This window comes from Kitasatospora purpeofusca, from assembly GCF_042691725.1.
GTDB lineage: Bacteria > Actinomycetota > Actinomycetes > Streptomycetales > Streptomycetaceae > Kitasatospora > Kitasatospora purpeofusca_B.
The window spans coordinates 3,000,374-3,057,378 of record NZ_CP170483.1; the positions used below are offsets into that span (position 1 = coordinate 3,000,374).

The 57,005-nt window shown below is 74.8% G+C and carries 47 protein-coding genes and 1 tRNA gene (1 of these 48 cut by a window edge); 21 read left to right on the forward strand and 27 right to left on the reverse strand.

The window, feature by feature from the left end; translation table 11 throughout:
• From ACFCLZ_RS12515 to ACFCLZ_RS12550, 8 genes are all read right to left on the reverse strand, one after another.
• Positions 1-607 carry the 5' portion of a transglutaminase domain-containing protein gene (locus ACFCLZ_RS12515; protein WP_380284973.1) on the reverse strand. The gene continues 347 nt to the left of window position 1, outside the view, so only the first 607 of its 954 coding nucleotides appear in the window; it begins with the start codon at positions 605-607; its stop codon lies off the left edge, out of view.
• Positions 608-633: 26 nt separating this feature from the next.
• Positions 634-1,857 (reverse strand): LLM class flavin-dependent oxidoreductase, encoded by a 1,224-nt coding sequence (locus ACFCLZ_RS12520; protein WP_380284974.1) that lies wholly within the window; start codon positions 1,855-1,857, stop codon positions 634-636.
• Positions 1,857-3,029: a Gfo/Idh/MocA family protein gene (locus ACFCLZ_RS12525; RefSeq protein WP_380284975.1), complete on the reverse strand. Its 1,173-nt coding sequence runs from the start codon at positions 3,027-3,029 to the stop codon at positions 1,857-1,859. Before ACFCLZ_RS12525 ends, ACFCLZ_RS12520 begins: the two co-directional genes overlap by 1 nt.
• On the reverse strand, positions 3,026-3,799 hold the full coding sequence (locus ACFCLZ_RS12530; RefSeq protein WP_380284976.1) for an SDR family NAD(P)-dependent oxidoreductase: 774 nt from the start codon (positions 3,797-3,799) through the stop codon (positions 3,026-3,028). Before ACFCLZ_RS12530 ends, ACFCLZ_RS12525 begins: the two co-directional genes overlap by 4 nt.
• Positions 3,799-6,153 (reverse strand): AMP-binding protein, encoded by a 2,355-nt coding sequence (locus ACFCLZ_RS12535; RefSeq protein ID WP_380284977.1) that lies wholly within the window; start codon positions 6,151-6,153, stop codon positions 3,799-3,801. The genes ACFCLZ_RS12530 and ACFCLZ_RS12535 overlap by 1 nt, the downstream gene beginning before the upstream one ends.
• A complete protein-coding gene (locus tag ACFCLZ_RS12540; protein WP_380284978.1) occupies positions 6,146-7,255 on the reverse strand; it encodes a radical SAM protein in 1,110 nt (369 codons plus the stop codon). The genes ACFCLZ_RS12535 and ACFCLZ_RS12540 overlap by 8 nt, the downstream gene beginning before the upstream one ends.
• A gap of 61 nt (positions 7,256-7,316) precedes the next feature.
• A complete protein-coding gene (locus tag ACFCLZ_RS12545) occupies positions 7,317-8,096 on the reverse strand; it encodes a PIG-L deacetylase family protein (RefSeq protein ID WP_380284979.1) in 780 nt (259 codons plus the stop codon).
• A complete protein-coding gene (locus ACFCLZ_RS12550) occupies positions 8,093-9,025 on the reverse strand; it encodes a glycosyltransferase family 2 protein (RefSeq protein WP_380284980.1) in 933 nt (310 codons plus the stop codon). Before ACFCLZ_RS12550 ends, ACFCLZ_RS12545 begins: the two co-directional genes overlap by 4 nt.
• A 570-nt stretch (positions 9,026-9,595) precedes the next feature.
• Here ACFCLZ_RS12550 and ACFCLZ_RS12555 point away from each other — a divergent pair.
• The 4 genes from ACFCLZ_RS12555 to ACFCLZ_RS12570 are packed head-to-tail and all read left to right on the forward strand — an operon-like array spanning position 9,596 to position 14,412.
• Positions 9,596-11,137 (forward strand): alkaline phosphatase family protein, encoded by a 1,542-nt coding sequence (locus tag ACFCLZ_RS12555; RefSeq protein ID WP_380284981.1) that lies wholly within the window; start codon positions 9,596-9,598, stop codon positions 11,135-11,137.
• Positions 11,138-11,173: 36 nt separating this feature from the next.
• Entirely contained in the window at positions 11,174-11,458 is a 285-nt protein-coding gene (locus tag ACFCLZ_RS12560) for a phosphopantetheine-binding protein (protein WP_380284982.1), read from the forward strand.
• Positions 11,459-11,471: 13 nt separating this feature from the next.
• Positions 11,472-13,319, forward strand: coding sequence for a B12-binding domain-containing radical SAM protein (locus ACFCLZ_RS12565; RefSeq protein WP_380284983.1), 1,848 nt, complete (start codon positions 11,472-11,474; stop codon positions 13,317-13,319).
• Entirely contained in the window at positions 13,306-14,412 is a 1,107-nt protein-coding gene (locus tag ACFCLZ_RS12570) for a hypothetical protein (protein WP_380284984.1), read from the forward strand. The genes ACFCLZ_RS12565 and ACFCLZ_RS12570 overlap by 14 nt, the downstream gene beginning before the upstream one ends.
• Before the next feature lie 69 nt (positions 14,413-14,481).
• Here the strand turns inward: ACFCLZ_RS12570 and ACFCLZ_RS12575 are convergent, their stop codons facing one another.
• The 8 genes from ACFCLZ_RS12575 to ACFCLZ_RS12610 all read right to left on the reverse strand — a co-directional run bounded on the left by ACFCLZ_RS12575 (position 14,482) and on the right by ACFCLZ_RS12610 (position 22,734).
• Positions 14,482-15,039 carry a hypothetical protein gene (locus tag ACFCLZ_RS12575; protein WP_380284985.1) on the reverse strand — a complete coding sequence of 186 codons (558 nt, stop codon included), beginning with the start codon at positions 15,037-15,039 and terminating at the stop codon, positions 14,482-14,484.
• Complete coding sequence (locus tag ACFCLZ_RS12580; RefSeq protein WP_380284986.1) at positions 15,036-15,800, reverse strand: phytanoyl-CoA dioxygenase family protein; 765 nt, start codon at positions 15,798-15,800, stop codon at positions 15,036-15,038. The genes ACFCLZ_RS12575 and ACFCLZ_RS12580 overlap by 4 nt, the downstream gene beginning before the upstream one ends.
• 50 nt (positions 15,801-15,850) lie before the next feature.
• Positions 15,851-16,690 (reverse strand): LLM class flavin-dependent oxidoreductase, encoded by an 840-nt coding sequence (locus ACFCLZ_RS12585; RefSeq protein ID WP_380284987.1) that lies wholly within the window; start codon positions 16,688-16,690, stop codon positions 15,851-15,853.
• Positions 16,691-16,743: 53 nt separating this feature from the next.
• Entirely contained in the window at positions 16,744-18,261 is a 1,518-nt protein-coding gene (locus ACFCLZ_RS12590; protein WP_380284988.1) for an aldehyde dehydrogenase family protein, read from the reverse strand.
• A gap of 68 nt (positions 18,262-18,329) precedes the next feature.
• Positions 18,330-19,547, reverse strand: a complete 1,218-nt coding sequence (locus tag ACFCLZ_RS12595; protein WP_380284989.1) for a cytochrome P450 — start codon at positions 19,545-19,547, stop codon at positions 18,330-18,332.
• Complete coding sequence (locus ACFCLZ_RS12600; RefSeq protein WP_380284990.1) at positions 19,544-20,974, reverse strand: hypothetical protein; 1,431 nt, start codon at positions 20,972-20,974, stop codon at positions 19,544-19,546. The genes ACFCLZ_RS12595 and ACFCLZ_RS12600 overlap by 4 nt, the downstream gene beginning before the upstream one ends.
• Positions 20,971-21,324, reverse strand: a complete 354-nt coding sequence (locus ACFCLZ_RS12605) for a hypothetical protein (protein ID WP_380284991.1) — start codon at positions 21,322-21,324, stop codon at positions 20,971-20,973. Before ACFCLZ_RS12605 ends, ACFCLZ_RS12600 begins: the two co-directional genes overlap by 4 nt.
• Before the next feature lie 69 nt (positions 21,325-21,393).
• Positions 21,394-22,734: an alkaline phosphatase family protein gene (locus ACFCLZ_RS12610; protein WP_380284992.1), complete on the reverse strand. Its 1,341-nt coding sequence runs from the start codon at positions 22,732-22,734 to the stop codon at positions 21,394-21,396.
• A 704-nt stretch (positions 22,735-23,438) separates the two neighbouring features.
• Here ACFCLZ_RS12610 and ACFCLZ_RS12615 point away from each other — a divergent pair.
• From ACFCLZ_RS12615 to ACFCLZ_RS12640, 6 genes are all read left to right on the forward strand, one after another.
• Positions 23,439-25,079, forward strand: coding sequence for a carbamoyltransferase (locus ACFCLZ_RS12615; RefSeq protein WP_380284993.1), 1,641 nt, complete (start codon positions 23,439-23,441; stop codon positions 25,077-25,079).
• Positions 25,080-25,174: 95 nt separating this feature from the next.
• Positions 25,175-26,980, forward strand: coding sequence for an FAD-dependent monooxygenase (locus tag ACFCLZ_RS12620; protein ID WP_380284994.1), 1,806 nt, complete (start codon positions 25,175-25,177; stop codon positions 26,978-26,980).
• A complete protein-coding gene (gene cysC, locus ACFCLZ_RS12625; RefSeq protein ID WP_380284995.1) occupies positions 26,977-27,540 on the forward strand; it encodes an adenylyl-sulfate kinase in 564 nt (187 codons plus the stop codon). The genes ACFCLZ_RS12620 and cysC overlap by 4 nt, the downstream gene beginning before the upstream one ends.
• Positions 27,541-27,602: 62 nt before the next feature.
• The gene (gene cysD, locus ACFCLZ_RS12630) at positions 27,603-28,490 is read left to right on the forward strand and encodes a sulfate adenylyltransferase subunit CysD (protein ID WP_380286151.1); all 888 of its coding nucleotides are present in this window, start codon (positions 27,603-27,605) and stop codon (positions 28,488-28,490) included.
• The gene (locus ACFCLZ_RS12635; protein ID WP_380284996.1) at positions 28,490-29,800 is read left to right on the forward strand and encodes a sulfate adenylyltransferase subunit 1; all 1,311 of its coding nucleotides are present in this window, start codon (positions 28,490-28,492) and stop codon (positions 29,798-29,800) included. The genes cysD and ACFCLZ_RS12635 overlap by 1 nt, the downstream gene beginning before the upstream one ends.
• Before the next feature lie 79 nt (positions 29,801-29,879).
• The gene (locus ACFCLZ_RS12640) at positions 29,880-30,905 is read left to right on the forward strand and encodes a methyltransferase (RefSeq protein ID WP_380284997.1); all 1,026 of its coding nucleotides are present in this window, start codon (positions 29,880-29,882) and stop codon (positions 30,903-30,905) included.
• Between the two features lie 68 nt (positions 30,906-30,973).
• Here ACFCLZ_RS12640 and ACFCLZ_RS12645 read toward each other — a convergent pair.
• Positions 30,974-31,048: transfer RNA gene (locus tag ACFCLZ_RS12645), tRNA-Val, on the reverse strand.
• A gap of 328 nt (positions 31,049-31,376) precedes the next feature.
• Between ACFCLZ_RS12645 and ACFCLZ_RS12650 the strand changes: the two genes are divergently transcribed.
• Positions 31,377-32,588 carry a hypothetical protein gene (locus ACFCLZ_RS12650; RefSeq protein WP_380286152.1) on the forward strand — a complete coding sequence of 404 codons (1,212 nt, stop codon included), beginning with the start codon at positions 31,377-31,379 and terminating at the stop codon, positions 32,586-32,588.
• Positions 32,589-32,633: 45 nt separating this feature from the next.
• Positions 32,634-32,861 carry a zinc ribbon domain-containing protein gene (locus ACFCLZ_RS12655; protein ID WP_350562014.1) on the forward strand — a complete coding sequence of 76 codons (228 nt, stop codon included), beginning with the start codon at positions 32,634-32,636 and terminating at the stop codon, positions 32,859-32,861.
• Here the strand turns inward: ACFCLZ_RS12655 and ACFCLZ_RS12660 are convergent.
• From ACFCLZ_RS12660 to ACFCLZ_RS12670, 3 genes are all read right to left on the reverse strand, one after another.
• Positions 32,858-33,757: an HAD family hydrolase gene (locus ACFCLZ_RS12660; protein WP_380284998.1), complete on the reverse strand. Its 900-nt coding sequence runs from the start codon at positions 33,755-33,757 to the stop codon at positions 32,858-32,860. The two genes, ACFCLZ_RS12655 and ACFCLZ_RS12660, sit on opposite strands and share 4 nt — an antisense overlap.
• Positions 33,758-33,763: 6 nt before the next feature.
• Positions 33,764-36,295: a phosphoribosyltransferase gene (locus ACFCLZ_RS12665; protein WP_380284999.1), complete on the reverse strand. Its 2,532-nt coding sequence runs from the start codon at positions 36,293-36,295 to the stop codon at positions 33,764-33,766.
• Between the two features lie 73 nt (positions 36,296-36,368).
• Positions 36,369-37,580 (reverse strand): HpcH/HpaI aldolase/citrate lyase family protein, encoded by a 1,212-nt coding sequence (locus tag ACFCLZ_RS12670; protein WP_380285000.1) that lies wholly within the window; start codon positions 37,578-37,580, stop codon positions 36,369-36,371.
• A gap of 322 nt (positions 37,581-37,902) precedes the next feature.
• On the opposite strand from ACFCLZ_RS12670, the gene ACFCLZ_RS12675 reads away from it, so the two are divergent.
• The gene (locus ACFCLZ_RS12675; protein WP_380285001.1) at positions 37,903-38,958 is read left to right on the forward strand and encodes a TerD family protein; all 1,056 of its coding nucleotides are present in this window, start codon (positions 37,903-37,905) and stop codon (positions 38,956-38,958) included.
• A gap of 52 nt (positions 38,959-39,010) precedes the next feature.
• On the opposite strand, the gene ACFCLZ_RS12680 is transcribed toward ACFCLZ_RS12675, so the two are convergent.
• On the reverse strand, positions 39,011-39,739 hold the full coding sequence (locus tag ACFCLZ_RS12680; RefSeq protein ID WP_380285002.1) for a Tellurium resistance: 729 nt from the start codon (positions 39,737-39,739) through the stop codon (positions 39,011-39,013).
• A 345-nt stretch (positions 39,740-40,084) separates the two neighbouring features.
• Between ACFCLZ_RS12680 and ACFCLZ_RS12685 the strand changes: the two genes are divergently transcribed.
• On the forward strand, positions 40,085-41,191 hold the full coding sequence (locus tag ACFCLZ_RS12685) for a DUF2637 domain-containing protein (RefSeq protein ID WP_380285003.1): 1,107 nt from the start codon (positions 40,085-40,087) through the stop codon (positions 41,189-41,191).
• Positions 41,192-41,307: 116 nt separating this feature from the next.
• On the opposite strand, the gene ACFCLZ_RS12690 is transcribed toward ACFCLZ_RS12685, so the two are convergent.
• The 5 genes from ACFCLZ_RS12690 to ACFCLZ_RS12710 all read right to left on the reverse strand — a co-directional run bounded on the left by ACFCLZ_RS12690 (position 41,308) and on the right by ACFCLZ_RS12710 (position 45,156).
• Positions 41,308-42,414, reverse strand: coding sequence for a DUF475 domain-containing protein (locus ACFCLZ_RS12690; RefSeq protein WP_380285004.1), 1,107 nt, complete (start codon positions 42,412-42,414; stop codon positions 41,308-41,310).
• A gap of 54 nt (positions 42,415-42,468) precedes the next feature.
• Positions 42,469-43,044 carry a TerD family protein gene (locus ACFCLZ_RS12695; protein WP_380285005.1) on the reverse strand — a complete coding sequence of 192 codons (576 nt, stop codon included), beginning with the start codon at positions 43,042-43,044 and terminating at the stop codon, positions 42,469-42,471.
• 219 nt (positions 43,045-43,263) lie between these two features.
• Positions 43,264-43,839: a TerD family protein gene (locus ACFCLZ_RS12700; RefSeq protein ID WP_380285006.1), complete on the reverse strand. Its 576-nt coding sequence runs from the start codon at positions 43,837-43,839 to the stop codon at positions 43,264-43,266.
• Between the two features lie 150 nt (positions 43,840-43,989).
• Positions 43,990-44,448 (reverse strand): peroxiredoxin, encoded by a 459-nt coding sequence (locus tag ACFCLZ_RS12705; RefSeq protein WP_380285007.1) that lies wholly within the window; start codon positions 44,446-44,448, stop codon positions 43,990-43,992.
• A gap of 270 nt (positions 44,449-44,718) precedes the next feature.
• Positions 44,719-45,156 (reverse strand): DUF3052 domain-containing protein, encoded by a 438-nt coding sequence (locus tag ACFCLZ_RS12710; protein WP_380285008.1) that lies wholly within the window; start codon positions 45,154-45,156, stop codon positions 44,719-44,721.
• 517 nt (positions 45,157-45,673) lie between these two features.
• Here ACFCLZ_RS12710 and aceE point away from each other — a divergent pair.
• A complete protein-coding gene (gene aceE / locus ACFCLZ_RS12715) occupies positions 45,674-48,424 on the forward strand; it encodes a pyruvate dehydrogenase (acetyl-transferring), homodimeric type (RefSeq protein ID WP_380285009.1) in 2,751 nt (916 codons plus the stop codon).
• Between the two features lie 291 nt (positions 48,425-48,715).
• Positions 48,716-49,366: a hypothetical protein gene (locus ACFCLZ_RS12720; protein WP_380285010.1), complete on the forward strand. Its 651-nt coding sequence runs from the start codon at positions 48,716-48,718 to the stop codon at positions 49,364-49,366.
• 251 nt (positions 49,367-49,617) lie between these two features.
• Here ACFCLZ_RS12720 and ACFCLZ_RS12725 read toward each other — a convergent pair whose 3' ends face one another.
• Complete coding sequence (locus ACFCLZ_RS12725; protein ID WP_380285011.1) at positions 49,618-51,222, reverse strand: MFS transporter; 1,605 nt, start codon at positions 51,220-51,222, stop codon at positions 49,618-49,620.
• A 215-nt stretch (positions 51,223-51,437) separates the two neighbouring features.
• Between ACFCLZ_RS12725 and ACFCLZ_RS12730 the strand changes: the two genes are divergently transcribed.
• The 5 genes from ACFCLZ_RS12730 (at position 51,438) to ACFCLZ_RS12750 (ending at position 56,829) form a co-directional block, all read left to right on the forward strand.
• Positions 51,438-52,103, forward strand: coding sequence for a TetR family transcriptional regulator (locus ACFCLZ_RS12730; protein ID WP_380285012.1), 666 nt, complete (start codon positions 51,438-51,440; stop codon positions 52,101-52,103).
• Positions 52,104-52,181: 78 nt separating this feature from the next.
• The gene (locus ACFCLZ_RS12735) at positions 52,182-53,546 is read left to right on the forward strand and encodes a sensor histidine kinase (protein WP_380285013.1); all 1,365 of its coding nucleotides are present in this window, start codon (positions 52,182-52,184) and stop codon (positions 53,544-53,546) included.
• 22 nt (positions 53,547-53,568) lie between these two features.
• Positions 53,569-54,243, forward strand: a complete 675-nt coding sequence (locus ACFCLZ_RS12740) for a response regulator (RefSeq protein ID WP_380285014.1) — start codon at positions 53,569-53,571, stop codon at positions 54,241-54,243.
• A gap of 158 nt (positions 54,244-54,401) precedes the next feature.
• A complete protein-coding gene (locus ACFCLZ_RS12745; RefSeq protein ID WP_380285015.1) occupies positions 54,402-55,538 on the forward strand; it encodes an alpha/beta hydrolase in 1,137 nt (378 codons plus the stop codon).
• A 52-nt stretch (positions 55,539-55,590) separates the two neighbouring features.
• Entirely contained in the window at positions 55,591-56,829 is a 1,239-nt protein-coding gene (locus ACFCLZ_RS12750; RefSeq protein WP_380285016.1) for an acyltransferase, read from the forward strand.
• Positions 56,830-57,005 lie beyond the last annotated feature (176 nt).

Here is a 57,005-nt window from a genome sequence, read left to right on the forward strand (position 1 = left end):
CGCCGCAGTCCGCCATCCTGGTGCGCCACATGAACGCCTGGTCCCAGCGCACCGCCTCGGGCAGCAGGAAGAACCCGATGTCCCCGACCTCGTGCAGCAACTCCCGTACTTTCGTCGGTAGTTCAGGCCATTCACGGACCGGCCGGACGACCAGCTCGGCCAGCCGGGCGTCCACCGGCCCGCCCTCGGCCGCCCGCCGCCCCCTGGCGGTGAGCACCCCGTACCCGCAGGGTCCGGGGTGCCCGGGCACCGGGCAGCCCGCCACCACCTCCAGCCGGTAGGCGGGGGCGGCCGTCGTCAGCGCCCTGGCCCAGGAGCGCATGGACCGGCTCTGCACCGAGACCAGGCCCAGGTGCAGAGCGGCGTTGCCGAGGTCGTACGCGTCGTGGAGCCGGTCGTCGCCCTCGCCGACGTACGGGACGCCGGCGGCGGTGAGGGCGGCGAGCAGCTCCGGCCGGATCCCGTGCTGGCGGCGGGCGCCGGTCGCGGTGACGGCGAAGCGCCGCTGCCGGTCGGGCAGTTGCCGCAGGCGCCGGACGAGCGCGTCGAGGGCGGCGGGCTCCGGCACCTGCTGCTGGCGTGCCGGGCTGCCGACGGGGGTCGCCATCGGGGTTCCTCCGGGTCGATGGAAGGTCAGTCGATGTAGCCGAGGGCTTCGAGGCGCGCGGCGACCTCGTTCTGCTCGTCCGCGCTGTACGGGGTCGCCGGGACCGCCGTCCGCTCCAGCTCGCGGAGCACGCCCTCGACGCCGTCCTCGGGGGCCTCGGGGGCCTCGGAGGCCGTCTCCGCCGGGGCGAACGGCGAGAAGCCGGCCAGCCGGGGCAGCACGCCCTCGGCGTACAGCTCCATCGAGCGGATCGCCTCGGGGCCCACGATGTCGCCGAAGACGAACTCCCCGAACAGCGTGTTGAAGCAGCCCTCCCGGGCGGCGGCCTCGATCCGGTCCGCGACCGTGGCCGGGGAGCCGACGAACACCAGGTTGTGGTCCAGCAGGAACTTGAAGTCGTGGCACCCGGCCAGGATGTCGGCGGTGCTGAGCCTGCTGGCCGGCGCGGCCGGGGTGCCGGAGCGCTGCACCGAGCCGTAGCGCAGGGTGTTCACCAGCGCGTCGTGGACCTGCGCCTCGGCCCGGGCCTCCGCCTCGGCGTCGGTCTCGGCGACGTGCACCAGGCTCCAGTAGCCGATGTTCGGCTCCCCCGACCAGCCGGCCTCCCGCCACCAGTCGACGAAGTGCCGGTAGACGGTGGCCGTCGCCGCCCGCGGCACGATCATCGTCGAGGCGGTGTGGCCGCCGATCGAGGCCAGGTAGCGCAGGATGGACCGGTCCCCGGTGGGGATCCACAGCGGCGGGTGCGGGCGCTGCACCGAGCCGAACGACAGCTCGACGTCGCGCAGTTGGTGGACCGGCCCGTCGAAGTCGAACGGCCCGTCCGCCGCGAGGGCGGTGCGCAGCAGGTCGGCGCACTCGCGGTTGAGGACCTTGCGGTTGGCGAAGTCGGCCCCGAACGGCCGGAACGGCTCGTCGCTGACCCCGGAGGCCAGGCCCACCTCCAGCCGGCCGCCGAGCAGTTGGTCGCAGGTGGCGACCTCCTCGACGATGTGCAGCGGGTGGTGCAGCGGCGGCACCCAGCCCATCGGCCCGACCCGGATCCGCTCGGTGCGCAGCGCGGCGCCGGTGGCGAAGGCCACCGGGGAGGACATCCAGCTCTCCCGGGGCGTGCAGTGGTGCTCGACCGAGAAGGCGTAGTCGAAGCCGAGCCGGTCGGCGGCCTCGACCTCCTGCCACAGCTCGTCGTAGCGGGCCCGGACGGTGAGGTTCTCGCGGCCCCAGACGTGGGAGAAGTAGGCGGTTTTCATCAGCGGCTCCTGAGAGGTTCGGGGGTGGCGGCGGGGGCCGGGACGGAGGTGGCGGGGCGGTCGGCCGCCGCGTAGAACAGGTCGACGCAGGAGGCGAGGACGGTGATCTCGGCGAGCGAGTCGCCCGCGCCTGCGGCGCCGCCGGGGCCGCCCCGGGCCCGGCCGAGCCGCCGGGCGAGCTCGTCGACCTGGCGCCGGTACTCGGCGCCGACCGGCTCCTCGGGCAGCGGGACGTCCTCCTCCCGGCCGCGCCGCAGCACGGTGAGCGAGGAGCGGGCCAGGCGGTGCGGGCTGAAGCCGAAGGTGCCGCGCAGCACGGCGACGCCCTCGGTGCCCTCGACGGTGATCACGGTGCTGTCCAGCGGCTGGTGCGAGGCCCAGCGGGACTCCAGGCTCACCGCCACCCCGGTGGCGGTGAGCAGCAGGCCCCGGGCGGTGTCCTCGACGCGTTCGGCGGGCGGGCCGGACGCGTCCCCGGCGGGGCCGGCGGCGCGGGCGCTCCAGTCGGCGGCGCCCTCCGCGCGGCCCAGCCAGTCGCCGGACAGCGTGCCCAGGACCCGGGTGACGGCGGGCCAGCCGAGCAGGTCGAGTCCGACGTCCAGGAGGTGCCAGCCGAGGTCGAGCAGGGCTCCCCCGCCCGCCAGCCGGCGGTCGGTGAACCAGCCGTCGCGCTGCGGGATGCCCGCCGCCCTGGTCCAGTTGAGGCCGAGCGCGCGCAGCTCGCCGAGTTCCGGCAGCAGGGCCGCCAGCGCCCGGACGTCGGCGCGGTGGCGGGCGGCGCTCCAGGCGTGCACCCCCGCGCCCAGGGCGGCGGCGGTGCCCAGCTCGCGGGCCTCGGCGCCGGTCCGGCAGACCGGCTTCTCGACGAACACCGGCACCCCGCGCCGCAGCAGCGCCCCGGCGGCCGGGACGTGCAGGTGGTTGGGCAGCGCGACGACGGCGGCGTCCAGCGGGACGTCCGCGAGATCCTCCGCGCGGGCCGCGACCCGGACCGCGCCGCCGGGCGGCGCGAGGGCGCGGGCGGCCGCCGGGTCGGCGTCCACCACCGCCGCCAGCTCGAAGTCCGGGTGCTCCGCCAGCAGCGGCGCCCAGACCTCGCGGGCCACCCAGCCGGCGCCCAGGACGGCGGTGCGCAGCGGCGCCGGCGGGCGGCTGCGGGGTGCGGTGCTCAAAAGCGCGCACCTCCGTCCACCACGAGGGTGTTGCCGCTGACGTAGGAGGCGCCCGGGGAGAGCAGGAAGGCGACCGCGGCGGCGACCTCCTCGGGCTCGCCGAGCCGCCCGGCGCCGATGAACTGGAGGACGAGGTCGCGCTCCTCCGGCGAGAAGTCCATGACCTCGGCCCGGATCGCGCCCGGCGCCACCACGTTGACGGTGATGCCGTGCTTGCCGACCTCGCCGGCCAGCGAGGCCGCCCACGGCTGGAGGGCGCCCTTGGTGGCGGCGTAGGCGCTGTGGCCGGGCAGGCCGCTGGTGCCGGCCCGCGAGCCGAACAGCACGATGCGGCCGTACTTGGCGCGCATCATCGGCCGCAGGCAGGCCTTGGCGAGGTTCACCGAGCCGGCCAGGTTGACCTGGAGCAGGGTGTCCAGCGCGGCGGCGTCGGTGGCCATCGCGAGCCGGCGGGTGCGCAGCCCGGCCGCGGCGACCAGGCCGTCGATCCGGCCGAAGCGCTCGAGCGCGGCGCCGGCCAGCCTGCCGGGCCCGTCCGGGGCGGCCAGGTCGGCCTGGACCGGGACGAGCGTGCCGCCGGCCGCGGCGACCTCGGCGGCGAGCTTCTGCATCCGTTCCTCGCCGCGGTGGTAGCCGGCGATGACGGTGGCGCCGAGGGCGGCGAGGTGGCGGGCGCAGACCCGCCCGATGTCCCCGGAGGCTCCGGAGACCACGACCACCCGGCCGTGCTGTCCCATGCTGTCCGCGATGCGTGCGGAAGTTTCGCCCATCAGTCGGCCTCCTTCGCGATGACGAGTTGACAGGGGGTGCCCTCGATGGGCAGTCGGCGGACGATGTCGGCGCCCGCCTCCGCCAGCCCCGCGGCGAGCGCGTCGAGGGTGGGCCAGTCGGTGCCGCCGTGGGTCAGCCAGTCCAGGGCGAGTTCGGCGCCCCCGGCGAGGTCCGGCGCGGGGCCCGCGGCGGACGGGGCGGACCGGGCGGCGGGCGGCAGGAAGACGTCGTCCACCAGCAGCCGCCCTCCGGGGCGCAGGAGTTCCAGCAGCTCGCCGAGGCGCGCGCCGGATGCCGGGTCGTGCACGGCGTTGGCCACCACGACCAGGTCGGCCCCGCCGCGCGGCGGGCGCGGTCCCAGGGTGGCCCGGCCCTGCTCGACGGCCGCCCGCACCGCCGGGGCGGGCGGGCCGGCCAGCCGGCCGGCCTGCCAGAGGTGGCCGGTGGCGGCCGGGTCGGCGGCCAGCAGGCGCTCCAGGTAGCGGCCGGGGCCTGCGGTGACCTCCACCAGCCGGGCGCCGGGGCGCGGACGCAGCAGCCGCAGGCCCAGGGCGGTGCGGGCGCGGGCGGCCGGGCCGCTCATGGCTCCCTGGTAGGCGCGGACCAGCGCGGCGTGCCCGGGGTCGTCGGCGGGCCGGGACTCGAAGGCGCGCCCGGCGAGCCCGGTGCGGGCCGCGGCGACCAGCGCCTCGCGGGTCACCAGGTCGCGGGAGAGGAGTTCCTCCAGCTCGACGAAGGCGGTCAGCTCGGCGGCCGGGACGCGCGGCCCCGCCGCGTTCGCGGAGCCGTCCCCGGCCGCGGCGTCGGTCGTGGCATCGAGCAGGCCGAGCGCGGTCGCGGTGTCCAGCAGCAGCTCCAGGGCGCGCGGGTCGCAGTCCGCCGCGGCGCTCAGCTCGGCGAGCCGGACCCCGTCGGCGAGCGCGTCCAGCAGGCCCAGCCGGTGCAGGGCGAAGAGCAGTTCGGCGGCCTTGTAGGCGCGGGCCGCGGCGAGCGCGCGCGGGGTGAGCCGGTAGCGGGGCGCGGCGGCGGCCTTCCCGGCGGCGGTGCGCGGCAGGGCCGCGCGCAGCACGAAGCTGTCCGGGACCTTGTACGGGGCCAGGTGGCGCTCGGCGTAGGAGCGCAGTTCCTTCTCGTCCGGGCCGCCGGAGGCGACCACCACCTCGGCGACGATGCCGTCCTCGCCCTCGTGGGCGCGGCGCCGGGCGCCGACCCGGACCTCCCGCACGCCCTCGTGGCCGCGCAGCACCGCCTCGATCTCCAGCGGGGCGACCCAGCGTCCGCCGCGCCGCACGGCGGTGCCCTCGCGGCCGAGGATGCGCAGCGTGCCCTCGTGGGAGAGCGCGAGGTCCCCGGTGTCGTGCCAGTCGGGCAGCGCCTCGGTGCGGATCCGCAGCAGGCCGGGCCCGTCCCCGGCGTCGGCGCCGGTGGCGCGGTCGACCAGGCGGGCGGTGACCCCGGGCAGCGGGGAGCCGACGCTCAGCGGGGCGAGGCCGGCCGGTCCGGCGAGCACGGCGCCGAGTTCGGTGGAGCCGTAGTTGCGGGCCAGGCCGATCCCGTAGGCCTCCTGGAACAGCGTGTCCAGGGCGGCGTCGACCGGTCCGGCGCCGACCATGGCGATCCGCAGCGCCGGGGCGGGCGGCGGCTCGTCGGGGGCGGCCCGGCGGGCCTTCAGCCGCCGGCGGGTGGCGAGCAGCCGGGCGGTGGCGGGCACCAGGGCCAGGACGGTGGCGCCGGCGGCCAGTTCGCGGCCCGCCTCGCCGAGCGCGGTGGGCGGCACCGGGCGCAGCGAGGCGCCGGTGAGCAGTCCGCCGCAGAGCCAGCCGAGCGCGTAGGCGTGCGAGAGCGGGACCGGCAGCAGCAGGACGTCGCGCCCGGTCAGGCCGACGCCGTCACGGTAGCGGCGGGCCTCGGAGAGCCAGCTCGCCTCGGGGCGCCGGACCAGCTTGGGCGCGCCGGTGGAGCCCGAGGTGGGCAGCAGCACGGCCGGCCCGTCGGCGGCCTTGCGGCCGGGGGTGCCGAGCAGCTTCCCGGTGCCGGGCTCCAGTAGCCGCCCGCCGCCGGCGGCCGCCAGCAGCCGGGCGACCTCGGCGTCGGGGGTGTCCGGGGCGACCGGCAGCGGGCGGGCGCCGGCCGCGAGCAGCGCCAGCAGGTCCACCACCCAGCCGCTGCCGTTGGGCTGACGGAGCACCACGGCCTCGCCCTCGACGCCCTCGGCGGCGAGCGCGTCGGCCGCTGCCCGGGCCCCGGCCAGGAGGCCGCCGGCGGTCAGGCCCGGCAGCACCTCCCGGTCGGGGTCGAGCCGGCCGACGGCGCCGAGCAGCGTCTGCGGGCCGGGCCCGGCCCGGTCAGACATCGGCGCCCGCCAGGTAATCGGCCTTGGCCCGCTCGATCATGCCGCGGATCCGGGGCGGCGCGTAGGTGGGCGCGGCGCACAGCTCGTCGAGGGTGATCTCGTCCTCGAAGTACATCGAGAGGGTGTCCCAGGGGGTGAAGCAGCCGTGGCAGGCGCTCAGCCGGGGCTTCGGCGCGAGCAGGGCCTGGTAGAGGCCGCTGGAGCCGAGCTTGTCGAGGACCGTCTCGGCCTCGTCGGAGAGCACGTTGCCCATGTCGGAGAACCAGATGTTCGGGCAGGGGGTGACCACCCCGTCGCTGAAGGTGGAGACCACCAGCCGGGGCAGGTGGCAGCGGAAGGTCCGGCGGCCCTCGTGGTAGAAGCTCAGCAGCCGGTCGAAGTACGGGCGCGGCGGCAGGATGCCGGCGAACTCGTCGTAGCGGCGCACGAGTTCCTCGATGTGGCCGATCTGGTCGGGCCGCACCTTGAAGGTCTCGGAGTCGGGCCCGCGGACCGGGAACGGGAAGAAGGTCGGCTGGTTCTCGAAGCCGGAGAGCCAGCCGGCGAACTCACTCAGCTCGGTGACGCTGCGGTCGTTGAGGACGCCGTAGATCTCCACCGGCAGGCCGGACTCCAGGATCCGGGCGATGGTGCGGACCACCTTGGTGTGCAGCGACTCGGACTGCACCCGGTAGCTGTTGCCCTGGTAGAGGTGGCTGTCCAGGGAGATCTGCAGGACGACGTTGCCGAACGAGCGCAGCCGGGCCAGCTGCTCGTCGTTGACCAGCACGCCGTTGGTCTGGACGACCAGCACCTCGTACTGGGCGGACTGCTCCTCCAGGAAGTCCATGACGCCGCGGACCAGGAAGATCTCACCGCCGGTCACCTTGAGCAGCGGCAGGTCGAAACGGCCGTGCAGCCGGCCGGCGACGGTGTTGATGCGCCGGCCGAGGTCGGTGGTCGGCGAGTAGTCGTCGCGCTTGGGCGGGTCGAAGATGAGCTTGAGGGAGTGGCCCTCCTTGAGGTTGCTCTGGCCGGTCAGGCAGTAGGTGCAGCTCAGGTTGCAGGAGTCCTCGTTGATGACGAGGTCGTTTCCGATCAGGGGCAGCGGCGTGGACGGCATGGGGGTCTCGGTCCTTTCGCGGGCGGTCGGCGTGACGGGCGCGGTGGTCCGATCGGGCGGGTCAGCCGGGCGGGCCGGGCCGCAGCCAGTGGCGGTCGGCGTACGGGTGCCCGGCGGCGGCGCCGTGGGCCCGGGCCCGGGCCAGCAGCGCGTCGCGCAGCGGGCCGGGCCCGCCGAACAACGCGACGGCCTGGCCGGCGTAGTGCTCGGCGCCCGCCAGCCACCGGTCGAGGTCGGCGGGGGTGAGCGGGTCGCAGCGGGCCACCAGGCCCGCGTGGTCGCGCTGGCGCAACGGGTAGGGGAAGTCCTCGTACCAGGCCGTGCCGGGGGCGGCCAGTTCTTCCACGGCGGCGCGGACCAGGGCGTGGTCCACGTGCCGGCCGGCGGCGAGCGGGGCGTGCAACCGGGTGCCGGGCGGGCACCAGGGGCGCAGGGCCCCGGCGACCGCGGCCGGCAGCGCCGCGTCGTCGGGGTGGGGGCGGCCGAACAGCCGGGGGACGGCGCGGTAGCGCGGGCGCCCGGCGGTGGTGCGCAGGGCGGCGTCGGGCAGGGCGAGGGAGACCCGGGTGACGCCGAGGGCGGCCAGGGCGGCGCGGTCCTCGCGGCGGCGGACGGCGGGTTCGGCGATCCGCCGCCAGCCGTCCGGCCCGTCCGGCCCGTCCGGCCCGTCCTGCCCGTCCGCTCCCTCGGCCGCGTCGGCCGCGTCGGCTCCGTCGAAGACGGTGACGACGGTGACCGGGAGGCCGGCGGCCGTCCAGCGGGCGATCCGGCCGCCGAGCGACCAGACCGCGTCGTCGGGGTGCGGCGAGACGACCAGGTGCCCGGGCGGTGCGCCGCTCACGGCGCACCCGCCGTCACGGCGAGGACGGCCTCGGCGTACCGCTCGGGACTGCCCTCGGGGCCGAGCAGGGCGGTCAGCGCCCGGACCGAGGGCCGGGGGTGCAGTTCGGCGAAGCGCGCGAGGTTGCGGTCGTGCTGCTCCCAGCGGTCCGGCCGGGCGTGGCTGAGGTGCACCCCGAAGGCCTCCGGCACCAGCCGGCGGCGGGCACCCAGATCGTGCAGCCGCAGACCGAGTTCGAGGTCCTCGCAGCCCCAGACCCGGCCGAACTCCTCGTCGAACCCGCCGGACTCCCGCCACAGCTCCCACGGAACGGCGGAGTTGGCGCCGATCAGGCCCAGCCACGGGGCGACGTCCGGCACCGTGCCGGCCGCCATCGCCTCGACGGCCCGCTCCAGCGCGTTGGCCACGGTGCGCCGGCGCGGATTGCGGTCCGGCGGCGCGGCGGGGTCGGCGAGCCCGGCGGCGAGCTCGCGCACCGCCGTCGGCGGGGCGTCCGCCACCTCGCCCAGCAGCCTCACCGCGGTGGGCAGTTCACGCATCCGCCCGTGCAGGAAGCAGCCGGGCGCGACGGCCTCGGCGTAGGCCGCGAGGAAGCCCGGGCCGACGATCACGTCGGCGTCCAGGAACACCAGCCAGTCCGCCCCCTCCGCGGCGGCGGCCCCCGCGTTGCGGGCCGCCGCCCGGCCCCGGCCGGGGCCGGGCACCACATGCAGCGGCAGCCAGTCCCGGGCCTCGCCGAGCAGTCCGGCGAGGCCCTCGGCGCCCGGCCCCGCCGGGTCGTTGTCGTCGACCACGACCACCTGGTGGCCGGGGGCGCCGGTCTGCGCGGCCAGGCAGGCGAGCGTCACCCGCAGCCGCTCGTGGTCGCCCCGGGTGGGGACGACCACGGCCGCCGGTCCGGCCGGTACGGAACGCGTGCGTGGGTGCATCGGGTCGGCCTTCCACGTACGGGGCGACCGGCGCGGCCCGTCGCACGGCGGCCGCCGGGAGACACGGGGCGGACACCGGGCACGCGAACGGGCGCACTGCCGGAATACGGGGGGATCAGTGCGTGAAGATGCGCGGGGAACAGCCGTCGGCGCGTCATTCCCCGGCGAACGGCACGCCCCGAGGCTCTAACGGCGGGCCCGCGAAGTCAACCGGGCGAGCGGAATCACCCCGTACTTTTCGGAAAAGCACCGCCCACCGGAAAAGATCTTCCGGGATCGACCGGCCCGTTGATCACGATTCCGCGCCCCGCGGTAACATCCGGGATGACGGACGATCAATTACCCGGACCGGGGCGGAGAAAGATCGCCGGAATTCGGCCATCCTGCCGTGTACCAATATCTCCGCGAAATGCGTAGTGTTACGGTCGGCCCTGGACCGCCGGTGACCGGCGCACGCCGTGCGCCGGTGGAGACCGGCCCCCCACCACCGCACTCCCTCCGGAGGATCCCCGGGCGACGCGACGTCCCGGACCCGGAACGCAGGTGCTGTCCACTCTGGAGGCAAACCCTGTGCCACCCACGCCCCGTGCCCTCGTCATCGGTATCGACGGGGGAACCTTCGACGTCATCGACCCGCTGATCGCGCGGGGCCTGCTCCCGAACCTGGCGGGACTGCTCCGCTCCTCCGCCGTCGCCCGGACCACCACCACCTGGCCCGCGCACACCGCGCCGGGCTGGAGCACCTTCGTGACGGCGGGCCGGCCCGGCAAGCACGGCATCTACCAGTTCTACGACACCCAGGCGCCCGACTACCGGGCCCGGGTCACCCAGGCCGGCGACCTCGGCCGCTCCTCGGCCTGGGACTGGCTGGCCGCCCAGGAGTACACCCTGGGCCTGATCAACATCCCCATGTCGCACCCGCCCGCCGACCTGCCCGGCTACCAGATCAGCTGGCCGCTGGAGCGGACCCTGCGGCACTGCCGGCCGGACTCGCTGCTGCGCGAACTCGCCGCCGCCAAGGCCCACTTCCAGTCCGACCTGGCCACCATGTTCCGCGGTGACATGGGCTACCTGGAGCAGGCCGAGCACAATGTCGAGGCCCGGGTCCGCTCGGTGCGCCACCTGATGACCACCCGGCCCGCCGACGTGGTGATGGTCGTGCTGACCGAGGCCGACCGGGTCGGCCACCACTACTGGCACTTCGAGGACCAAACCCACCCCCGGCACGAGCCCGCCCCGGCCGGCAGCGGCTGGGAACTCGCCAACACCCGGGTCTACCGGGCGATCGACACCGCCGTCGGCGAACTGCTCGCCCTCGTCGACGAGGACACCGCGGTCACCGTGGTCTCCGACCACGGCCTCGGCCAGGGCCGGTACGGCCTCGCCGTCCACCGGATCCTGGAGGAGGCCGGCCTGCTCGCCACCGAGCCGGGCGAGGCGCCCGCCGACGGCGCCGCGAGCTGGTTCGCCTCCGGCGGCCGCCGGATCGACTTCGCCCGCACCGCCGTCTACATGCCCGTCCCCGGAAGTTACGGCCTCAACCTCAACCTCCGGGCCCGGCAGCTGCGGGGCACCGTCGCCCCGCGCGACCGGGACCGGGTGAGCGCCGAGGTGGCCGGGCTGTTCGAGGGCCTCAAGGGCCCCACCGGCGACCCGGTGTTCCGGGCCGTCCTGCCCAGCGCCGAGGCCTACCCCGGCCCGCTGCGCGGACGCGCCCCCGACCTGCTCCTCCTGCCCGCCGACGAGTCCGTGCTGCCCGTCAGCGACCTCACCGGCGACCTCTGGCAGCCCAGCGCCCAGACCGGCCTCCACCGGCACGAGGGCATCTGGGCGCACCGCTCGCCGCGCACCCGCCCCGGCCGGCTCGCCGGGACCGTCCCGCTCGCCGACACCCTGCCCACCCTGCTCACCGACCTGGGCGCCGCCTGGCCCGACGACGTCGACGGCCGCCCGCGCACCGAGGTCTTCACCGAGGACGTGCCCGTCCCCCGGCCCGATCCCCGGCTGACGGCCCGCACCGCCACGGCACAGCCCTCCGACGCGGCCGATCGCGCCGCCGAGGAGGAGGACGACTACACCAGCAGCCGGCTCCGCGAGATGGGTTACCTCTGAGCGACCGGCCACCACACCGACGGAGGAATGAGCGTCATGCAGGACACGCAGGACACCAAGGCCCGGCTGCGCAAGGTGCTCGTCGACTCGCTGGAGCTGTCCATCGCCCCCGCGGACATCCCCGACCGCGGGCTCGTGGAGGCGCTGGGGCTCGACTCCATCAACACCATCGAGTTCCTCATCTGGGTGGAGAGCGAGTTCGGCGTCGAGATCGCCGACGAGGACCTGTCGATCAAGCTGATCGACGACCTGGACCTGCTCGCCGAGTACGTCGACAGCCGGATCCGCGGCGACCGGACCACCGCCGGCACCGCGGCCTGACCAGGAGCTCCCGATGCCTCAGCCCGTCGACATCGACATCAGCCCCGCACCGACGCGCCGGAAGCCCGGCGAGTTCACCATCGCCCTCGACCCGAGGATCACCGACCCGGGGCGCTTCCGGGTCAGCTTCCTGATCCTGCTCGACGGCGACCTCGTGATGTCCCCCGAGCACCTCGGGGTCGCCTACATGACCAGCGTGCTGCGCAGCGTCGGATTCACCGCCGAGATCCGCGAGGTCGAGCACGGCGCGGACCCCCACGCCGCCGTCGTCGAGCACCTGCGCGAGTACCGGCCCGACCTGGTCTGCTTCACCCTGATGAGCCTCAACCTGACCAGCTGCGTCAGCCTCTGCCAGGAGATCCGGCAGGCCCTGCCGGACGTCCCGATCGCCTGCGGCGGGCCGGCCGGCACCTTCGCCGGGCTCGACGTGCTGCGCAACAACCCCTACACCGACGTGGTCGCCGTCGGCGAGGGCGAGCCCACCATCCTCGACCTGGTCCAGCGGCTCTACCTCGCCGAACCGCTCACCGACTGCCCCGGCGTCTGCTACCGGGACGCCGACGGCGGGCTCCACCAGAACCCGGCCCGGCCGCTCATCCACGACCTGGAGGTGCTGCCCTTCCCGGCCCGCGACCAGCTCAGCCAGCACGGCGACAAGCTGGAGTACGTCCGGGTCAGCACCAGCCGCGGCTGCGTCGCCAACTGCGCCTTCTGCTCGGCCCCGCACCTCAAGAACCGGGTGCAGGCCGGCAAGGCCTGGCGCGGGCGCGGACCGGAGCAGATCGTCGAGGAGGTGGCGCAGATCGTCGAGCGCCACCAGTTCCGCACCATCGACTTCGTCGACTCCACCTTCGAGGACCCGGACGGCGGGCGGGTCGGCAAGAAGCGGGCCGCGGCCATCGCCCAGGGCCTGCTCGACCGCGATCTCGACATCTACTACAACGTCTGCATGCGCGCCGAGAACTGGCGCGACACCCCCGAGGACCACGCCCTGCTCGACCTGCTCACCGCCTCCGGGCTGGAGAAGGTCAACGTCGGCATCGAGGCCGGCACCGCCGAGGAGCTGCTGCTCTGGGAGAAGCGGGCGACCGTCGAGGACAACGTCACCATCATCCGGATGCTCCGCGAGCACGGCATCTACCTGGCGATGGGCTTCATCCCGTTCCACCCCTACGCCACCGTCGACACCCTGGTCGCCAACGCGAAGTTCCTGCGCGACAACGCCGGGCACAACCTGCGCCGGATGACCGAGCGGCTGGAGATCTACCCGGGCACCGCGATCGTCCGCCGGATCGAGGGCGAGGGCCTGCTCTGGGACACCTACCACGAGACCCTCGACCCGTACGGCTACGACTTCGCCGACGAGCGGGTCGGCAAGCTGGCCAAGCACTTCGCCCGGCTCTACAACAACGACGACTACCACCGGAACGGCGTCATCACCGACCAGTCGGCGGTCTTCGAGTTCGAGACCTACAACGTGGTGATGCAGACCTTCATCTCCCGGCTGCACCGGCGGTTCGGCAAGCTGCCCGGCGTCGACGAGGTGATGGAGGGCTTCAAGGCCACCGTGCACGCGGTCCGCCAGGAGATGGGCCAGTTCAACTACACCTTCTTCATGTCCAACCTGGAGGCCGTGATGAACGACTCCCTGGACCTGGACAAGCAGGACCGCCAGGTCGTGGAGGTCGAGGAGTACTTCCGCGCCCGCCTCGACCAGCTCCGCTCCGAGCAGCTGCGGGTCGGCAAGCGGCTCACCCGGCTCGGCGCCCGGGTCATGGAGATCAGCTCCACCCTGCCGAACTTCGGCCCGGGCGGGCTGCCGCGCAGCTACAGCGGCGAGGGCAGCGGTGCCACCTGGTGATCCCGGCGCCACCGGCCGGATCGCGGTGTGCAGCCTCAGCAGCCGGGAGCTCCTGGAACCGCTCTCGGCGCTGCCGGACGTCGCCATCGCCGGGACGCTGATGACCGCCAACCTCGGCATCGAGCAGCTGGTGCGCACCATCGCGCACCGGCCCTCGATCCGCGGCCTGGTCGTCTGCGGACGGGACTCGCCGCGGTTCCTGGCCGGGCAGAGCCTGGTCGCGCTGTTCCGCGAGGGGCTCGACGCCGAGCGGCGCCGGATCCGCGGCGCGGCCGGCTACCTGCCGGTGCTGCGCACGGTGGCGCTGCGGGAGGTGGAGCAGGTGCGCGCCCGGGTCGAGCTGGTCGACGCCCGCGGCGAGTGCGATCCGGCGGTGCTGCGCCGGGTGGTCGCCGAGCTGTCCGCCCGGACCGCCGCCGCACCGGACCGTCCCGGGAGCCCGGGGTGGTCCGGTGCGGCGGCGGGCGGGGAGGAGGGCCGGCGTCCGGTGTTCCGCCGGCTGCGCCCGGGCGGGCGCCGGGTGGGCATCAGCCGGTCGCTGGACGGCTTCGTGGTCATCGGCCTGGACCGGGCCGCCCACCGGATCGTCCTGCGGCACTACGACAACGACCTGACGCCCCGGCACGAGATGACCGGCGTCCGCGCCGAGTCGATGCTGCTGGGCCTGCTGTCCGCCGGCGTCGTCGCCGAGCCGTCCCACGCGGGATACCTCGGCGGCGAACTGGCCAAGGCCGAGACCGCCCTGCGGCTCGGCCTGCCCTACGTCCAGGACCTGCCGCTGCGCGCCCCGGGGCGGGCCGGCCGGTCCGCGACGGCCCGCCGAAGCGAACGAGAGGACGCCCCGACCATGGGTGACGCGACGCCGAGCCCCTACAGCCTCCCGGAGTTCCTCTCGGCCCTGGTGGCCGGGCTCGGGGTGGAGGGGGTCGAGCTGGACCCGGAGGTGCCGCTGGGCACCCAGCTGCTGGTGGACTCGACCCGGCTGATCGAGCTGGCCATCGTGCTGGAGGAGGAGCTGGGGCTGGACCTGCCGCCCGACCTCAACCTGCGCCGCGCCAGCCCGCTGGACCTCTACGGCGCCCTCACCGGCTGACGGCCCGGGCGGGCGGCGGACCGATGGGTCCGCCGCCCGCCCGGGCCGTCGCCCGTCGCGCGCCGCCGCTCAGGCGGGCCAGACGTGCAGCTCCTCCTTGACCGTCCGGGCCGTCTCGGCGGCCTCGGCCGGCCCGGACCAGCCGTCCGGTCCCAGCAGCCGGAGCGTGAAGGCCTCCGGCGCCGTCCGCCGCCAGGCCGCCGCCCCGGCGCCCGCCCCCGCGCCGCCGCGCACCAGCACCACGACCGGGCAGGGCAGCGGCCCGGCGGCGAGGTCGGCCGCCGCGGGCGGGGCGGTGTCCGGCGCCGGGCAGAGCACCAGCGCGGCCGGCGCGCGGCCCGCCCCGGCGGCGGCCCGCACCGCGCGGACGGCGTCCGCCAGCCCGGCCGCGCCGCCCGGTCCCGGGGCCGCCACCGCGAGCAGCGCCCAGGGCAGTCCCGGCCACCGCCCGGCGCCCGCCGCGGCCGGGTCCGGGCCGGCCGGCTCGACCGCCAGCTCCGGCCCCAGCGCCGCCGTCAGCGGCCCCTCGGCGGCACCCGCCGGGTCCGCCAGCACCAGCCGCAGCACCGGCCGCTCCGGCGGGGCCTGGAGGAAGCGGGCCGGGTCGTCCCCGGCGGCCGTGCTCATTCCAGACCGTCCGCGAGGCCGAGCGAGAAGTAGTTCTCGAAGCCGAGCAGCCGCTTCATGGCGGGCGTGCTGCGCCCGACCACCTCCGGGCTGAGCCCCAGGTGGAAGTTCTGCTGCTGGCGGACGTAGCCCCGGCAGTAGTAGTTGAGGATGCCGTGCCGGGGCCGGTCGGTGGTGTTGGCGCCGGTCTGGTGCCAGAGCCGGCCGTCGAAGATCATCACACTGCCGGCCGGGGCGCAGACCGGGACGGTCTCGACGTCGCCCTCGCCGCGCGCGTAGTCCGGCTGCCGGCCCAGCAGATGGGTGCCCGGGACGAGCCGGGTCGCGCCGTTGGACTCGGTGAAGTCGTCGAGCATCCACATGCTGTTGGCGACCAGCGCGTACGGCGGCCAGGGCGGCCGGGCGAAGGTCTGGTCGGCGTGCACGTTCATCGCGGTGCCGCCGGGGCCGGCGATGTTGGCGTGGGTGCTGGAGAGCAGGAAGTTGAACCCCAGCACCTCCTCCATGAGCTCCAGCACCGCCGGGTGGCGCACGCTGCGCTCGAACTCCTCGCCCTTGTTGAGGAGGCTGAAGACGCGCTGGTTCCCCCCGTCGTACAGGAAGGCGGTGCCGTCCTTCCGCTCCTGTTCCGCGACCTCCAGCAGGCGGTCGCGGAGCCGCTCGAACTCGGCGGGCGGCAGCGGATTCTCCAGGAGGCAGTAACCGAATTCCCGGAGATCCTGCACGGCCTGGCTCTGGTTTCCCGTCAGGGTCGCGTTCATGGCCTCGATTTCACCTCGGAACACATGCGGGCGGATTCGTCGCGGGCAATTCAGGAAAGGACGGCGTCGGCCAGCCGGTCGACCTGGGAGAGGTGGGCGGCGGTGGGGTGGAAGACGACTTCGTCGAATCCGGCGGCGGCCAGTTCGGCGATCTGTTCGCGGATCTGCCCGGGCGAACGCGGCGTCCGGGCGACGAAGGACTCCGCCTCGTCGCCGAGCACCCCGAAGTAGTCCCGGACGAAGCCGGCCGCCTCCTCGGCGACGTCCTCCCCGAGCCAGAACCGGGACAGCGCGACCAGCCGCGGCCGGCCCTCCCGGCCCGCCGCCGCCCACTCCTCGTGCACCCGCCGGACGGTCGGGGCCACCAGCGCCGGATCGAGGCCGGGCGCCGTCCAGCCGTCCCCCCAGCGGGCCGCCCGGCGCACCGCGTGCTCGCTCAACCCGCCCACCAGGACCGGCGGGAGCGGCCCGGGCAGGCCCGGGGCGCCGTCCTTGCCGCGCAGCCGGGCGAGCTCGGCGAGCTGCTCCTCGAAGACCCGGGCCCGGCCGCCGAAGTCCCGGCCGGCCGCGGTGAAGTCGTCGGACCGCACGCCCGGCCCGAGGCCGAGGACGAACCGGCCGCCGGAGAGCGAGGCGAGCGTCGCCGCCTCCTTGGCGAGCACCTCGGCGGTGGTCAGCGGGGCGACCAGGATGTTGGTGGCCAGGCCGATCCGCGAGGTGACCGCCGCGGCCGCGGCGAGCACCGGCAGCGGCTCGTGGCCGGGGTAGCGGAGCCGGTGGGTCGCGGCGACGGTCGAGAAGCCGCGCTCCTCGGCGCGGACCGCCCACTGCCACTGGAGCCGCCCGGAGGCACCGGGGATGGTGTTGGGGAACGCGATGCCGATCTTCACGGGGGCTCCAGCGGGGCGGCGGGTGCGGGGCGGCGGGTCGGGAGCCGGGGCGCTCAGAGCCCCAGCAGGTGGTACGGGGTGGGTGCGAGGCCGGTGGCCCCGGCCGGGCCGGTGCCGTCGGTGATGCTCTGCCGGCGGCGGTAGCCGTCGAGTTCGTTGGTCAGCCGCTCCCAGACCAGGTCACCGGTCACGGCCCGGTCCGGCGGCAGGTCGAGGTCGACCAGCCGGTAGTCGTTGATCCACACCTGTCCGGCGGTCAGCTCCTCGGCGACGGCCCGCGCCCGCTGCGGATCGGCGGACCAGACGCCGGCGCTCAGCCCGTAGCGGGAGCCGTTGGCGATCCGCACCGCCGCGGCGTCGTCCTCGGCCCGGATCACCGAGAGGACCGGGCCGAAGACCTCCTCCTGGGCCACCGTGGCGTCCGGTTCGACCCCGGTCAGCACGGTCGGCCGGACGTACGCCTGCGGGTCGAGCCCCTCGGGCAGCTCGCCCGGCCCGGGGGCGGTGCCCCCGCACACCAGCCGGGCGCCCTCGGCGACCCCGAGCCCGGTGAACCGCAGCGCGGTGCGGGCCTGGTTGCGGGAGACCAGCGGGCCCAGGTCGGTCGCCGGGTCCAGCGGGTCGCCGAGGCGCAGCGCGAGCGCCTTCGCCCGGACCCGTTCGACGAACTCGTCGTGCACCGCGGCGTGCACCACGGCGCGCGAACCGGCCATGCAGACCTGGCCGTTGTGCAGGAAGACGCCCCAGGCGACGCCGGCCGCCGCGCGCTCCAGGTCGGCGTCGGCGAGCACCACGTTGGGCGACTTGCCGCCGAGGTCCAGCCGGGTGGCCGCGCCCGCCCCGCGCCGTACGCTCTCGCCGACCGCGTCCGAGCCGGTGAAGGAGACCAGGTCGACGCCGGGCGCCCGCACCAGGCTCTCCCCGGTGGTGCCGCCGGGCCCGGTGACCACGTTGACCACGCCCGGCGGCAGCCCGCACGCGTGCAGCAGCCGGACCAGTTCGAGGGTGGTCACCGAGGTGAACGAGGCCGGCTTGACCACGCAGGTGTTGCCCGCCGCGATCGCCGGGGCGATCCGCCAGGCGGCCAGCAGCAACGGCAGGTTCCACGGCACCACGACGGCGACCACGCCGAGCGGGTGCCAGCGCAGGTGCCGCGCCGCGGACCCGCCCGGCACGGCCGGCGCGCGGTGCAGCCGCTCGGGCAGCCGCTCGGCCCACCAGGCGCTCCAGCGGAACGCGGCGGCCGCGCCCGGCACGTCCGCGCCGAGCGCCTTGCGCAGGGTGGTGCCGTTGTCCCGGACCTCCAGCTCGGCGAGCCGCTGCGCCTCGGCGGCCAGCCGGTCCGCCACCCGGTGCAGCACGGCGGCCCGCTCGCGGGGCGAGGTGCGCGGCCACGGCCCGCGGTCGAAGGCCCGGCGGGCGGCCGCCACGGCCTCCGTGACGTCCTCGGGTCCGCAGCGCGGGATGTCGGCCAGGTGCCGCCGGGTGGCCGGTTCGAAGGACCGGAAGGTCGCCCCGTCCAGGGCCGGCGCGGGCCGGCCGTCCACGTACCGCGGGTAGTGCTCGCCCATCGCCGTCCTCCCGGTCTCCGTGGGCCGTTCTCGGTCGCGCTTGCCGGTCCGGACGCCGCCGGCCCGGGTCAGGCCCCGGCGCCCAGCCGGACCGGCAGGGCCGCCACGCCCAGCGGCAGCAGGTCGGCGGTGTGCCGCACCTCCCCGGCCGGTACGGCCAGCGTCACGTCCGGGTGGTGGGCGAGCAGCCGGCCGATCCCGGTGGTCAGCTGGACCACCGCGAGGTCCAGTGCCGGGCAGCGGTGCGGCCCCGCGCCGAAGGCCGGGTTCGGCACCGGGTCGCGGTCGAGGTCCAGGGTGTCCGGCCGGTCGACGGTCCACGGGTCGCGGCAGGCCGCCGAGACCAGCGGCAGCACCGCCGCGCCGGCCGGCACCCGGACCCCGGACAGCTCGACGTCCCTCGTCGCGAGCCGCAGCAGCCCGTCGTTGCTCGACGGGTAGTACCGCAGCAGCTCGGCGACCGCGCGCGGCACCAGCTCGGGCTCGGCCGCCAGCCGCTCCCGGTGCTTGGGCTCGGCCAGCACCGCGAAGAGGTGCCGGGCCAGCAGGTCGCGGACCCCGATGAAGCCGGAGATCACCAGGCCGTGCAGCAGGGTGGTGCGCTGCTCGTCCGTCAGGTGCTGCCCGCCCGAGGCCGGTTCGTCCAGCCCGAGCAGGACGGTGGCGACGTCGTCGGCGGGCCGCTCCCGGCGGGCGGCGAGCAGGTCGGCGAAGGCCTCCCCCAGGCGCGCCCGGCAGGCCTCGGTGCGCTCGTCCTCGGCGCCGCCGGCCAGCAGCAGCGCCTCGATGTCGCCGGTGATCCGCGGCCACGACGCGCCGTCGAAGCCGAGGAGTTCGCAGATCACCCGGCCGGCGAAGGGCGCCGTGTAGTCGGCCACCAGGTCGACCGGCGCGGTGGCGCCGGCCAGTGCGGCGAGCAGCTCGTCGGCGATCGCGGTGATCCGCGGGCTCCACCGGGCGACCCGCTCGGGGGCGAAGCCCGCCACGACCGGCGCGCGCAGCGCGGTGTGCCGGGGCGGGTCGAGGTCGACGATGCCGGCGCCCTGGCCGCGGCCGAAGCCGCTGCCGGGGAGCACGGCCGCCTGGTAGCGGCTGAACACCGGGTCGGTCAGCACGGTCCGCACGTCGGCGTCCCGGGTGACCAGCCAGACGTGCTCGCCGTCGGCGAGCCGCACCCGGGAGACCGGGTCCTCGACCAGCAGCCGGGCGTACTGCGGCGGGACGGTGCCGCCGGGCCCGGCCGGGTACGGGAAGGCCTCGGCGGCCGGCAGGTCGGCGGCGCTCATCGGCCGGCACCCTTCGGGTAGCGGACGGGCCGGAACACCGTCGGAACGATCGGCTCCCACCGGAAGTCCTGGGCGAGCAGCTGGTTGTCCAGCTGGTGTTCCACCACGATGGTGCCGGCCCCGTAGTCCTCGGCGATCTGCTCGACGTCCTCGGCGGTGACCAGTGCGCGCGGGTCGCCGAGCCGCTCGGCGACGCCCCGCGCGGGGGCCAGGAGCTCCAGCGCGAAGCCCCGGGCGATGTGCTGGCGGTGGGTGTGCGCGGCGGCGATCAGGAACTCCGGCCCGTGCTCGAACAGGAAGTGGCACAGCGCGCGGGCCTCCAGGAAGCGCCGCGGCCGCTCGGTGAACGTCCGGTTGGAGACCAGCACCGGACCGCCCGCCCCGGTGCGGGTCCCGTAGCCGACCAGGCCGCGGTCGACGTACGGCACCGGCTCGACGTGGTGGGTGAGCAGGGTGTCGGTCTCGAACCGCTCGGTGTCCGCCGTCCCGGCCCAGGCCCGGACCCTGCGGGCCAGTTCGTAGCCCAGGTGCCAGGCGTTGTCGAGCCGGTCCGGCGCCTGGAAGGTGGCCCGGATGTCCGCGCTCAGCTCGCGCAGCTCGGTGATCGCGGGGTGGGCCTGGCCGCCCTGGCCGGCCACCTCGCGGGCCCGCTCGACCCACCGCAGCCGGTCGGCGACCCGCTGCGGGGCGACCCCGTTGAGGAAGTCCGTGGCCATCGGCTCGGGCAGTTCCCGCACGGTCCGGACGATGTCCGCCGCGTACGGCCCCGCCTCGGTGTACGGGTCGAGCCCGAGCCGCGCGGCGGCCCGGCAGAACGCCTCCTCCGCCGGGTCGGTGGCGCCGAGTTCGGCCCACTCCCGCTGCAGCGGGGTGCCGGTGATGCCCCAGTCGGCGAGCCGGGCGACGACCGCGTCGACGAAGCCGCGCAGCGCCGCGGCGAGCGCCTCGGAGCCGACCACCGCGTTGCCGCGGGCCACGTGCCGCGGGCCGGGGCGCCGGGCCGGGACGCCGTCGGGCATCCAGACGATCCGGGTCTGCCGGCCCTCGGGCACGATCATCGCGTCCGGCCAGCGGAAGCCGCCGCCCGCCGCCCGCAGGGTGTGCCGGCGCGAGCGGACCCACCAGGATCCGCGCTGGTCGCCGACGCCGTTGCGGTAGGCGAAGCGCAGCTGGGAGATCTGGGTGCCGGGCCGGGCGTCGGCCTGCAGCGACCACCAGTGGAAGGCGATCCACTCGGCGAGCGGGTAGAGCGAGCCGGTGGTGTACGGGCGGACGGTGCCGGCGACCGGGTCCTCGACGGTGGTCAGGGGGGTCTCCGAGCCGACGGTGATCTCCAGGTCGGCCCAGGTGGCGGTGAGTTCGTCGGCCGGGACGGTCGAGGGCTCGTGCCACTTCCAGGTGAACGCGACGTCGGGGAGCGTGCTCATCCGAGGCCCTCCGGCCACTCGCTGGGGTGCAGGGGGTAGCCGGTGTACTGGCCGGTCAGCCGGCCGGTGAGCCGGAACTCGTGGACGTCGTCGCCGTCCCGGTGCCACACGTAGGCGGGGAAGCCGCTGTCCCAGGGGCCGCCGACCGGGCCGTCGGCGAGGGCCTCGCGCAGCAGCTCGACCGGGGCGCGGTCCCCGGCGCCGGTCCAGTGCAGGACGTCCGGCGAGGGCGGGTCCCACGGGGTGAACGAGGCTTTCGGGGCGAGCACCGCGCGGTCGGCGCCGCCGGGCGGCTCGGACACCGTCCGGCGCTGCGGGCGCCCGCGCTCGGGCGCGCGTATGTCGGACATGGCTGGGACCTCCGCTGCGGTTCGTGGGCGGGAAGCGGGAGTTGGGGAGCGATCGGGGCGTGCGGTGGATCAGTCGACGGTGCCGAGCGGCCGGCCGGGCCAGCCCTCGGGCACCGGCAGGCCGTGCAGCCGGGCCAGGGTGGCCGGGACGTCGACCGGGGCGGCCGGCCGGTCGTCGGCGTGCCGGGCGGCGAAGCCGGGGCCGAGCCCGGCCCAGAAGGACTCCCGGCGGTGCCAGCCGCTCTGCCAGGTGCGGTGGACGTGCGCGGCCCACTGGGGGTCGCCCATCGGCAGGTAGCGCCAGTCGGCGGGTTCCATGACCAGGTCGGGCGCGCCGGCCGTCGCGGCGCCCGGGTAGACCTCCTCGCGGTCCAGCACGCCGGTGAGGAACGGCCGCCCGGTCCGCGGGTTGATCGTCTCCAGCAGCGCGGCCCGCACCTCGTCGCGGACCCGCCGGTAGTCGTGCTCGGCGATCCGCCCGGCCTTGTAGCGGTCCCGCAGGTTGATGTTGATGCCGTGGGTGCCCTGGACCGCCTCGAAGGCGGTGGTGTTCGCCCAGTCGACACGGCCGTCCGGGGTCTTCGCGAGCAGCCCGGCGCGCTCCAGGTCGTCGTTGACCGAGCAGTAGTTCCGCAGCGGCCCGAAGCCGATCTCGGAGAACGCCAGCACGTCCACCCGGTCGCCGGCCGCCGCCAGGGCGTCCTGGATGACCTGGTCGCAGGTGCGGTACGCGGCGAACACCGCGCTCTCCTGCTCGCGGTCGGGGCCGTGCTCCAGCTCCTGCCAGTAGATGTGCGAAGTCCGGTCGATGCTGGTGAGGTTGACGATCACCACGTCGTGCTCGGGGAGCAGCGCGAGGGCGGCCCGGCCGCGCTGGCGGTCGGCCTCCAGCAGCCGGGGCAGCAGTTCGTCGCGAGGCTGGCCCGTCCAGAAGATCGAGACGTCGTGCACCGGCCGGATCCCCTGCTTGGCGAGCCGGCGCTGCAGGTCGCGCGGGTGGCTGGCGTGCAGGGTGGCGTACATCGGGTAGCTGATCACCGAGCCGTCCGTCGGCTCGATCGGGTGGGTGCCGAAGAGCCCGATCGAGGCGAAGCGCAGCCCGGCGAAGGTCTCGTGCTGCCAGAGCAGCGGGTGCCTGCGGTCGCCGGAGCCCAGCACCTGCGGCGAGTACTCCGGGTCGTGGCAGGTCCAGTAGGAGAAGTAGCCGTGGTCGGCGGCCCGTTGGCCGGTGAGCACGCTCACCAGTCCGGGCGGTTCGTAGGGCGTGCCCTCCGCGACCAGCGGACCGTGGGCGCCCTCGGACCTCAGCCGGGCGTACCCGGGCAGGAGCCCCTGGTCGCACCAGCGGTCGAGCAGGGCGGGCGCGGCCCCCTCGGTGATGATGACGATGGTTCGTTTCCGCTCAGTCACCCATTACTCCCTCGGCCGGCCGTACAGGGGATCGGGTTGCCGGATGGTGGACACCGGCGGGTATTCGAGCTCGGGTCGCACAGACGCCGCGGCACCACGACCGGGCCGCACCGGGAACGGGGGGCGGGCGCGGGCGTCGGGGCACGACGGCGGACGGGCCGCCCGGCCGGACGTGAAGGACGGCCACCGGGGCAACGGCCCGTAAATCACGGTAGCGGTTCCGCCAGTTGTCGTGTCCCGCGCGGATTGACGTTGGCCGAAAAGGCGCTCGCCGGACGGCCGTCCGGACCCGCCGGCGGTATCCGGAACGCCCCTTCCCGTTCCGCTTGGGCCTCGTGTCCGCGCCGCTCCCGCTCCGTACCCGAAGATCCCTTGTGTCCCCGGGGCCCGCTGGGGACGCACCGCCCGGAAAGGCCATTCAAGCCAACTCCGGCCACGGACCGGCACCCCTTCTTGACAGTCTGTGACGCGACTTGACTAGAGTGCCGCTGTCGCCCCGGTTCCCGGGTGCCCCGCTCCGCCGACACCAGGGACGGCTTCCGGCCGTCCCTCCGGTGCGCGTTCCTCCAGCCCTTCTCCGGTGTGCGTTCCCCCATGCCCCCTCCGGTGTGCGCTTCCTCCTCCGCCCGGCCGGCCCGTCCGCGGCCCGGGGCGGTGAGCCCTGTCGGCGCCGACCGGTGTCCTCGCGAAGGAAAGGACCTGCTATGACCGTGTTGGGCCTCGGCGGTTCCGGGCACGACTGGTCGTCGTGCGCCACGGACGGCAACCGCCTCGTCGCCGTCGACGAGGAACGCCTGGTACGCAGCAAGTACGGACTGGGCACCGACCTGCTGGCGGGCGTCAGCAGGCAGGCCGTCCTGGCACAGCTCGGCAGCACCGCCGCCGAGGTGGAGCACGTCGTCGCCTGCGAACTGGTGCCACGCCCCTTCTACCACTCCTTCCGCCACCGGGTGCAGGTGATCAACCACCACCTGGCGCACGCCTACAGCGCGTTCGCGGCCTCCGGGATGAGCCGCGCCGCCGTTCTCGTCTGCGACAACTCCGGCAGCCTGGTGGCGGGCGACCGGACCGGCCCCGACGGCCGCGAGGCGGAGACGATCAGCTCCTTCGTCGCCGACCGGGACGGCATCCGGCTGCTGGAGCGGGTCAGCGGCGCGCACGTGGTGGACGCCGCCTCGGAGAGCGCCTACTACCAGCCCGGCGAGACCGACAACTCGCTCGGCCACTTCTACCGCACCGCCAGCATCGCGATCGGGCTGGCCTACACCGGGCCCAAGACCCGCTTCCCGGTCAGCGAGGACGGCAAGACCATGGGCCTGGCCCCGTACGGCGACGAGCGGTTCGTCGACGAGCTGGCCGAGCTGGTCGACCTGCGCCCCGGGGGCGGGATCGGCATCTCCGCGAGCAAGGTCGCGCACGTACTCGAACGCCTCGCCCGGGACGCCGACTTCGACACCCGGGCGGCGATCGCCCGGGCCGCCCAGGAGGTACTGGAGCGCGCCCTGGTGCACTGCGCCCGCGCCCTGCACGCGCGCACCGGGCTGACCGACCTGTGCATCGCCGGCGGCGTCGCCCTGAACAGCGTCGCCAACGGCCGGATCCTCCGGGAGACCGGCTTCGAGCGGATCTTCGTGGTGCCCGCCGCCGGCGACAACGGGATCAGCCTCGGCTGCGCCTACTACGGGCTGCACCAGCTGGAGGGCGTGCCGATGGACGAGCTGCCCGCGTTCACCGACTCCTATCTCGGCCCGGAGTACCCGCAGGCGCGCGTCGACGCGGCGGTGGCCGCCTCCGGGCTGCCCGCCCGGCGGCCCGACGACCTGCCCGGGGAGGTGGCCGCGCTGCTCGCCGAGGGCCGGCTGGTCGGCTGGTGGGACGGCCGCAGCGAGTTCGGCCCGCGGGCGCTGGGCCACCGCAGCATCTTCGCGGCGCCGTACCCCGCCTCGGTGCGCGACCACCTCAACGAGCAGGTCAAGTTCCGCGAGTGGTTCCGCCCGTACGCGCCGATCGTCCGCGCCGAGCGCAGCGACGACTTCTTCGACCTCGGGCAGCCCTCGCCCTACATGCTGATCGTCACCCGGGTGACCCGGCCGGACGTCATCCCGGCCGCGTCCCACGTGGACGGCACGGCCCGGCACCAGACCCTGTTCGAGCACCAGAACCCCACCGTGCACGCGCTGCTGGGCGAGTTCGAGCGGCTCACCGGCTGCCCGGTGCTGCTCAACACCTCCTTCAACACGGCCGGGGAGCCCATCGTCGAGACCCCGGAGGAGGCGGTCGCGGCCTTCGCCTCGATGAACCTCGACCACCTCGTCGTCGGCGGGCACCTGCTCGGCAAGTCCTGAACGGCGCAGGGGCGCGGCGGCGCCGGACGGACCGGCGGACGGAAGGCGGGCGGAGGACGCGTGGCGATGCCGGAGAAGCGGGAGAACCAGGGCTCATGACCGTACTGGTGGTCGGAGGAGGGCCGACGGGCCTGGCGGCGGCGCTGTTCCTGGCCCGCGCCGGCATCACCGTCCGGCTGCTGGAGCGCCGGAGCACCACCTCGCCGCTGCCCCGCGCGACCCACGTCACCCGGCGGACCATGGAGCTGCTGCGCGAGGCCGGACTGGAGGCGGAGGTCGCGGCGGTCGGCTTCGAGGTGGTGCCCGGCGACGACCCGCGGGCGCGCACCGAGCCGGACCGGGTGCTGCCGCGGACGGTGGTCGGCGTCAGCTCGCTCGCCCGGCTGGACGCCGCCGAGGTGCTGGAGACCGGCGAGGAGGAGCTCGCCGTCCCCGGCCCGTGCCCGCCGTTCTGGTGCGGCCAGGACCGGATGGAGCCGCTGCTGCGCGAGGCCGCCGTCCGGGCCGGGGCGGACGTCCGGTTCGGCCACGAGCTGGTCGGGCTGGACGCCCGGGCGGACGGCGTGCTCGTCCGGGTGCGCCGCCCGGACGGCGGCGAGGACCGGTTCGCCGCCGGCTACCTGGTCGCCGCGGACGGCGCGCACGGCTGGATCCCGGAGCACGTCGGCATCGTCCGCACCGGCCTGGGCACGGTGGCCCGGCGCACCAGCATCCTGTTCCGGGCCGACCTGACCGGGCTGATCGGCGACCGCCGCTTCTTCATGAGCATGATCGAGAACCCCGGTTTCTCCGGCGCCATCATGCAGCTCAACGACCCGAACCGCTGGGCGGCGGCCGTCGAGACCACGGCCGTGCGGACCGGCCCGCAACCACCGGACCCGGACGTCCCACAGGCCCCGCCCGACCCCGCCCGCTGCCTGGAACTGCTCCGCGCCGCGATCGGCGTGCCCGGCCTCCCGCTCGACCTGTCCGCCACCTTCCACTGGCAGGCCCGGCACCGGATGGCCGACCGCTACCGCAGCGGCCGGGTCCTGCTCGTCGGGGACGCCGCCCACCTGCACCCGCCGGCCGGCGGCTACGGCTCCAACATGGGCATCCAGGACGCGCACAACCTGGCCTGGAAGCTCGCCGCCGTCCTGCGCGGCTGGGCCGACCCCGCCCTGCTCGACAGCTACGACGCCGAGCGGCGCCCGGTCGGCGTGGCCACCGCGCAGCAGACCCTGCTGCTGGACGGCGTCCCCGCCGAACGGCTCGGCGGCGCGCCCGTCGCCGACCCGCGCACCATCATCATGGGCTACCGCTACCGCCCGGCCGCCGCCGACGCCGACGACGCCCCCGGCACCGCCGAGGCCCCCGACTCCATCGACTCCATCGACTCCGACGACCCCTTCGGCGCCGACGACGACGCCGGGCCGCCCGGCCCCGCCGCCCCGTTCGCCGCGCTCCCCGCCGAGTTCACCCTGACCGGCGCCCCCGGCAGCCGCCTGCCGCACGTCCCGGTCCGGCTGCGCCGCGGCGGCCGCCCGGTCACCGCCTCCACCCTCGACCTCTGCGCGCCGGGCCCCGCCGGCCCGGAACTCACCCTGCTCACCACCGACGAACGCTGGCGCGCCACCGCCGCCGAGGTCGCCCGCGAGCTCGCCGTCCCGCTGCGCGCCCACGTCCTGCCGGCCGGCGAGGACCGCCCCGGCGCGCCGTCCTTCGCCCGGTCCTGCGGGACCGGACGGGCCGGCGCCCTGCTGGTCCGCCCGGACGGCTTCGTCGCCTGGCGCTGCGCGACGCACACCGCCCCGTCCGACGAGCGGCGCCGCCGACGGCTGACCGCGGCCGTCCGCGGCCTGCTGGCCCTGCCCGCCGACCGGGCCGGCACCCACCCCCTCAGGCTCCGGAGTGGCCGATGACCCCCCACCGCCCGTACTGCACCTGCTGGCCCGGCGCGACCGTCTGGCTCACCGGGCTGCCGAGCGCCGGAAAGTCGACCATCGCCGCCGAGGCGGCCCGCCGTCTGGAACCCGACTTCCGGCGCGTCGAGATCCTCGACGGCGACCACAGCCGCACCCTGCTCACCGCCGGCCTCGGCTTCAGCCGGGAGGACCGCTTCGTCAACGTCCAGCGGATCGGCCTGGTCGCCGAGGTGCTCGCACGCAACGGCGTCCTGGTGCTCGCCCCGGTGATCGCCCCGTACGCGGACGCCCGCGAGGCCGTGCGCAAACGCCACGAGCAGTCCGCCACCACCTATCTGGAGGTGCACGTCGCCACCCCGGTCGAGGAGTGCGCCCGACGCGACGTCAAGGGCCTGTACGCCCGGCAGGCGACCGGCGCCCTGACCGGGCTCACCGGCGTCGACGACCCCTACGAGCCGCCCGCCCGGCCCGACCTCGTCCTGCCGGCCCACCGGCAGAGCCTGGACGAGTCGGTCGACGCGCTGCTGCGGCTGCTCGCCGATCGGGGGCTCGCGTGAACCGCCCGCCCGGGACGCCGGGGACGCCCAGGACGCCGGGGACGCCCGGGCCGCCGCCCGACCTGCCGCACCTGACCGAACTCGAGTCCGAGGCCGTGCACATCGTCCGCGAGGCGGTCGGCGAGTCGGAACGCCCGGTGCTGCTGTTCTCCGGCGGCAAGGACTCCGCGGTGGCGCTCCACCTGGCCCGCAAGGCCTTCGCGCCCGCACCGCTGCCCTTCCCGCTGCTGCACGTCGACACCGGCCACAACTTCCCCGAGGTGCTCGCCTACCGCGACCGCACGGTCGCCGCCCACGGCCTGCGGCTGCACGTCGCCTCGGTCCAGGAGGCCATCGACCGCGGCGAGTTGACCGAGCGCCCGGACGGCAGCCGCAACCCGCTGCAGACCCACGCGCTGCGCCGCGCCCTCGAACGGCACCGCTTCGACGCGGTGTTCGGCGGCGCCCGCCGCGACGAGGAGAAGGCCCGCGCCAAGGAGCGCGTGTTCAGCCTGCGCGACGAGTTCGGCGGCTGGGACCCGCGGCGCCAGCGCCCCGAGCTCTGGCAGCTGTACAACGGCCGGCACGGCCCCGCCGAGCACATGCGGGTCTTCCCGCTCTCCAACTGGACCGAACTGGACGTCTGGCAGTACGTCGAGCGCGAGCGGATCGACCTGCCCGACATCTACTTCGCCCACCGCCGCGAGGTCTTCCGCCGCGACGGCATGTGGCTCACCGCCGGCGACTGGGGCGGCCCCGGGCCCGACGAGCGCCCCGAGAAGCGCCAGGTCCGCTACCGCACGGTCGGCGACATGGCGTGCACCGGCGCCGTCGAGTCGGGCGCCACCACGGTGGCCGCGGTGATCGCCGAGATCAGCGCCTCCCGGCTCACCGAACGCGGCGCCACCCGCGCCGACGACCGGCTCTCCGAGGCCGCCATGGAGGACCGCAAGCGGGAGGGGTACTTCTGATGGCCACCCCCCGCAACGCCCCCGCCGCCTCGCTGCTGCGCTTCGCCACCGCCGGCTCCGTCGACGACGGCAAGTCCACCCTCGCCGGGCGCCTGCTGCACGACTCCAAGTCGGTGCTCGCCGACCAGCTGGCCGCCGTCGAGCACGCCTCGCGCGCCCGCGGCCTCGCCGAACCGGACCTCGCCCTGCTCACCGACGGACTGCGCGCCGAACGCGAACAGGGCATCACCATCGACGTCGCCTACCGCTACTTCGCCACCCCCAGGCGCCGGTTCGTCCTCGCCGACACCCCGGGACACGTCCAGTACACCCGCAACATGGTGACCGGCGCCTCGACCGCCGAGCTCATGGTGATCCTCACCGACGTCCGGCACGGCGTCGTCGAACAGACCCGGCGGCACGCCGCCGTCGCCGCCCTGCTGCGGGTGCCCCACCTCCTGCTCGCCGTCAACAAGATGGACCTGGTCGACTGCGCGGAGCCGGCGTTCACCGCCGTCGCCGAGCGGTTCGCGTCGCTGGCGGGCTCACTGGGCATCGGCTCGGTCACCGCGATCCCCCTGTCGGCCCGCGACGGCGACAACGTCGTCACCCCCTCCGACCGGATGGACTGGTACGGCGGGCCGACCCTGCTGGAGCACCTGGAGACCGTCCCCGCCGCCGGCGAGCCCGAGGACGCCCCGGCCCGCTTCCCGGTCCAGTACGTGATCCGCCACGGCGGGCGCGGCTACGCCGGTCGGATCTCGGCCGGAACCCTGCGCGTCGGCGACCGGGTCGCCGTCCTGCCGTCCGGCCTGACCAGCACCGTCACCGCCATCGACGCGCTCGGCACCCCGGTGGCGGCCGCCCGCGCCCCGCAGTCCGTCACCGTCCGGCTCGCCGACGACCTCGACGTGGCCCGCGGCGACCTCCTCGCCCCCGTCGACTCCGCGCCCCGCCCCACCCGCACCGTCGAGGCCACCGCCTGCCACCTGCACGACCGCCCGCTGCGCACCGGCGACCGGGTCCTCGTCAAGCACGGCACCCGGACCGTCCCCGCGCTGGTCACCGCGATCCCGGCCCGGCTCGACCCGGACGGCCTGCGCCCGCTCCCGGCGCACGACCGGCTGGACGTCAACGACCTCGGCCGCCTCACGCTGCGCACCGCCGAACCGCTGCCGGTCGACCCGTACGCCCGATCGCGCCGCAACGGCTCGTTCCTGCTCATCGACCCGGCCGACGGCAGTACGCTCACGGCCGGCATGGCGGGCCCGCCGCCGTCGGCGGCACCGGGGGCCGACTCATCCGATCCACAGGCCCGTTCACCCCGATAGCCCGCCCCCCAGCACCACCCGGGGCCGACCCGCGGCGCGGGCCGGCCCCGTCCCGTCCCCGCGACCCCCGGAGACCCGCATGCCCCAGCAGCCCGAGCCCCTCGACCCCCACCAGGACATGGTCGCCCTGCTCCAGGGAGCGTGGCGGGCCCGCGCCGTCCATGTCGCCGCCGAACTCGGCCTACCCGACCTACTGGTCTCCGGCCCGCGCGGCGTCGCCGAACTCGCCGAGCTCACCGGCACCCACGCCCCCACCCTGGGCCGCCTACTGCGCGCGCTCACCACCTTCGGCGTCTTCCACCGCCTGCCGGACGGACGGACCTACGGGCAGAGCCCGCTCTCCGCCGTCCTGGTGAGCGAGCCCGCCAACCCCGAGTCCACCGACGCCCGCTTCATGGCGGCCAACTGGCACTGGGCCGCCTGGGGCGACCTCCTGCACTCGGTGCGCACCGGCGAGTCCTCCTTCGAGGTGGCCAACGGCGGCGTCTCCTTCTGGGAGCTGACCAAGACCGACCCGGACGCCAAGCGGCGCTTCAACGCCGCCATGAGCGCCGTCTCCGTCGCCGAGAGCACCGCCACCGCCCGCGCCTACGACTTCTCCGCCGCCCGCCACGTGGTCGACGTCGCCGGCGGCCTCGGCAGCCTCCTCGCCGCCGTCCTCACCGAGAACCCCGCCCTGCGCGGCACCGTCCTGGAACGCCCCGAGACCGTCCCGCTCGCCGAGGACCTCCTCGCCGCCGCCGGCGTCGACGGCCGCTACGAGGTGGTGGCCGGCGACTTCTTCGAGTCCGTCCCGCCCGGCGCCGACGTCTACACCATCAAGCGCGCCCTGCACGACTGGGACGACGACACCATCGTCCGCATCCTCGGACGCATCCGCGAGGCCATGCGCCCCGACTCCGTCCTCCTCGTCATCGAGGGCATGGTCGGCGACGACTCCGACCAGGAGGCCCTCTTCCGCGGCCTCCTCCTCACCGTCCTCGTCGGCGGCCAGGACCGCCCCGAGTCCGACTACCGCACCCTCGCCACCCGCGCCGGCCTCCGCACCACCCGCACCGTCCGCGTCGGCGACACCCTCCGCATCCTCGAGACCCGCCTCCCCTGACCCCCCACCCCCCGACACGCCGAAGGGCCGGTCCGGAGCCTCAAGCCTCCGAACCGGCCCTTCACGGGTGGTGGGCGCGGACGGTTTCGAACCGCCGACATCCGCTTTGTAAGAGCGGCGCTCTACCGCTGAGCTACGCGCCCCCCGGGTCGCGCGGGACCCGGTTCGGGCGCACGACGAATGCTTAGGGTACCTGGTCCGGCGGGGTGGTGTGGTGGGGGTGGCCGGGGTGGGACGGGTGGGGTGCCGGTGGAGCGGGGCGATCGGGAAGAATGGGTGGTGGATCAACGGTCGGGAACCAGGGAGCGCGCAGTGAGGGTGGCCGGCGGAGGCGGGCGGGGGCGGAGGCGGGCGGGGAACGCGGTGGCCGAGGCGCTGGTGCTGCCGCTGGTCGTCGCGGGTGCGCTGGGGGCCGCGGGGGCGGCGTCGTTCGGGACCGGCGGCTGGTGGGGACGGCGCGGCGGGGAGGGCATGCGGGCGGACGCCCGGGCGGCCCGGGACGCGGCGCAGCAGGCGTTCTACGACGTGGACTCCACGCAGCGCGAGGCGCGGCTGGCGGTGGAGACGGTGCGCTCCGCCGGGGACGGCGCGACGGCGCGGCGCGCGGTGGCGGACTTCGAGGCGATCTCCGGCCGGGTCGACCAGGTGACCGTGAACTACCTGACCGCCCTCGACGCGCACGACCTGGACGCGGAGGACCTGGAGTCCGGCACGGCCGCCCGGGCCAAGCACCAGCTGGACGACGTGAAGGGGCAGCTCGGGTCCGCGCTCGCGGAGCTGAACGACTTCCTGCGCAAGCTGCGGCCGACGCTGGACCGGGCCGAGCAGCAGCTGATGCGGGTGACCCCGGCGATCGAGCAGGCCAAGCGGGCGCTGCTGGGCGCCGGCAACGCGCTGGACGCCGCGCGCGGCGCCGGGCTGCGGGCGGACGGGCTGGCGGCGCGACTGGCGGAGCTGGCGCCGGAGCTGGGGCGACTGAACGAGGGGGTGGCGCAGCACGGGGTGCCGGACACCCTGGAGCGCGCCGAGCGGGTGCGGGAGCGTGCGGAGGCGATCGCGGCCGAGGCCGGGCAGCTGCCGGAGCGGGCCCGGGAGATCGACCGGCGGGTGGCCAGCCTGCGGACCAGGATCCAGGCGCTGGAGACCAAGGCGGAGACGGTGGAGCCCGCGCTGAGCGAGCTGCGCCGGCGGTTCTCCGCCGCGTGCTGGCAGGACCTCCAGCGGGTGCCGGACCAGGTCGCGGAGGCCGGGCGGGCCGCCGGGGACAAGCTCGCCGAGGCCGCCCGGGCCCGGGGCGAGCAGCGCTGGGCGGACGCCACCGGCGCGCTGGGCACGGTGCGCGCGCTGCTGGACGCGGCGGACGGGTCGGTGGTCGCGGTGAACGACCGGCTGCGGCAGCTGAACGAGGTGCAGATCGACCCGACCAAGGAGATCGAGCGGGCCCGGTTCGCCCTGCGGGACGCCCAGCGCCTCGCGATGGCCGGGCGGCACGCGCCGGATCCGCGGCACGCGGGGCCGCTGGACGCGGCGGTGGCCCGGCTGGACCGCGCGGTGGCGGAGCTGGAGTCGGCCGGGCGGCACCCGGACTACTGGCGGTTCCTGACCGAGCTGGCCGCGGTGCGGGAGACGGCGGCGAACGTGGTGGAGCTGATCCGCGGGGAGCTGGGCGGCGGCGTCAGGTAGCCGGAGGGCCACCACGGCGGGCGCGGCGCGGATACGCTGACGGACATGCCTCGTTACGACTTCCGCTGCCGCGCCTGTGGCGCCACCTTCGAACTCCGCCGTCCGATGGCGCAGGCGGGCGACCCCGCCGTCTGCCCGCAGGGCCACCAGGACACCGTGAAGCTGCTGTCGACCGTCGCCGTCACCGGCGCGGCCTCCGCCGGCGGCGCGCCGCAGCAGGCCCCGTCGGCCGGTGGCGGCGGGGGCTGCTGCGGCGGCGGCTGCTGCGGCTAGGACACGCTGACGGGGGCGGCGTCGGGCTCGACGGCCTCGCCGCGCACCCGGGCCAGGAAGCGGCGGACGATCTCCTCGCCCGCCGCCACGCCCACCTCGTCGAGGACGGTGACGCCGGGCGCCGTCCACCCGGTGTCGGCCAGTTCGCCGTGGCCGGGGCGCCAGGCGGCGTCGGCGGCGCGCAGCAGGTCGGCGTCGAGCAGCGAGTCCCCGGCGGACAGCACGGTGGCCCCGCCCACCCGCCGGACGACCTCGGCCAGCGCCGCGCTCTTGCTGAGCGGCTCCGGCACGGCGTACACCTTGCGGCCCTGGAGCGAGACGGTCCACCCGCGTTCGGCGCACCAGCCGGTGAGCTCCGCGAGCCAGCCCTGCGGCAGCTCGGCGCGCTCGACGACCAGGTAGGCGAACAGCTCGTCGGCGACCCGCCGCTTGTGCGTCCACTCGGGGTCCGCGCAGAGCGCCAGGTGCTCGACCACCTCGGCCAGCGGCGCCGCCCCGGCGGCCAGCCGGGCGGCCATCTCGTCCTGCCAGTCGGCGTCCGGCACGCCGTCGACGAGCAGCCGTCCGCCGTTGGCGCAGATGGCGTACGACGGGACCCAGCCGGGCGTCGGCCCGGGCAGGTTGACCCGCTCGTACTGGGCCCGGGTGCGGGTGGTGGCGGGGACGAGCACCGCCTCCCGGGAGAGTTCGACGAGCAGCTCGGCGGCCTGCTCGGTCATGAACGAGAGCGCCTTGCCGTCGTGCACCTCGACCGAGAGCAGTCGCGGCGCGAGCCGGTCCGGCACGTCCAGGGCCAGCGCGCGGTTGGAGTAGATCAGGGTGCGGTCGAGGTCGCTCGCCACGAGGAAGCGGCCCGCGGCGCCGCCGTTCATGCCACCGCTCAGGTAACCAGTCATCGGGGTTCAGGACTCCTTCACCAGGACGGCCGTGCCGGAGGCGCCGGTCGCCCCCCGGGTGTAACGGGGGTGGATGAGGCCGACGCAGGAGTACGGCAGGTCGTCCACCTCCTCGACCGGGACCCCCCGCTGGGCGGCGAGCAGCCGGACGTGGTCGAGGTCGGCACCCGCGCCGCGCCGGGCCAGCACCCGCCAGGGGACGCGGCGCAGCATGACCCGGGTGGTCTCGCCGACGCCGGGCTTGACCAGGTTGACGTCGTCGATGCCGAACTCGGCGCTGATCCGCTCGACTGCCGCCCAGCCGGCCCAGTCGGGGGTGCGCTCCGCCTCGTGCTCGGCGGAGCCGAACCGCCCGGCGGCCGCGACCGCCTCGGCCCGGACGTCCTCGAAGTGGTCGGCGACGGTGTCCAGGAAGGCGCCGGAGACGTCCGCGCCGGCCAGTTCGGTGTAGTGCTTGGCCCCGTGGAAGTCGTCCGGGCCGATCAGGTCGGCGCGCAGCACGGTGCGCGAGACCAGGCCGGAGACGGTCGAGTTGAGGCAGGCGGAGGGGATCAGGAAGTCGTCCCGGGTGCCGAAGGTGGACACGCAGCGGCCGGGGTCGGCGAGGACGGCGAGGCCGGGGTCGAAGCCGGTTCCGGCGAGCGCCTCGGCGAGTTCGCGGGTGATCGCGCCCTTGCCGGTCCAGCCGTCGACGAACACCACGTCGGCGGCCCGGTGGTGGGCGTCCAGGTAGCGCACGGCGACCGGGTCGATGCCGCGGCCGCGGACGATGGAGACGGCGTAGTGCGGGGCGTCGACGCCGTGTCCGGCGGCGAGCCAGCGGCGGATCAGGACGCCGACGGGCGTGCCGGCCCGGGCCAGCGAGGCGAGCACCAGGCCGGGGCCGCGCTCGCGCAGCAGGGTCTCGGCGACGGTGCCGACGGCGAGCGCGATCCGCCGGGCGGAGGCGCGCAGGGCCTGGTGGAACAGCTCCTGGTACTCGGGGCTCGGCTGGTACTCGACCGGCAGCGACTCGGCGTAGTGGGCGCCGCCGCTCTGGACGGCCTCCTCGCGCTCCTCGGTGGGCGCCTCCAGGGCGACCTCGGAGAGGTCCTTGAGCAGCCAGGCCACCTCGTCGGCCCGGTAGGAGGAGAACGCCGGGCCGTACAGCGGCGCCGGCAGCGGGCCCGCCGGCGCGGCGGGCCGGTGGGACGGCAGCACGGCGAGCACCACCCGGTCGGTGACCCGCCGCAGCTGGCCGAGCAGGGCGCGCTCGCCCCGGTGCAGGGCCGGGGTGTCGGCGAGGTCGTCGACCACCAGGACCACGGTGTCGAAGCGGCGGGCCGGATCGGCGCCGGGGGCGACGTTGTAGACGTAGCGCTCGCGCGAGGAGTCGTCGGCCGGGTCGTCGTGGGCGGGGAAGGCCAGCCGGGTGCGGATGGCGTAGCCCGGGTCGTCGACCGCGAGGACGGGCGAGCGGGTGGTGGTCGAGCTGTGGACGCGGTCGGCGCCGCCGGGGAGCCGCTCGGCGAGCGCGCCGGCCAGCCGCAGCGGCGCGTACATCAGCTCCTCGAAGCCGAGCACCAGCACCCGCCCGCCGCCGGCCGGGCCCCGGCCGTCGGCGCCGTCCTCGACCGCCGCCGCCAGCTGCTCGGCCAGCGCCGGCAGCGCCTCCTCCAGCCGCGCCCGGTGCTCCGGGGTGAAGCCGTGCCGCCCGCCGTCGGGCAGCCCGTCCGGCCAGGCCAGGTCGACGCGCACCAGCGGCGCGGCCGGGGCGGCCGGCGCGGCCGGGGGCTCGGGGGCCGCTCCGGCCTCGGCGATCAGCCGCTCGGCCCGGTCCAGGATGTCCGCGGGCAGCTCGACGCCGCCGCCGGCCAGCGCCACCAGGTCGAGCCGGACGCCGAGTTCGGCGGCGGTGTCGGCGAGCCGCCGCCGGTCCTCGGCGCCGCGCAGGTCGACGAGCGCGACCACCACGTAGTGCGCGCGCGGGTGGCGGGTGTGCAGGGCGCGGATGGTGTTGAGCACGGTGGTGCCGGTGGAGAACTCGTCGTCCACCAGGACGAGCGGGCCGTCGCCGGCGAGCAGTCCGGGGTCGGCGGGCAGCAGCAGGTGGGAGGTGGCGTGCGAGTGCTCCTCCTCGAACCCGCCGAGCGGGACGAGTCCGGGCACCGGGCGGCGGGTGGAGTGCAGATAGGGGGCGTCCAGCCCGTCGGCGACGCTGTGGCCGAGGCCGGTGGCGGTCTCGGCGTAGCCGAGCACGACGGCGCGCGCGAGGCTCTGCCCGCCGAGCGGGCCGAGCAGCTCGCGGACCCGGCGCCCGAGTTCGAGGCCGGCGCCGTGCACCACGGCGGGCCGCTGCGGGACGTGCTTGCCGAGCACGGTGGAGACCAGCAGGTGGGCGCGCTTGCGGTTCTCCCGCAGGGCCAGGCCGACCAGCTCGGGGAGGCGCTCGGAGCCGGTCAGCGCGACGCCGGCCCGCTCGGCCACCCAGCGGCCGGTCCACTCCTGCGGTCCGGCGGACGGCTCCGGTCCGGTCCGCTCCTGCTCTGCTGCTGTCACGAAGGGGTCCTGCTTTCGGTGGTGCGGTGCGATGGGCAAGGTCGGTGGGGGCGGGCGCGCCCGGGCGGGCCGCTCAGCGGCAGAGGCAGGCCGACAGCAGCTCCGCGAAGCTGACGTCCTCGCGGGCCACCCCGAACACCTCGGCGCGCAGCATCACCCGCTCCGCCCAGGCCCGGTGCGGCTTGGCCTCGTTCATCTTGTTGGTGTACGCCGAGCGCAGCACCCCGCCCCCGCCGCGCTCCTGCTGGAGGATGTCGCGGGCGTCGCTGTACTCCTCGTGCGTGACGACGGAGAGCGCGTGCACCGCGGGCACATGGCTGGGGTGGATGCAGGTCTTGCCCAACAGGCCGTTGGCGCGGTCGAGTTCGATCTCGCGGATCAGCCCGTCGAGGTCGTGCTCGATGATCCGCCGGCGGACCGCCTCCCGGGAGGGCTCGGCCTCGGCGAACGGGGTGCGGCGCAGCTGCGGCTTGAACATCCGCTCCTGGACGGGGAAGTACTCCCAGACCGGGCCGGTGACGGTGAACCCGGTGCCGTCGGCGCGGCCGAGGACGTTGACCACGTCGCCGATCACGGAGGCGACCAGGGCGACGTCGTACGCGGTCAGGTCGGGCGAGCGGCGCAGGCCGTAGGCAGAGCAGAGGTCGGTCACGCCGAGGCGGACGGCGAGCACCCGCTCGCGGTGCTTGTCGAGCAGCCGGGCTATGCCGAACAGCTGGTCGCGCCGGGTCTCCAGGTGGGCGAGCTCGGGGGACTCCAGCACGGGCATGGCGAACAGCCGGCGGCCGGTGGCGGCCCCGGCCGCGGCGAGCGCCTCCAGGAAGTCCCCGCCGGTCTCCTCGGTGAACTTGGGCAGGACGAAGCCGGTGAGCACGCCGATCGCCGGTCCGAGCCGGTCGGCGAGGTCGGTGAGCTGGGCGGCGGTCCGCACTCTGATGAAGAGGAGGGGAAGATCCTGTGTGCAACCGGTGGAGGTTTCGGCCGCTCCGCCACCCTCCGTGACCTCCGTCCACAGCGCGCCGAGCTGGGCCACCAGGTTGGCCTCGGCCTGCGGCACCTCGTGGTCGGCGATGGCGTCCTCCAGGCAGAGGACCATCGAGACGACCCCCTGCGCGGCCTGCTTGCGGATGTCCGCGCGCAGGGCGGGCCGGGTGGCCGGGCTGTAGAGCGTGGCCCCCAGGGCGGTGGCCAGCACGGCCGGGTCGCCGTCCGGGGTGAACTCCCCCGGTGCCGCGAGAAAGAGCCGGTCGCGGACGTCGTCCGCCAGGTGGCCGAAGTGGCGCAAGGTGCTCTCCTCAGGAGTTCGGCCGCCGGTCCGGCGGAGGCGGGGAGGGACGGTGACGAGCCCCGGTGCAACACCCGGTTCAACCGGCTCGACGGCCGTCGTGGTTCCCGGCCCGGTTCCGGCCGGTCACCGTCGACCGGCGCCCGACGACTCCCGCCCGCCCATCGTACGGACGGCTCCGGGCGCGCACCGGTTCCGCAATGGCGAATTCTCGGAAGGTTACCCTCCACTTCACAAACCGCAAGCGTTGGCAAAGTCCCACCACGACGCCTCCTGCGGTCACGTTGTCCGAAGGGGTGGCGAACAGGCAGGATGGTCGGCTATGACGCACGTGATGGCCAAGGGCGCCAACATCGCACTGCCGGTGGCGGCGGTCCGCGCCGTGCTGCGCTGGAGCGCCACGCCCGGTGCGCCGGACGTGGACGCCTCCGCACTGCTGCTCGGCCCGGGCGGCAAGGTCGGTTCGGACGCGGACTTCGTCTTCTACAACCAGCCGCGCCACCCGTCCGGCCTGGTGCGCCACCTGCCGAAGCAGCAGAGCGCCGACGGCACCGAGATCACCGACACCGTCGAGGCCGAGCTCGGCAAGCTGTCGGCCCACGTCGACCGGGTGGTGCTGGCCGGCTCCTCCGAGGGCGGCTCGTTCCGCGCGGTGGGCGGGCTGCGCCTGCAGCTGTTCGACGCGGCGGCCGGCGAGGGCGCGCCGCCGCTGGCCGAGTTCGCGATGGCCGACGGGGACGAGGTCACCGCGCTGGTCGCGGGCGAGCTCTACCGCCGGGCGGGCGCCTGGAAGTTCCGGGCCGTCGGCCAGGGGTACGCGTCCGGCCTGATCGGCCTGGCCACCGACTTCGGCATCACCGTCGAGGACGAGGGCGACACCGGCGCCCAGCCCGCCCAGTCCCAGCCCCCGGCCGGACCGCCCGCCGCCCCGGCCGCGGACCCGCGGACCGCGCTGCCCGACCCCCGGCCGGCCGGCCGCCCCGAACCGGGCACCTTCACCCTGGCCCCGGCCGTCCCGCAGCCGCAGGCCGCCGCCCAGGCCGCCCCGGCGCCGGCCGGCGTCCCGGCCAACACGCCCCCGCCGCCGCCCAACCCGCCCACGGTGCCGCCGAACGTCCCGCCGGCCCCGACCGCGCCGCCGGCCCGGCAGCCCGGCTACGGCTACCCGCCGCAGGCCCCGCAGCAGGGCGGCTACGGCTACCCCCAGCAGCCCGCGGCGCCGACCCCGGACTACCGCTACCCCCAGCAGCAGGCCCCTCAGCAGGGCGGCTACGGCTACCCGCCGCCGAACACCGCGCCCCAGGCGCAGCAGCCGCCGGCCCCCGCCGCCGAGGAGTTCGCCCTGCCCCCGCAGGGCCCGCAGTTCCAGCCCCGCTGAGCCGCCTCCCGCGCCCGGCCCCGCCCGCACCGGCCCCGCCCCGGGCCGGGGCTCACTCCGGCTTGTACCCGCGCTGCCACTGCATCCCGAAGCCGTACAACCGGTCGATGTCCGCCTGGAACCCGTTGACGTAGCGGACCTCGCGCCGCACGGTGAGCGTGTTGTCCCCGGAGTTCTCGATCAGCACCACCGCGCAGGACCGCGCCGCCGGGGCCCGCTCCTCCAGCTTCACCTCGATCCGCGGCCCGGACTGCGGCACGATCGTCACCACCGCGTTGGTCTGCTCGAAGGCGGGCGTGCCGTCGTAGATGTACACGAAGACCAGCAGCCGCTTGAACTGGTCCTTCTTCTCCAGGTTGATGTACATCGTCTCGCCGGACGGCGCGCCGTACTGGTCGTCGCCGCTGAGCTTGACGTACGGCGGGTGCTGGAGGTCCCCGAGGAGGCCGCCCAGCGGCTGCACCACCCCCCGCCTGCCGTCCGCCAGCTCGTACATGCAGGCCAGGTCGAGGTCCACGTTGACCTGCGCGTTCTGGGCGGAGTCCGGCTCCATCGGGCTGAGGATGCGCGGGCTGAAGAACCGCCGCACGGTGTCCCCGGCGGACGCCCGCGGCGCCCCCGCCCGGGTGGTCCAGTGCAGGTTGACGTAGAGGTAGCCGGTGGTCGCCGCCGCGCCGGTGATCGCGTGCTGCGGTGACGACTTGGTCAGGGTGACCTTGAACTGGCCGCCCGTGTCGAGGGCGTTCCGTTCCCCGCGCAGGTACTCCCAAATCGAGGCCATGCCGTCCTCCCCCAGCCCCGCCAGTCGCTCTGACGGTCCGCCGCTCCATGATCGGGCATCAACCCGCCCGCCGGGTACCCGAACTCCCCTACCCACCGCCGCTGCGGGGACACCGTCCGGACACCGGCGGGTCGATTGGCGGGGCGAAGGCCACCTCCCGTACCATGCCGCCACTTCGGACGCGATATCGTCTAGCCGCACAGGTGTCCCGTACGCCCCTCTTCCGGGCGTGCCGGGCCGCCCGTCCGACCACGACGCATCGTCAGGCCCGGTCCCGGGGACGAGCCCTGACCACCGTGTCGCACTGTGACCTGTCCCCTGCGGAAACCCGAGGCCCGACCCGCAATGAACCTGACCTCCATACAGCTGGTCTGGACCGTCATCGGCGGCGCAGCCCTGCTGTTCACCGCCATCCTGGTGGCGACGCTGCGCTTCAAGAACAACAACCGGAAGCAGGATTCCAGCGACTCCTGGGAGCGCAGCGAGGAGCGCCGCCGGCGCAAGGAGATGATCTACGGGATCTCCTCCTACGTGCTGCTGTTCTGCTGCGCCGGCGTCGCGGCCGCGCTCTCCTTCCACGGCCTGGTCGGCTTCGGCAAGGAGAACCTCGGCCTGTCGAACGGCTGGGAGTACCTGGTGCCGTTCGGCCTGGACGGCGCCGCGATGTTCTGCTCGGTGCTCGCCGTCCGCGAGGCCAGCCACGGTGACGCGGCGCTCGGCTCGCGTCTGCTGGTCTGGGTGTTCGCGATCGCCTCGGCCTGGTTCAACTGGGTGCACGCCCCGCGCGGCATCTCCCACGACGGCGCCCCCGAGTTCTTCTCCGGCATGTCGATCTCGGCCGCGATCCTCTTCGACCGCGCGCTGAAGCAGACCCGCAAGGCCGCCCTGCGCGAGCAGGGCCTGGTGCCGCGCCCGCTGCCGCAGATCCGCATCGTCCGCTGGCTGCGCGCGCCCCGTGAGACCTACGCCGCCTGGTCGCTGATGCTGCTGGAGAACGTCCGCAGCCTGGACGAGGCGGTCGAGGAGGTGCGCGAGGAGCGCCAGGCCAAGCTGGACGCCAAGGTGCGGGCCCGCAGTGCCGACCGCCGCGAGCGCGCCGAGCTGAAGGCCATCTCCCGCCAGTCGGGCGGCATGCTCTCCCGCAACCGCGGCAGCCGCCAGGTGCCCGCCCTCGCCTCCGCCGGAGACGGCCCGAGCGCTACGGAGCCTGCCCTAGCCGCCGAGGCAGACGCTTCCACCGCCACCGCCGGCGCCTCCGCGCTGAGCACCCTGGAGACCGGCCGCCGCCCGCGCACCGCCGTCGGCAGCGGCACCGCCTCCTCCTCGGCCTCCTCCTCGTCCTACCGCGCCGGCTCGGCCATCGACCTGACGCCGGACGACGACACCCTGTCGATGCCCAAGCTGGACTCGCTGGAGCGCAAGCTGCGCGCCATCGAGCAGCAGCTCGGCTGAGCATCCGCCACGCACGACGCCGAACGGCCGTTCCCCACTCGGGAGGAACGGCCGTTCGGCGTCGTGCTGTCGTGCTGTCGTGCGGTGCGCTGTCGCGCGGCGCGGGGCCCGCGGGGCTACTGGGCGCTGCCCACCAGTTCCCGCTCCCCCTCGCCCCCGCCGTCGGCGCCGTCGCGCCGGTTGCGCAGGATCGACGAGCCGAGCGCGAGGCCGATGAAGGCGACGCCGATCAGGCCGGTGACCATCTCCGGGATGTGGTACTCGATGCCGACCAGCAGGATCACCGCGAGCGCGCCGATCGCGTAGTGCGCGCCGTGCTCCAGGTAGACGTAGTCGTCCAGGGTCCCCTTGCGGACCAGGAAGACGGTCAGCGAGCGGATGTACATCGCGCCGATGCCGAGGCCCAGGGTGATCTGGAAGATGTCGCTGGAGATCGCGAACGCGCCGACCACGCCGTCGAAGGAGAACGAGGCGTCCAGCACCTCCAGGTACATGAAGAGGAAGAACGCGGCCTTGCCGCCGACCTGGACGATCGACTTGCCGGACTTCTCAGCCGCCTCCTCCTTCTCGCTCTCCTCCTCCAGACCCGACTCGAAGACCGAGGCGAGCCCGTTGACGCCGAGGTAGGTGACGAGGCCGAGCACCCCGGCGAGGAGCACCGTCTCGGCGTGCTCACCGGCGAAGAAGTTGGACGCCAGCAGCAGGGTGACCAGGGCGACGACGGTGGAGAAGGCCTCCAGCTTGCCGACCTTCTCCAGCGGGCGCTCGATCCAGGCCAGCCAGTTGTAGTCCTTCTCCTCGAAGATGAAGTCGAGGAAGATCATCAGCAGGAAGACGCCGCCGAAGGCCGCGATGGCCGGGTTGGCCTGCTCCAGGTACTGGCCGTAGGTGAGGCCCTCGTACGTCTTGTCGCTGTGGATCGCGAGGTCGATGACCGTCGCCGGGTTGAGGTGCGCGGTGAGGCCGACGACCAGCAGCGGGAAGATCAGCCGCATACCGAACACGGCGATCAGCACGCCGACGGTCAGGAAGATCTTCTGCCAGTACGGGTTCATCCGCTTCAACACCGTGGCGTTGACCACCGCGTTGTCGAACGAGAGGGAGATCTCCAGGATGGAGAGGATCAGCACGATGCCGAATCCCTCGGCTCCCCAGAGCAGGCCTGCGGCGATCAGTCCGAGAACGGTGATCGCGAATGACCAGCCGAATGTGCGGAGGAACACGGGACTTGGTTACCTTTCGGGTTCATGGCGGGACGATCATGACGATCGCGGCCTTTACTGTACGTTTACGCCGAAATCGAGAGCAATGCCCCGCAGGCCCGAGGCGTAGCCCTGGCCCACCGCGCGGAACTTCCACTCGCCCGCGTACCGGTACAGCTCGCCGAAGATCATCGCGGTCTCGCTGGACGCGTCCTCGGTGAGGTCGTAGCGGGCGATCTCCTGGCCGTCCACCGAGTTGACCACCCGGATGTACGCGTTGCGGACCTGGCCGAAGTTCTGCGACCGGTTCTCGGCGTCGTAGATGGACACCGGGAAGACCACCTTGTCGACCTGCGCCGGCACGAGGTCCAGGTTGACCAGGACCACCTCGTCGTCGCCGTCGCCGTCACCGGTCAGGTTGTCACCGGTGTGCTCGACCGAGCCCTCGGGGCTCTTGAGGTTGTTGTAGAAGACGAAGTACTCGTCGCCCAGCACCCGGCCGCCCGAGCAGAGCAGCGCGCTCGCGTCGAGGTCGAAGGGCGCGCCGGTCGTGGACCGGGCGTCCCAGCCGAGGCCGATCTGCACCTGGGTCAGATTCGGCGCGGCCTTCGTGAGCGAAACATTGCCACCCTTGGCGAGCGTGACACTCATGGCTTGTCCTTCCTCCCTTGCCTCCCGGGGCGCATCTCAGGTCTATTCCCCCGCGACCCCGGCCGGCCCCTTCCGGCCGGCTGAACTTTCCTGAACTCCCATCCTTCCAGTGCGCCCGGAACGACGGAACGGCCGGGGCGCCCGCCGACGCCTTCGCGTCCGCGGCCGCCCCGGCCGTTTCGCACTGCTCGCCACCGGGCCGTCACCGGCCCGCCCGACTCAGACGTTCACGCCGAAGTCCTGGGCGATGCCGCGCAGGCCGGAGGCGTAGCCCTGGCCGATCGCGCGGAACTTCCACTCGGCGCCGTTGCGGTACAGCTCCCCGAAGACCATCGCCGTCTCGGTGGAGGCGTCCTCGGTGAGGTCGTACCGGGCCAGCTCCTTGTTGTCCGCCTGGTTCACCACGCGGATGAACGCGTTGCGGACCTGGCCGAAGTTCTGCGACCGGTTCTCGGCGTCGTAGATGGACACCGGGAAGACGATCTTCTGCACATCGGCCGGCACGGTCGCCAGGTTGACCTTGATCGCCTCGTCGTCGCCCTCGCCCTCACCGGTGAGGTTGTCACCGGTGTGCTCGACCGAGCCGTCGGGGCTCTTGAGGTTGTTGAAGAAGACGAAGTTGCCGTCCGCGCCGACCCTGCCCTGGTCGTTGCAGAGCAGCGCGCTGGCATCCAGGTCGAAATCCGTGCCCGTGGTGGTGCGGACGTCCCAGCCGAGCCCGACCACGACGGCGGTCAGGCCAGGGGCCTCCTTGGTGAGCGAGACATTGCCGCCCTTGCTCAGGCTGACACCCACTTGTCCTCCAAGATTCGGGAGGCACTCCTCGGTGCCCCGTGGTGCGGTCCGAGGCTCCGGCGGTGGAACCGTCCCGGGCCTCTGACCAGCCAACGAGCCGATCGTAGTGCGCGGTTCCCGTCCGCGCCGGGGAACCGGCCGGACGCGCCTTCAGAGCGCGCCGACGGCCGCCAGGTACTCCTTCTCGTCACGGGCGTCCGGCAGGCCGTTCACGACGCTCCAGCGGACCACGCCGGCCTTGTCGATCACGAAGGTGCCGCGGACGGCGCAGCCCTTCTCCTCGTCGAAGACGCCGTAGGCGCGGGAGACCTCGCCGTGCGGCCAGAAGTCGGAGAGCAGCGGGAACTCCAGGCCCTCCTGGTCGGCGAAGACCCGCTGGCTGAAGGGCGAGTCGTTGGACACGCCGAGCACCTGCACCTCGTCGTTCTGCAGGCGCGGCAGCTCCTTCTGGATCGCGCAGACCTCGCCGGTGCAGACACCGGTGAACGCGAACGGGTAGAAGACCACGACGACGTTCTTCTCGCCCCTGAAGTCGGAGAGCCGGACCAGCTCGCCGTGCTGGTTCTTGAGCTCGAAGTCCGGAGCCTCGGTGCCGATCTCGATGGCCATGCGGGGACCTTTCCCACTCGACGCGACTGGGCCGCGCGGGTGGCGCGACGAGCGCCATCCTCGCATTCGCCGGGAGCGATTGGGCCGGACGGGTGAGCACTGCGCCGTCCGGGGCCACCGCTTTCGCCCTGGGCGAACGGTTCGGCCGTCCGGACGCCGGGCCGGGGCCGTCCGGATCGCCCCGGATCGGGCGGGCCGGCCCGCCCGGATGCGACCGGGCCCCGCCGGAGGATGCTCCGGCGGGGCCCGGTGCGGCCCGTCAGGCGATGCTCAGCGCTTGCCCGGCTTGGCGGTCGACTTGGTCGCCAGGCGGGTCGCGGCCCAGTCCTTGGCGATCGCGATCGAGCTGGTCTGGGAGAGACCGGAGGTCTTCGCGGCGTCGGCGACGTCCGAGGCCTCGATGTGGCCGTCCCGGCCGGTCTTGGGCGTCAGCAGCCAGATCAGGCCGCCCTCGGCCAGGTATTCCAGGGCGTCGACGAGGGCGTCGGTGAGGTCCCCGTCGTCGTCGCGGTGCCACAGCAGGACGGCGTCGGCGACGTCGTCGTAGTCCTCGTCGACGAGATCCGTCCCGGTGATCTCCTCGATGCCCTCGCGGAGGTCCTGGTCAGTGTCTTCGTCGTACCCCAGCTCCTGGATGATCTGGCCTTCTTCGAAGCCGAGACGAGCTGCCGGGTTGGACTTGTCCGCGGGGTCCGCGGTCGCGCTCACGGGAATAACCTCCAGTATTCGGCCCGGCGTCCATGCCGAGGCTGTGGCCGTAGTCCACACGGGCGCGGCGGTTCGCGCAAGTACCCGACCCCCGATCCCCTCCAAAGGTTGACGTGTCGCACCGGGACACGCCGGGCGACGTGTCGGGAATCACACCGATTTGCCCTTCTCTGCATAGGACAAGGATGCTTCGGGAGGTCCTGGTCCACAGGCCGTACGCACGCCCGAGATGCGAACGGCATTCGGGTCCGCGCGTGCGCGGGCGTAGAGTCTCCTGATGGCCCTCACCCCTGCCGTCCGCCATCGGACGGACGGGAAACCAGGTCGGACCACCTCTGTTCGTAACACCCGGGGGTGCGCGGCCCGGACGATGCTGTCCGAACCGCACATCACCAGACCGCTCCTTCTGTCAGGGAGAGCGGTTACCGATCGGTAGAGATGACGGATCTCCGAGCGCGGTAGCACGATGGAGGCGGCGCGACACACCTCTAGTTTCGACCGACAGTGAAGGAACAGCGTGGCTTCCGGATCCGATCGCAACCCGATCATCATTGGCGGCCTTCCGAGTCAGGTCCCGGACTTCGATCCCGAGGAGACCGCGGAATGGCTGGAGTCGCTCGATGCGGCCATCGACGAGCGGGGGCGTGAGCGTGCCCGCTACCTGATGCTGCGGCTGATCGAGCGCGCCCGCGAGAAGCGTGTCGCCGTGCCCGAGATGCGCAGCACGGACTACGTCAACACCATCGCCACCAAGGACGAGCCGTTCTTCCCCGGCAACGAGGAGATCGAGCGCAAGATCCTCAACGCGACCCGCTGGAACGCCGCGGTGATGGTCTCCCGGGCCCAGCGCCCGGGCATCGGCGTGGGTGGCCACATCGCCACCTTCGCCTCCTCCGCGTCGCTCTACGACGTCGGCTTCAACTACTTCTTCCGCGGCAAGGACGCCGAGGGCGAGTCCGGCGACCAGATCTTCTTCCAGGGTCACGCCTCCCCCGGCATCTACGCCCGCGCCTTCCTGCTGGACCGGCTCACCGAGCAGCAGCTCGACGCCTTCCGCCAGGAGAAGTCGAAGGCCCCCTACGGCCTCTCCAGCTACCCGCACCCGCGGCTGATGCCGGACTTCTGGGAGTTCCCGACCGTCTCGATGGGCCTCGGCCCGCTCGGCGCGATCTACCAGGCCCGGATGAACCGCTACCTGGAGCACCGCGGCATCAAGGACACCTCCGACTCGCACGTCTACGCCTTCCTCGGCGACGGCGAGATGGACGAGCCCGAGTCGCTCGGCCAGCTGTCCCTGGCCGCCCGCGAGGGCCTGGACAACCTCACCTTCGTGGTCAACTGCAACCTGCAGCGCCTCGACGGCCCGGTCCGCGGCAACGGCAAGATCATCCAGGAGCTGGAGTCGCAGTTCCGCGGCGCCGGCTGGAACGTCATCAAGCTGGTCTGGGACCGCAGCTGGGACCCGCTGCTCGCGCAGGACCGCGACGGCGTCCTGGTGAACAAGCTGAACACCACGGTGGACGGCCAGTTCCAGACCTACGCCACCGAGTCCGGCGCGTACATCCGCGAGAACTTCTTCGGCGGCGACCTGCGGCTGCGCAAGATGGTCGAGTCGATGACCGACCAGCAGGTCCAGCACCTGGGCCGCGGCGGCCACGACCACCGCAAGATCTACGCGGCGTTCAAGGCGGCCCGCGAGCACAAGGGCCAGCCGACCGTCATCCTGGCGCAGACCGTCAAGGGCTGGACGCTGGGCCCCAACTTCGAGGGCCGCAACGCCACCCACCAGATGAAGAAGCTGACGGTCGAGGACCTCAAGCGCTTCCGCGACCGGCTGCACCTGCCGATCACCGACAAGCAGCTCGAAGAGGGCTACCCGCCCTACTTCCACCCGGGCCGCGACTCGGAAGAGATCCAGTACATGCACGACCGCCGCGAGGAGCTGGGCGGCTACGTGCCGACCCGCAAGGTGCGGCCGCGCAAGCTGGAGCTGCCGGGCGAGGACGCGTACAAGGCGGTCAAGAAGGGCTCGGGCAACCAGACCATCGCCACCACCATGGCGTTCGTCCGGCTGCTCAAGGACCTCATGCGGGACAAGGGCATCGGCAACCGCTTCGTGCCGATCGCGCCCGACGAGTACCGCACCTTCGGCATGGACTCGCTGTTCCCGTCGGCGAAGATCTACAACCCGCTCGGCCAGACCTACGAGTCGGTCGACCGCGAGCTGCTGCTGGCGTACAAGGAGTCGCCCACCGGTCAGATGCTGCACGACGGCATCTCCGAGGCCGGCTGCACCGCCTCGCTGATCGCCGCCGGCTCGGCCTACGCCACCCACGGCGAGCCGCTGATCCCGGTGTACGTCTTCTACTCGATGTTCGGGTTCCAGCGCACCGGCGACCAGTTCTGGCAGATGGCCGACCAGCTGGCCCGCGGCTTCGTGCTCGGCGCCACCGCCGGCCGCACCACGCTGACCGGCGAGGGCCTGCAGCACGCCGACGGCCACTCGCACCTGCTGGCCTCGACCAACCCGGGCGTCGTCGCGTACGACCCCGCGTACGGCTTCGAGATCGCGCACATCGTCCAGGACGGTCTGCGGCGGATGTACGGCTCCAGCGAGCAGCACCCGCACGGCGAGGACGTGTTCTACTACCTCACCGTCTACAACGAGCCGATCAAGATGCCGGCCGAGCCCGAGAACGTGGACGTCGACGGCATCCTCAAGGGCCTGCACAAGTACGCGGCCGGCACCGCGGGCCAGATCCCGGCGCAGATCCTCGCCTCCGGCGTGGCCGTGCCGTGGGCCCTGGAGGCCCAGCGGATCCTGGCCGAGGAGTGGAACGTCAAGGCCGACGTCTGGTCCGCGACCTCCTGGAACGAGCTGCGCCGCGAGGCGGTGGAGGCCGAGGAGTTCAACCTGCTGCACCCCGAGGAGCAGCAGCGCGTCCCGTACGTCACCGGCAAGCTCCAGGGCTCCGAGGGCCCGTTCGTCGCGGTGTCCGACTGGATGCGCGCGGTGCCGGACCAGATCTCCCGCTGGGTGCCGGGCCAGTGGCAGTCGCTGGGCGCCGACGGCTTCGGCTTCGCCGACACCCGTGGTGCGGCCCGTCGCTTCTTCCACATCGACGCGCAGTCCGTCGTGCTGGCCGTGCTCACCGAGCTGGCCAAGCAGGGCAAGATCGAGCGCAGCGCACTGAAGGACGCGATCGACCGCTACCAGCTGCTCGACGTGGCGGCGGCCGACCCGGGCGCCGCGGGCGGCGAAGCCTGAGCGCACCGCTGATCCCCTGAGGGGCCGGTCCCCCCGCCGTGTGCGGGAGGGCCGGCCCCTCGTCCGTGACACCGGTCACACCGGCTTGAACCTCACACCGGTGCCGGCTCCGCCCGGCAGATCGCGGCCCAGCCGCCGTTCACGGAATTCCGCGCCCGAACCACCCGGATCGTCCCGTTGGTGGAGCCGCGTCCGGCCCCCTGAACCAGGACGGTGCCTGCACCCTCTTAACCTTCCCGAGAGTCACGCTTAAGGTGTCTTTCCAGGGGGCGAGGGGAGGGGGCCGTTATCGTGCGCGCACCGAGGACGGGGGCCTTCCCCCTGGCATTGCTGGTCGGGGTGACGACCGGCGCCCTGCTGTCCCAGCTGCTGCCCGCTCCGGAGGAGTTCGGCAGCCCGTCGATCGCCCTGCCGGCCGCTCCGGACCGGGCCCTGGTCGACCTGCCGCCGGCCCCGGCCCCGGCGCCCGCTCCCGCTCCCGCTCCCAGCGCTCCGGCCGTTCCCACCGACCCCGGGCTCGCCCCGCCGGACACCGGGCCGTCCGCGCCACCGGTAGCCCCTCCCGCGCCGCCCATCGCCCCCCAGGACGGGGACCGGCCCACGCCCGGCCGGTCGCCCGCCCTCGGGCTCGTCTCGGCCGAGGTGCAGCCGTCCGCCCCGGCCCGTCCGACGGCTTCCACCACCCGGCCCGCCCCGCCCGCGACCGGCACACCGGCGCCCACCGGAACCCCGTCCGCCCCGGCCCCGGCCCCCGCCCCCACCCGGACGACCCCCGCGCCACCCCCCGGCCCCCCACCCGGCGGCAACCACTTCGGCCCCACCCAGGTGCTCCCCACCCCGAGCCCCTCGGCAACACTCTCCGACCAGGAGTACTGGCAGCAGGCCGAGGCCTGCTGGGCCGCCGCCGAAACCGACCCGACCCTGACCTGCCCCACCTCCTGACCCGGCCGAGCGCCGGAGCAGGAAGTCGCCCGGCCCGGCTTCCTGCCCAGCAGCCCGGTCGTTCGACCGTCACCGCGTACGACTTCTGGCGGCTCCCGCTCGACCCGGGCGGGAGCCGCCCACCACAACCCCGCCGGAGTGGGAAGTCGGACCCGCCGACTTCCCGCTCCGGCCGTCCGCGCGCGGGGACGGCGACGGCCCCGGGCTCGGGTGAGTCCGGGGCCGTCGGGGCCGGGGCGGTGGGGGGTGCGTCAGATGTGGACGGCGGGGCCGGCGTCGGTGGTGCCGCGGCGGGTCAGCAGGCCGAGGAGGGCGGCGGCGAAGGCGACCACCGAGGCGACCGCGAAGGCCAGCGACATGCCGCTGACGAAGGAGTCGTGCACGGCGCCGGCCATCGCGTCGACGGCCTGCTGCGGGGTGCCGGCCGGGGCGGGCGGGGCGATGCCGAGCTGGGCGGCCTGGTTGAGGCCCTCGGCCTGCGCCGGGTCCACCGGCGGCAGGCCCGCCTCGGCCCACTTGCCGGGCAGCGTGTCGGTGACCCGGGCGGCCATCAGCGCGCCCAGCACGGCGGTGCCGAGGCTGCCGCCGACCTGCATCGCGGACTGCTGGAGGCCGCCGGCGACGCCGGAGAGCTCCAGCGGCGCGTTGCCGACGATGACCTCGGTGGCGCCGACCATGACCGGGCTGATGCCCAGGCCCATCAGCACGAACCAGAGCGCCATCACGCCGTTGCCGGAGCCGGCGTCCAGGGTGGACATGCCGAACATCGCGGTGGTGGTGATCAGCATGCCGGCCACGATCGGGATCCGCGGGCCCAGCTTGCCGATCGCGATCCCCGCCACCGGCGATCCGATGATCATCATGCCGGTCATCGGCAGCAGGTGGACGCCCGCCTGGACCGGCGTCATGCCGTGCACGTTCTGCAGGTAGAAGGTGACGAAGAAGATCGCGCCGAAGAACGAGAAGGCCATCAGCACCATCAGCAGGGTGCCGGCCGACAGCGGCAGCGAGCGGAACAGGCCGAGCGGGATCAGCGGCTCCCTGGCCACCCGCTGCCAGAACGCGAAGGCGGTCATCAGCACGACCGCGCCGCCCAGGAAGACCAGCGTGGAGACGTCGCCCCAGCCCCACTCGGGGGCCTTGATGATGCCGAAGACCAGCGCGAACATCGCCACCGAGAGCAGCACGATGCCGGGGACGTCGAAGGACTTGGCGGCGTTCTCGGCCCGCACGTCCCGCAGGATCCACAGGCCGAGGGCCAGCGCGATCAGGCCGACCGGGATGTTGATGAAGAACACCGACTCCCAGTTGACGTGCTCGACCAGCAGGCCGCCGACGATCGGGCCGGCCGCGGTGGAGGCACCGATGACGCCGCCCCAGATGCCGATCGCCATGTTGAGCTTCTCGGCCGGGAAGGCCCCGCGCAGCAGGCCGAGCGCGGCCGGCTGGAGCAGCGCGCCGAACAGGCCCTGAAGGACGCGGAAGGCGATCACCGTCTGGATGTTCCCGGCGAAGCCGATCGCCGCCGAGGTGACGGCGAAGCCGACCGCGCCGACCAGGAAGGTGTTCTTGTGGCCGAACCGGTCGCCGATCTTGCCGGCGGTGATCAGGAAGACCGCGAGGGCCAGCAGGTAGCCGCTGGTCACCCACTGGATCTCGGAGGGCGCCGCGTCGAGGTCGGCCTGGATGACCGGGTTGGCGATCGCGACGATCGTGCCGTCCAGGGCGACCATCATCACGCCGACGGCGACGGTGAGCAGGGTCAGCCAGGGGTGTCCCTGGAGGCCCCTGGCGCCCGGTGACGTGCCCGGCGGCGGTGCGTCCGCCGTGGCGCTCTTGGTGAGGGACTGACTCATCTGGGCCCTCCGAGGGGCTGGCTGCGGGCGGACGTGGAGGTGGCGCCCCGGCCCACCCGTCCCCACGAGTGCCCGGCCCAGGGGCGCCACCCAGGCACATTATGTCAGCCACTGACATTCGGCAAACGCTGACTTCTGCATCCGTCTGCCATTTGTCAGATCGCTACAGTAGCCTCCACAGCACCAGCCCGATCACCCTCCGGAAGGCCCCCGCCATGGCCGCTCAGCCCGCTTCCCCCGCCCCCGTCCAGGAGCCCGGACTGCGCGCCCGCAAGAAGCAACGGACCCGGGACGCCCTCATCGAGGCGGCCCACCGGCTCTTCCTCGGCCAGGGCTTCGCCCGCACCACCGTCGACGAGATCGCCGGCGCCGTCGACGTCTCGCAGCGCACCTTCTTCCGCTACTTCGCCAACAAGGACGAGGTCGCCCTCGCCGTCCTCGCCGAGGCCGAGGACCACTTCATCGAGCAGCTGCAGGCCCGCCCCGCCGAGGAGAACCCGCTCCGGGCGCTGCGCGCCGCGATCGTCGGCTCCTGGCGCGAGCGCGGCGCCGGCCGGGACACCGGGCCCAGCTCGGTGACGGCCGCGCTGGAGCTGATCCAGATGATCGAGACCACCCCCACCCTGCTCGCCGCCCACCTGCGCCGGGTCACCGAGCAGGAGCGGGTGGTGACCCTGATCATCGCCGAGCGCGAGGGCCTCGACCCGGCCGAGGACCTGCGCCCCGCCGTGCTCGCGGCGGCCTTCGGCGGCGTGCTGCGCGCCGCCCACCTGTCCTGGAGCGCCGACCAGGAGGACGCCGGCCCGGAGGGCATGATCGCGCTGATCGACCGCCACCTCGACCTGCTCGGCCCGGCCCTGGTCGGCGACTGGAGACCGTGACCCTCATACCCAGGTATGAGGCGAAGGCCCGGACCCCGGAGGGACGCCGGCCGCTCCGCACCGCCCTAGGCTGACCGGATGTCCAAGCCACTGGGCGGTCCGGTGCGCGCGCTGCTCGCCCCGCTCACCCGCCCGTCCGCCGATCACACCCCGCTGCTCGCCCAGGCCTCCCGCCGCTGGGTCCGCCTCCTGCCGTACGTCCTCGCCACGGCCGCCGCCGTCGCGCTGCTGCCCACCGGCATCAACGTGCTGGTCAACGACTACGGGGTGGACGCGGGCCTGGCCGCCGCCCTCGCGATCACCCAGACGGTGCCGCTGGTGCTCGCCGTCACCCGGCCGCTGCCCGCCTGGTGGACGATCGGCGGCGGCGCCCTGCTGACCTCGCTGCTGGTCCTCAGCACCGGTCACGGCGCCACCGCCCAGGGGGTCGACGGCCCCTGGCCGTGGCCGCCGCCCGGCCTGGTCGGCTACCTCCTGCTGATGCTGACGCTCGCCCTGCGCGAGGCCCGGCCCACCCTGATCGCGGTCTGGCTGGTCACCGCCGCGGGGAGCCTGACGCTCTCCGTGCTCGGCCTCGGCGGCGGGTTCGGCGGCGACAACAGCCTGCTCGCCACCGTCCTGGCCGGCGCCGTCCTGGTGCTCGGCGGGGCGCTGCGCGAGCGTGCCGAGGCCCGCCGGCTGCTCACCGAGCAGGAACACATCAGCGAGGCCGAGCGCGAGCGCCGCACCCTGCTGGAGGAACGCGCCCGGATCGCCCGCGAGCTGCACGACGTGGTCGCCCACCACATGTCGGTGATCGCCGTCCAGGCGGCCAGCGCGCCGTACCGGATCACCGGCGTCCCGGCCGAGGCCGCCGAGGAGTTCACCGTGATCGCCGACGGCGCGCGCGAGTCGCTGGCCGAGATGCGGCGGCTGCTCGGGGTGCTGCGCAGCGAGGAGTCGGGCGGCGAGAAGGCCCCGCAGCCGGGCATCGACCGGCTCGCCCAGCTGGTCGAGACGGTCCGCCGGGCGGGGGTGTCCGCCGAGCTGACGCTCGCTCCGGAGCTGGCCGGCGACCCCCTGCCGCCGGCCGTCGGGCTCTCGGTCTACCGGATCGTCCAGGAGGCGCTGGCCAATGTGGTCCGGCACGCCCCCGGCGCCGCCGCCTGGGTCTCGCTGGCGACCAACGACGGATCCCTGCTGGTCACCGTGGTCAACGCGGCCCCGCCGGCGCGGGCCGAGTCGCTGGAGGCCTCCGTCGAGGGCACCGGCCAGGGGCTGGTCGGCATGCGCGAGCGGGTCCGGCTGCTGGACGGCCGGCTCGACACCGGGCCGCTGCCGGACGGCGGGTTCAAGGTGGCCGCCGTTCTGCCGCTCCCCGCCCTGTCGGATACTCGGTCGGACGACACCCGGCCCGGCGGCCCCGCACCGGAGGAACCGGACGGACCGCCGGCCCAACCGTAGACCGCCCCGGGGAGAACACCGTATGAGCATCCGCGTGATCATCGTCGACGACCAGGCGATGGTGCGGGCCGGATTCGCCGCCCTGCTGAACGCGCAGAGCGACATCGACGTGGTGGGGGACGCCGCGGACGGCGCGCAGGGCCTGGAGGTGAGCGGCCGCACCCACCCGGACGTCGTGCTGATGGACGTCCGGATGCCCGTCATGGACGGCCTGGAGGCGGCCCGCCGGCTGCTGGATCCGGCCGTGCCCGGCGCACACCGCCCCAAGGTCCTGATGCTCACCACGTTCGACGTGGACGACTACGTCTACGACGCGCTGCGGGCCGGCGCCAGCGGCTTCCTGCTCAAGGACGCGCCCCCGGACGACCTCATCGCCGCCGTCCGGGTGGTCGCGGCCGGCGAGGCGCTGCTCGCCCCCTCGGTGACCCGGCGGCTGATCGAGGACTTCGCCCGGACCAGGCCGGCCAGGCGCCGCGACCCCAAGCTGCGGCTCAACGGGCTGACCCCGCGCGAGACCGAGGTCCTGGAGCTGATCGCCCGCGGCCTGTCCAACCAGGAGATCGCCGCCCGGCTGGTGCTCGCCGAGCAGACCGTGAAGACCCACATCGGCCGGATCCTGGCCAAGCTCGGCCTGCGCGACCGCGCCCAGGCGGTGGTCCTCGCCTACGAGTCCGGGCTGGTGACCCCGGGTCAATGAGCCGCTCCCCCCGGCCCCGGTGGGGCGTTCCCCCGGGGGAGAACCCCCTGATACCCGGGTAGCACCCGGGAGTTGGCCCCGCGGTGTGACGTCCGCGGGGCCGCCTCGTTCCTACCTTCCTTCCCGTCGGACCGAACGGGAAGCGGAGGCAGAAGGACATGACGAGGAATCGGATCGGCCGCGCGGCGGCCGCCGCCGCGCTGGCGCTGGCCGCGGTGCTGGGAGCGGGCGGCTGGGCCGCCGGGGGCGAGCGCGCGGTGACCGGTCCGCCGCCCGGGGCCGCCGCCTGGGTCGCCGACACCGCCCTCGGCCGGCCGCTGCCCGACCCCGCCACCGCCGCCCCCGCCGAGGTGGCCGCCTTCTTCGCCCACCTGGCGCCCGCCGCCCGGGAGGAGCTGGCCCTGCGCCACCCGCTGGTGGTCGGCAACCTGGACGGCGCGCCCGTCGAGCTGCGCTACCGGGCCAACGCCCGGGCCGTCGCCGAGGAGCGCGAGCGCGCCCTCGCCCGGGCCGTCGACCCGGCGCTCACCGCGCAGGACCGCACCGCCGCCCGGGAGCGCGCCGAGCGCTACCGCACCCTGCTCGACGGGACCGCGCCCGGCGGGCCGCGCCGCTTCCTCGCCTTCGACCCGCGCGGCCGCGGCCAGGTCGCCGAGGTGTTCGGCGACCTCGCCGCCGCCCGGCGCACCGCGGTCGTCGTCCCCGGCTCCGACATCGACCTGCGCACCTTCGACCGCGCCGCAGACCCGTACGGCACCCCCGTCGGCATGGCCCGGGCGCTGTACGAGGCGACCGACGGACGCACCGCCGTGATCGCCTGGACCGGCTACACCACCCCGCTCGGGCTGGGCCCGGACGCCGCCACCGAGACCCTGGCCGCGGCCGGCGCCGAGCGGCTGACCCGGCTGCTCGACGGACTCGCCGTCAGCACCCGCCCCGACGCCCCGGCCACGGTGTTCTGCCACAGCTACGGCTCGGTGGTCTGCGGGCTGGCCCGGCCGGGCCCGCGGCAGGCCTCCGGCGTGGTGGTGCTGGGCTCGCCGGGCCTGGGCGTCGGCTCGGCCGCCGACCTCGACCCGCGCGTCCCGCTCTGGGCCACCGCCCGCAACGGCTCCGACTGGATCGGCAACGTCCCGCACGTGCGGCTGTTCGGCCTCGGCCACGGCGCCGACCCGACCGACCCGGCCTTCGGCGCCCGCCCGCTGCCGTCCACCGGCTCGCACGGCCACACCGGCTACTTCGCCCCGGGCACCGCCTCGCTGGCCGCCTTCGCCGACGTCGCCCTCGGCCGCTGACCGCGGTCTCCCCCTGCCAGAGCCCTCGCCCTTCGCGAACGGAGTCCCCGTCATGCCCAGCTCCCTGCTCGCCCCCCTGCACCGGGCCGCCCGCCAGGTGGACGCCCGCACCCCCGCGACCCGCGACCGCGCCCTGGACGGTCTGCGCGCCCTCGCCCTGCTCGCCGTCCCGGTCGGCCACTGGCTGCTCGGCGGCTTCACCCGCTCCGCCGACGGCGCCCTGCACAACGCCAGTCCGCTCTCCTCCCCCGGCCTCGGCTTCTTCGCCCCGGTCAGCTGGGGGCTCCAGCTGCTGGGCGTGTTCTTCCTGGTCGGCGGGCACTCGGCGGTCCGCTCGCGGGAACGGGCCCGGGCCCGGCGGGTCGGGTACGCGGGCTGGCTGCGCGGCCGGGTGGTGCGGCTGCTCCAGCCGGTGCTCGGGGTGGCCGCCGTCTGGGCGCTGCTGATCCCGCTGCTGCCGCGCCTCGGCGTCCCCGCCGACACCGTGCGGACCGGCACCACGCTGGTGGTGCAGCCGCTCTGGTACATCGCCGTCTACCTGGGCCTGACCGCGCTCACCCCGCTCTGCGCGGCCCTCGCCCGCCGGACGGGCTGCTGGTCGGCGGGCGCGCTGCTCGCCGCGGTCGCCGTCGTCGACCTGCTGCGGTACGGGCCGTGGGCACCGGCGGTGCCGTCCTGGGTCGGCCTGCTGAACATCCTGCCGGGCTGGCTGTTCGGCTACCAGCTGGGCGTGCTCTGGGCCTCGGGGCGGCTGGGCCGTCCGGCGGCGCGGCTGCTGCTGGCCGGCGGCGGGGCGCTGTTCGCCGTGCTGCTGCTGGTCTTCCACTACCCCGCGTCGATGGTCGGCGTGCCGGGCGCCGGGCGCAACAACTCGCACCCGCCGTCCCTGCTGGTACTGGCGCTGGCGGCGGTGCAGTGCGGCGCGGCGGTACTGCTGCGCGAGCGGCTCGGCCGGCTGCTGACCCGCCGTCCGCTGCTCTGGCTGCCGGTGGTGGCGGTCAACCTCTCGGCGATGACGATCTTCTGCTGGCACCAGAGCGCGATGCTCGCGGTCGCGGTGCCGGGCGCGGCCGTCTTCGGCGCGGTGCCGGGGCTGACGGTGGCGCCGGACTCGCTCGGCTGGGTCGCGCTCCGGCTGGCGCTGCTGCCGCTGTTCGGCGCCGCGCTGGTCGCGATCGGGTGGTTCACCCGCCGCTTCGACGGCCCGTGGACGGGGCTCTCCCGGCCGGCCAGGGCGGTGGCCGGCGCGGGGGCGGCGTTCTTCGCCGCGTACGCGCTGGGCGTCGTCTGACGCGCGCGGGCACCCGGGGCGGCGGGCGGGCGCGGACCGGCGCTTCCGCGCCCGCTTCCGCGTTCCCGCGCGCGCCCGCTCACCCGCTTGCGGCCCCCGCCCCCGCCGAACGCAGTGCCTCCGCATGCGGACCGCGACCCACCGTGATGGCCTGTGGCTGTCGGCGACCGGGCGCT

Excerpts from the sequence above, each read along its gene's own strand:
- ACFCLZ_RS12575 (WP_380284985.1), bottom strand. The coding sequence starts at position 15,039 with ATGAGCACGGCCGCCGGGGACGACCCGGCCCGCTTCCTCCAGGCCCCG.
- ACFCLZ_RS12640 (WP_380284997.1), top strand. The coding sequence starts at position 29,880 with ATGCCCCAGCAGCCCGAGCCCCTCGACCCCCACCAGGACATGGTCGCC.
- ACFCLZ_RS12620 (WP_380284994.1), top strand. The coding sequence starts at position 25,175 with ATGACCGTACTGGTGGTCGGAGGAGGGCCGACGGGCCTGGCGGCGGCG.
- ACFCLZ_RS12705 (WP_380285007.1), bottom strand. The coding sequence starts at position 44,448 with ATGGCCATCGAGATCGGCACCGAGGCTCCGGACTTCGAGCTCAAGAAC.
- ACFCLZ_RS12685 (WP_380285003.1), top strand. The coding sequence starts at position 40,085 with ATGAACCTGACCTCCATACAGCTGGTCTGGACCGTCATCGGCGGCGCA.
- ACFCLZ_RS12650 (WP_380286152.1), top strand. The coding sequence starts at position 31,377 with ATGCGGGCGGACGCCCGGGCGGCCCGGGACGCGGCGCAGCAGGCGTTC.
- ACFCLZ_RS12725 (WP_380285011.1), bottom strand. The coding sequence starts at position 51,222 with ATGAGTCAGTCCCTCACCAAGAGCGCCACGGCGGACGCACCGCCGCCG.
- ACFCLZ_RS12605 (WP_380284991.1), bottom strand. The coding sequence starts at position 21,324 with ATGTCCGACATACGCGCGCCCGAGCGCGGGCGCCCGCAGCGCCGGACG.
- ACFCLZ_RS12695 (WP_380285005.1), bottom strand. The coding sequence starts at position 43,044 with ATGAGTGTCACGCTCGCCAAGGGTGGCAATGTTTCGCTCACGAAGGCC.
- ACFCLZ_RS12730 (WP_380285012.1), top strand. The coding sequence starts at position 51,438 with ATGGCCGCTCAGCCCGCTTCCCCCGCCCCCGTCCAGGAGCCCGGACTG.
- ACFCLZ_RS12745 (WP_380285015.1), top strand. The coding sequence starts at position 54,402 with ATGACGAGGAATCGGATCGGCCGCGCGGCGGCCGCCGCCGCGCTGGCG.
- ACFCLZ_RS12520 (WP_380284974.1), bottom strand. The coding sequence starts at position 1,857 with ATGAAAACCGCCTACTTCTCCCACGTCTGGGGCCGCGAGAACCTCACC.
- ACFCLZ_RS12740 (WP_380285014.1), top strand. The coding sequence starts at position 53,569 with ATGAGCATCCGCGTGATCATCGTCGACGACCAGGCGATGGTGCGGGCC.
- ACFCLZ_RS12660 (WP_380284998.1), bottom strand. The coding sequence starts at position 33,757 with ATGACTGGTTACCTGAGCGGTGGCATGAACGGCGGCGCCGCGGGCCGC.
- ACFCLZ_RS12540 (WP_380284978.1), bottom strand. The coding sequence starts at position 7,255 with ATGCCGTCCACGCCGCTGCCCCTGATCGGAAACGACCTCGTCATCAAC.
- ACFCLZ_RS12750 (WP_380285016.1), top strand. The coding sequence starts at position 55,591 with ATGCCCAGCTCCCTGCTCGCCCCCCTGCACCGGGCCGCCCGCCAGGTG.
- ACFCLZ_RS12615 (WP_380284993.1), top strand. The coding sequence starts at position 23,439 with ATGACCGTGTTGGGCCTCGGCGGTTCCGGGCACGACTGGTCGTCGTGC.
- ACFCLZ_RS12675 (WP_380285001.1), top strand. The coding sequence starts at position 37,903 with ATGACGCACGTGATGGCCAAGGGCGCCAACATCGCACTGCCGGTGGCG.
- ACFCLZ_RS12560 (WP_380284982.1), top strand. The coding sequence starts at position 11,174 with ATGCAGGACACGCAGGACACCAAGGCCCGGCTGCGCAAGGTGCTCGTC.
- cysC (WP_380284995.1), top strand. The coding sequence starts at position 26,977 with ATGACCCCCCACCGCCCGTACTGCACCTGCTGGCCCGGCGCGACCGTC.
- ACFCLZ_RS12590 (WP_380284988.1), bottom strand. The coding sequence starts at position 18,261 with ATGGGCGAGCACTACCCGCGGTACGTGGACGGCCGGCCCGCGCCGGCC.
- ACFCLZ_RS12600 (WP_380284990.1), bottom strand. The coding sequence starts at position 20,974 with ATGAGCACGCTCCCCGACGTCGCGTTCACCTGGAAGTGGCACGAGCCC.
- ACFCLZ_RS12595 (WP_380284989.1), bottom strand. The coding sequence starts at position 19,547 with ATGAGCGCCGCCGACCTGCCGGCCGCCGAGGCCTTCCCGTACCCGGCC.
- ACFCLZ_RS12635 (WP_380284996.1), top strand. The coding sequence starts at position 28,490 with ATGGCCACCCCCCGCAACGCCCCCGCCGCCTCGCTGCTGCGCTTCGCC.
- ACFCLZ_RS12535 (WP_380284977.1), bottom strand. The coding sequence starts at position 6,153 with ATGTCTGACCGGGCCGGGCCCGGCCCGCAGACGCTGCTCGGCGCCGTC.
- ACFCLZ_RS12580 (WP_380284986.1), bottom strand. The coding sequence starts at position 15,800 with ATGAACGCGACCCTGACGGGAAACCAGAGCCAGGCCGTGCAGGATCTC.
- ACFCLZ_RS12565 (WP_380284983.1), top strand. The coding sequence starts at position 11,472 with ATGCCTCAGCCCGTCGACATCGACATCAGCCCCGCACCGACGCGCCGG.
- ACFCLZ_RS12680 (WP_380285002.1), bottom strand. The coding sequence starts at position 39,739 with ATGGCCTCGATTTGGGAGTACCTGCGCGGGGAACGGAACGCCCTCGAC.
- ACFCLZ_RS12655 (WP_350562014.1), top strand. The coding sequence starts at position 32,634 with ATGCCTCGTTACGACTTCCGCTGCCGCGCCTGTGGCGCCACCTTCGAA.
- ACFCLZ_RS12530 (WP_380284976.1), bottom strand. The coding sequence starts at position 3,799 with ATGGGCGAAACTTCCGCACGCATCGCGGACAGCATGGGACAGCACGGC.
- ACFCLZ_RS12550 (WP_380284980.1), bottom strand. The coding sequence starts at position 9,025 with ATGCACCCACGCACGCGTTCCGTACCGGCCGGACCGGCGGCCGTGGTC.
- ACFCLZ_RS12735 (WP_380285013.1), top strand. The coding sequence starts at position 52,182 with ATGTCCAAGCCACTGGGCGGTCCGGTGCGCGCGCTGCTCGCCCCGCTC.